At 70.9% G+C, this 55,905-nt stretch carries 51 protein-coding genes, 2 tRNA genes, 1 other RNA gene and 1 pseudogene; 28 read left to right on the forward strand and 27 right to left on the reverse strand.

Going from position 1 to position 55,905, the window contains the following annotated elements; translation table 11 throughout:
- Positions 1-70: 70 nt before the first annotated feature.
- The 5 genes from ACFV4P_RS33610 to ACFV4P_RS33630 form a co-directional block, all read right to left on the reverse strand.
- Positions 71-892 (reverse strand): MBL fold metallo-hydrolase, encoded by an 822-nt coding sequence (locus ACFV4P_RS33610; RefSeq protein WP_380477287.1) that lies wholly within the window; start codon positions 890-892, stop codon positions 71-73.
- Positions 889-1,080: a hypothetical protein gene (locus tag ACFV4P_RS33615; RefSeq protein WP_380477288.1), complete on the reverse strand. Its 192-nt coding sequence runs from the start codon at positions 1,078-1,080 to the stop codon at positions 889-891. Before ACFV4P_RS33615 ends, ACFV4P_RS33610 begins: the two co-directional genes overlap by 4 nt.
- 95 nt (positions 1,081-1,175) lie before the next feature.
- Positions 1,176-2,018 carry an NUDIX hydrolase gene (locus ACFV4P_RS33620; RefSeq protein ID WP_380477289.1) on the reverse strand — a complete coding sequence of 281 codons (843 nt, stop codon included), beginning with the start codon at positions 2,016-2,018 and terminating at the stop codon, positions 1,176-1,178.
- A 97-nt stretch (positions 2,019-2,115) separates the two neighbouring features.
- Positions 2,116-2,580, reverse strand: coding sequence for a RidA family protein (locus ACFV4P_RS33625; protein ID WP_073807413.1), 465 nt, complete (start codon positions 2,578-2,580; stop codon positions 2,116-2,118).
- A gap of 2 nt (positions 2,581-2,582) precedes the next feature.
- Positions 2,583-2,738: a DUF4177 domain-containing protein gene (locus ACFV4P_RS33630; RefSeq protein WP_014136749.1), complete on the reverse strand. Its 156-nt coding sequence runs from the start codon at positions 2,736-2,738 to the stop codon at positions 2,583-2,585.
- A gap of 275 nt (positions 2,739-3,013) precedes the next feature.
- On the opposite strand from ACFV4P_RS33630, the gene ACFV4P_RS33635 reads away from it, so the two are divergent.
- On the forward strand, positions 3,014-4,024 hold the full coding sequence (locus tag ACFV4P_RS33635; protein ID WP_380477332.1) for an ArsA-related P-loop ATPase: 1,011 nt from the start codon (positions 3,014-3,016) through the stop codon (positions 4,022-4,024).
- Positions 4,021-5,166: an ArsA family ATPase gene (locus tag ACFV4P_RS33640; RefSeq protein WP_380477290.1), complete on the forward strand. Its 1,146-nt coding sequence runs from the start codon at positions 4,021-4,023 to the stop codon at positions 5,164-5,166. Before ACFV4P_RS33635 ends, ACFV4P_RS33640 begins: the two co-directional genes overlap by 4 nt.
- A 37-nt stretch (positions 5,167-5,203) precedes the next feature.
- Here the strand turns inward: ACFV4P_RS33640 and ACFV4P_RS33645 are convergent, their stop codons facing one another.
- Positions 5,204-5,527, reverse strand: a complete 324-nt coding sequence (locus ACFV4P_RS33645) for a WhiB family transcriptional regulator (RefSeq protein WP_035864045.1) — start codon at positions 5,525-5,527, stop codon at positions 5,204-5,206.
- Between the two features lie 400 nt (positions 5,528-5,927).
- Here ACFV4P_RS33645 and ACFV4P_RS33650 point away from each other — a divergent pair, with 400 nt between their 5' ends.
- The gene (locus ACFV4P_RS33650) at positions 5,928-8,231 is read left to right on the forward strand and encodes a transglycosylase domain-containing protein (RefSeq protein ID WP_380477291.1); all 2,304 of its coding nucleotides are present in this window, start codon (positions 5,928-5,930) and stop codon (positions 8,229-8,231) included.
- A gap of 94 nt (positions 8,232-8,325) precedes the next feature.
- On the opposite strand, the gene ACFV4P_RS33655 is transcribed toward ACFV4P_RS33650, so the two are convergent.
- Positions 8,326-8,781, reverse strand: a complete 456-nt coding sequence (locus ACFV4P_RS33655) for a GatB/YqeY domain-containing protein (protein ID WP_380477292.1) — start codon at positions 8,779-8,781, stop codon at positions 8,326-8,328.
- A gap of 141 nt (positions 8,782-8,922) precedes the next feature.
- Here ACFV4P_RS33655 and ACFV4P_RS33660 point away from each other — a divergent pair, with 141 nt between their 5' ends.
- Both ACFV4P_RS33660 and ACFV4P_RS33665 read left to right on the forward strand, forming a co-directional pair.
- Complete coding sequence (locus ACFV4P_RS33660; RefSeq protein WP_380477293.1) at positions 8,923-9,867, forward strand: metallophosphoesterase; 945 nt, start codon at positions 8,923-8,925, stop codon at positions 9,865-9,867.
- A gap of 88 nt (positions 9,868-9,955) precedes the next feature.
- Positions 9,956-10,029 (forward strand) — tRNA-Pro (locus tag ACFV4P_RS33665).
- Positions 10,030-10,542: 513 nt separating this feature from the next.
- On the opposite strand, the gene ACFV4P_RS33670 is transcribed toward ACFV4P_RS33665, so the two are convergent.
- A complete protein-coding gene (locus ACFV4P_RS33670) occupies positions 10,543-11,532 on the reverse strand; it encodes an HNH endonuclease (RefSeq protein WP_380477294.1) in 990 nt (329 codons plus the stop codon).
- Between the two features lie 468 nt (positions 11,533-12,000).
- Between ACFV4P_RS33670 and ACFV4P_RS33675 the strand changes: the two genes are divergently transcribed.
- Complete coding sequence (locus ACFV4P_RS33675) at positions 12,001-13,302, forward strand: restriction endonuclease (protein ID WP_380477295.1); 1,302 nt, start codon at positions 12,001-12,003, stop codon at positions 13,300-13,302.
- A 211-nt stretch (positions 13,303-13,513) separates the two neighbouring features.
- A complete protein-coding gene (locus ACFV4P_RS33680) occupies positions 13,514-14,629 on the forward strand; it encodes an aminopeptidase P family protein (RefSeq protein ID WP_380477296.1) in 1,116 nt (371 codons plus the stop codon).
- On the opposite strand, the gene ACFV4P_RS33685 is transcribed toward ACFV4P_RS33680, so the two are convergent.
- Positions 14,622-15,551, reverse strand: a complete 930-nt coding sequence (locus ACFV4P_RS33685) for a LysR substrate-binding domain-containing protein (RefSeq protein ID WP_380477297.1) — start codon at positions 15,549-15,551, stop codon at positions 14,622-14,624. The two genes, ACFV4P_RS33680 and ACFV4P_RS33685, sit on opposite strands and share 8 nt — an antisense overlap.
- 90 nt (positions 15,552-15,641) lie before the next feature.
- Here ACFV4P_RS33685 and ACFV4P_RS33690 point away from each other — a divergent pair, with 90 nt between their 5' ends.
- Positions 15,642-16,019, forward strand: coding sequence for a nuclear transport factor 2 family protein (locus ACFV4P_RS33690; protein ID WP_073807401.1), 378 nt, complete (start codon positions 15,642-15,644; stop codon positions 16,017-16,019).
- Positions 16,020-16,023: 4 nt separating this feature from the next.
- Here ACFV4P_RS33690 and ACFV4P_RS33695 read toward each other — a convergent pair whose 3' ends face one another.
- Entirely contained in the window at positions 16,024-16,551 is a 528-nt protein-coding gene (locus ACFV4P_RS33695) for a GNAT family N-acetyltransferase (RefSeq protein WP_380477298.1), read from the reverse strand.
- A gap of 66 nt (positions 16,552-16,617) precedes the next feature.
- Here ACFV4P_RS33695 and ACFV4P_RS33700 point away from each other — a divergent pair, with 66 nt between their 5' ends.
- Positions 16,618-17,400, forward strand: coding sequence for an SURF1 family protein (locus ACFV4P_RS33700; protein WP_073807399.1), 783 nt, complete (start codon positions 16,618-16,620; stop codon positions 17,398-17,400).
- Positions 17,401-17,416: 16 nt separating this feature from the next.
- Here ACFV4P_RS33700 and ACFV4P_RS33705 read toward each other — a convergent pair whose 3' ends face one another.
- Both ACFV4P_RS33705 and ACFV4P_RS33710 read right to left on the reverse strand, forming a co-directional pair.
- A complete protein-coding gene (locus ACFV4P_RS33705; protein ID WP_380477299.1) occupies positions 17,417-18,001 on the reverse strand; it encodes a hypothetical protein in 585 nt (194 codons plus the stop codon).
- 32 nt (positions 18,002-18,033) lie between these two features.
- Positions 18,034-19,857: a prolyl oligopeptidase family serine peptidase gene (locus tag ACFV4P_RS33710; protein WP_380477300.1), complete on the reverse strand. Its 1,824-nt coding sequence runs from the start codon at positions 19,855-19,857 to the stop codon at positions 18,034-18,036.
- A 141-nt stretch (positions 19,858-19,998) separates the two neighbouring features.
- Between ACFV4P_RS33710 and ACFV4P_RS33715 the strand changes: the two genes are divergently transcribed.
- Entirely contained in the window at positions 19,999-20,586 is a 588-nt protein-coding gene (locus ACFV4P_RS33715) for a hypothetical protein (protein ID WP_380477301.1), read from the forward strand.
- A gap of 4 nt (positions 20,587-20,590) precedes the next feature.
- Here ACFV4P_RS33715 and ACFV4P_RS33720 read toward each other — a convergent pair whose 3' ends face one another.
- Positions 20,591-21,403, reverse strand: coding sequence for a helix-turn-helix transcriptional regulator (locus ACFV4P_RS33720; protein ID WP_380477302.1), 813 nt, complete (start codon positions 21,401-21,403; stop codon positions 20,591-20,593).
- Positions 21,404-21,541: 138 nt separating this feature from the next.
- Between ACFV4P_RS33720 and ACFV4P_RS33725 the strand changes: the two genes are divergently transcribed.
- Complete coding sequence (locus tag ACFV4P_RS33725) at positions 21,542-22,300, forward strand: SDR family oxidoreductase (RefSeq protein WP_380477303.1); 759 nt, start codon at positions 21,542-21,544, stop codon at positions 22,298-22,300.
- 7 nt (positions 22,301-22,307) lie between these two features.
- Here the strand turns inward: ACFV4P_RS33725 and ACFV4P_RS33730 are convergent, their stop codons facing one another.
- The 8 genes from ACFV4P_RS33730 to ffs all read right to left on the reverse strand — a co-directional run bounded on the left by ACFV4P_RS33730 (position 22,308) and on the right by ffs (position 30,077).
- Positions 22,308-23,348 (reverse strand): hypothetical protein, encoded by a 1,041-nt coding sequence (locus tag ACFV4P_RS33730; protein WP_380477304.1) that lies wholly within the window; start codon positions 23,346-23,348, stop codon positions 22,308-22,310.
- A complete protein-coding gene (locus ACFV4P_RS33735) occupies positions 23,341-23,868 on the reverse strand; it encodes a SigE family RNA polymerase sigma factor (RefSeq protein WP_198953175.1) in 528 nt (175 codons plus the stop codon). Before ACFV4P_RS33735 ends, ACFV4P_RS33730 begins: the two co-directional genes overlap by 8 nt.
- Before the next feature lie 313 nt (positions 23,869-24,181).
- Positions 24,182-25,462, reverse strand: coding sequence for an aspartate kinase (locus ACFV4P_RS33740; RefSeq protein ID WP_073807388.1), 1,281 nt, complete (start codon positions 25,460-25,462; stop codon positions 24,182-24,184).
- Positions 25,463-25,763: 301 nt separating this feature from the next.
- On the reverse strand, positions 25,764-26,480 hold the full coding sequence (locus ACFV4P_RS33745) for a DUF5063 domain-containing protein (RefSeq protein WP_380477305.1): 717 nt from the start codon (positions 26,478-26,480) through the stop codon (positions 25,764-25,766).
- Positions 26,473-27,072, reverse strand: coding sequence for a recombination mediator RecR (recR, locus tag ACFV4P_RS33750; RefSeq protein ID WP_380477333.1), 600 nt, complete (start codon positions 27,070-27,072; stop codon positions 26,473-26,475). The genes ACFV4P_RS33745 and recR overlap by 8 nt, the downstream gene beginning before the upstream one ends.
- A 206-nt stretch (positions 27,073-27,278) precedes the next feature.
- Positions 27,279-27,629: a YbaB/EbfC family nucleoid-associated protein gene (locus ACFV4P_RS33755; RefSeq protein WP_380477306.1), complete on the reverse strand. Its 351-nt coding sequence runs from the start codon at positions 27,627-27,629 to the stop codon at positions 27,279-27,281.
- Positions 27,630-27,758: 129 nt separating this feature from the next.
- Entirely contained in the window at positions 27,759-29,918 is a 2,160-nt protein-coding gene (locus ACFV4P_RS33760) for a DNA polymerase III subunit gamma and tau (RefSeq protein ID WP_380477307.1), read from the reverse strand.
- A 68-nt stretch (positions 29,919-29,986) separates the two neighbouring features.
- Positions 29,987-30,077, reverse strand: an RNA gene (gene ffs / locus ACFV4P_RS33765) — signal recognition particle sRNA small type.
- 131 nt (positions 30,078-30,208) lie between these two features.
- Between ffs and ACFV4P_RS33770 the strand changes: the two genes are divergently transcribed.
- From ACFV4P_RS33770 to ACFV4P_RS33780, 3 genes are all read left to right on the forward strand, one after another.
- A tRNA-Ser gene (locus ACFV4P_RS33770) sits at positions 30,209-30,296 on the forward strand.
- A 348-nt stretch (positions 30,297-30,644) separates the two neighbouring features.
- Positions 30,645-32,276: an Eco57I restriction-modification methylase domain-containing protein gene (locus ACFV4P_RS33775; RefSeq protein WP_380477308.1), complete on the forward strand. Its 1,632-nt coding sequence runs from the start codon at positions 30,645-30,647 to the stop codon at positions 32,274-32,276.
- A gap of 25 nt (positions 32,277-32,301) precedes the next feature.
- The gene (locus ACFV4P_RS33780; RefSeq protein ID WP_380477309.1) at positions 32,302-33,051 is read left to right on the forward strand and encodes a PaeR7I family type II restriction endonuclease; all 750 of its coding nucleotides are present in this window, start codon (positions 32,302-32,304) and stop codon (positions 33,049-33,051) included.
- 179 nt (positions 33,052-33,230) lie between these two features.
- Here ACFV4P_RS33780 and ACFV4P_RS33785 read toward each other — a convergent pair whose 3' ends face one another.
- From ACFV4P_RS33785 to ACFV4P_RS33795, 3 genes are all read right to left on the reverse strand, one after another.
- Positions 33,231-34,436, reverse strand: a complete 1,206-nt coding sequence (locus tag ACFV4P_RS33785; protein ID WP_380477310.1) for a tyrosine-type recombinase/integrase — start codon at positions 34,434-34,436, stop codon at positions 33,231-33,233.
- A gap of 11 nt (positions 34,437-34,447) precedes the next feature.
- Positions 34,448-34,753 (reverse strand): helix-turn-helix domain-containing protein, encoded by a 306-nt coding sequence (locus ACFV4P_RS33790; RefSeq protein WP_380477311.1) that lies wholly within the window; start codon positions 34,751-34,753, stop codon positions 34,448-34,450.
- Between the two features lie 288 nt (positions 34,754-35,041).
- The gene (locus ACFV4P_RS33795) at positions 35,042-35,560 is read right to left on the reverse strand and encodes a helix-turn-helix domain-containing protein (protein WP_380477312.1); all 519 of its coding nucleotides are present in this window, start codon (positions 35,558-35,560) and stop codon (positions 35,042-35,044) included.
- Between the two features lie 587 nt (positions 35,561-36,147).
- Between ACFV4P_RS33795 and ACFV4P_RS33800 the strand changes: the two are divergent.
- The 6 genes and pseudogenes from ACFV4P_RS33800 to ACFV4P_RS33825 all read left to right on the forward strand — a co-directional run bounded on the left by ACFV4P_RS33800 (position 36,148) and on the right by ACFV4P_RS33825 (position 42,602).
- Positions 36,148-37,271: pseudogene (locus tag ACFV4P_RS33800) on the forward strand (DUF3631 domain-containing protein).
- A 414-nt stretch (positions 37,272-37,685) separates the two neighbouring features.
- Positions 37,686-38,474: a DUF2637 domain-containing protein gene (locus ACFV4P_RS33805; protein ID WP_380477313.1), complete on the forward strand. Its 789-nt coding sequence runs from the start codon at positions 37,686-37,688 to the stop codon at positions 38,472-38,474.
- A gap of 451 nt (positions 38,475-38,925) precedes the next feature.
- Positions 38,926-39,591, forward strand: a complete 666-nt coding sequence (locus ACFV4P_RS33810; protein ID WP_380477314.1) for a DUF1778 domain-containing protein — start codon at positions 38,926-38,928, stop codon at positions 39,589-39,591.
- Entirely contained in the window at positions 39,581-41,323 is a 1,743-nt protein-coding gene (locus ACFV4P_RS33815; RefSeq protein ID WP_380477315.1) for a relaxase/mobilization nuclease domain-containing protein, read from the forward strand. The genes ACFV4P_RS33810 and ACFV4P_RS33815 overlap by 11 nt, the downstream gene beginning before the upstream one ends.
- An 86-nt stretch (positions 41,324-41,409) precedes the next feature.
- On the forward strand, positions 41,410-42,162 hold the full coding sequence (locus ACFV4P_RS33820; RefSeq protein ID WP_380477316.1) for a ParB N-terminal domain-containing protein: 753 nt from the start codon (positions 41,410-41,412) through the stop codon (positions 42,160-42,162).
- A 128-nt stretch (positions 42,163-42,290) separates the two neighbouring features.
- Positions 42,291-42,602 (forward strand): hypothetical protein, encoded by a 312-nt coding sequence (locus ACFV4P_RS33825; RefSeq protein WP_380477317.1) that lies wholly within the window; start codon positions 42,291-42,293, stop codon positions 42,600-42,602.
- Positions 42,603-42,731: 129 nt separating this feature from the next.
- Here ACFV4P_RS33825 and ACFV4P_RS33830 read toward each other — a convergent pair whose 3' ends face one another.
- Entirely contained in the window at positions 42,732-44,078 is a 1,347-nt protein-coding gene (locus ACFV4P_RS33830; protein WP_380477318.1) for a transcriptional regulator, read from the reverse strand.
- 159 nt (positions 44,079-44,237) lie between these two features.
- Between ACFV4P_RS33830 and ACFV4P_RS33835 the strand changes: the two genes are divergently transcribed.
- The 8 genes from ACFV4P_RS33835 to ACFV4P_RS33870 all read left to right on the forward strand — a co-directional run bounded on the left by ACFV4P_RS33835 (position 44,238) and on the right by ACFV4P_RS33870 (position 51,795).
- Positions 44,238-44,453: a hypothetical protein gene (locus tag ACFV4P_RS33835; RefSeq protein WP_380477319.1), complete on the forward strand. Its 216-nt coding sequence runs from the start codon at positions 44,238-44,240 to the stop codon at positions 44,451-44,453.
- 74 nt (positions 44,454-44,527) lie between these two features.
- Positions 44,528-45,568, forward strand: a complete 1,041-nt coding sequence (locus ACFV4P_RS33840) for a UDP-glucuronic acid decarboxylase family protein (protein ID WP_380477320.1) — start codon at positions 44,528-44,530, stop codon at positions 45,566-45,568.
- Positions 45,565-46,443, forward strand: a complete 879-nt coding sequence (locus ACFV4P_RS33845; RefSeq protein ID WP_380477321.1) for a glycosyltransferase family 8 protein — start codon at positions 45,565-45,567, stop codon at positions 46,441-46,443. Before ACFV4P_RS33840 ends, ACFV4P_RS33845 begins: the two co-directional genes overlap by 4 nt.
- Positions 46,440-47,990, forward strand: coding sequence for a glycosyltransferase (locus ACFV4P_RS33850; protein WP_380477322.1), 1,551 nt, complete (start codon positions 46,440-46,442; stop codon positions 47,988-47,990). Before ACFV4P_RS33845 ends, ACFV4P_RS33850 begins: the two co-directional genes overlap by 4 nt.
- Positions 47,987-48,631 carry an AAA family ATPase gene (locus tag ACFV4P_RS33855; RefSeq protein ID WP_380477323.1) on the forward strand — a complete coding sequence of 215 codons (645 nt, stop codon included), beginning with the start codon at positions 47,987-47,989 and terminating at the stop codon, positions 48,629-48,631. Before ACFV4P_RS33850 ends, ACFV4P_RS33855 begins: the two co-directional genes overlap by 4 nt.
- Entirely contained in the window at positions 48,628-49,596 is a 969-nt protein-coding gene (locus tag ACFV4P_RS33860) for a Gfo/Idh/MocA family protein (protein WP_380477324.1), read from the forward strand. The genes ACFV4P_RS33855 and ACFV4P_RS33860 overlap by 4 nt, the downstream gene beginning before the upstream one ends.
- Positions 49,583-50,551: a phosphotransferase family protein gene (locus ACFV4P_RS33865; RefSeq protein WP_380477325.1), complete on the forward strand. Its 969-nt coding sequence runs from the start codon at positions 49,583-49,585 to the stop codon at positions 50,549-50,551. The genes ACFV4P_RS33860 and ACFV4P_RS33865 overlap by 14 nt, the downstream gene beginning before the upstream one ends.
- Before the next feature lie 32 nt (positions 50,552-50,583).
- Positions 50,584-51,795 (forward strand): DegT/DnrJ/EryC1/StrS family aminotransferase, encoded by a 1,212-nt coding sequence (locus tag ACFV4P_RS33870; RefSeq protein ID WP_380477326.1) that lies wholly within the window; start codon positions 50,584-50,586, stop codon positions 51,793-51,795.
- Here ACFV4P_RS33870 and ACFV4P_RS33875 read toward each other — a convergent pair.
- A complete protein-coding gene (locus ACFV4P_RS33875) occupies positions 51,785-52,843 on the reverse strand; it encodes a homoserine kinase (protein WP_380477334.1) in 1,059 nt (352 codons plus the stop codon). The two genes, ACFV4P_RS33870 and ACFV4P_RS33875, sit on opposite strands and share 11 nt — an antisense overlap.
- Before the next feature lie 1,304 nt (positions 52,844-54,147).
- Positions 54,148-55,707 (reverse strand): Scr1 family TA system antitoxin-like transcriptional regulator, encoded by a 1,560-nt coding sequence (locus ACFV4P_RS33880; RefSeq protein WP_380477327.1) that lies wholly within the window; start codon positions 55,705-55,707, stop codon positions 54,148-54,150.
- Positions 55,708-55,905 lie beyond the last annotated feature (198 nt).

Genomic DNA, 55,905 nt, shown 5'->3' on the forward strand with positions numbered 1-55,905 from the left:
GGCGCGTGGAGGTATCTCCACGCGCCCCTGTCCGCGTGCCCGCTGCCGTTCTCGGATGAGGCCGGGGTCCTCAGATGAGGCCGTGGTCCTTCAGGTACGCGAGTTGGGCCCGGACCGACAGTTCTGCCGCCGGCCAGAGCGCGCGGTCGACGTCGGCGTAGACGCGGGCGACCACCTCGGCGGCGGTGCGGCAGCCGGCTTCGACGGCGGTTTCGACCTGGGCGAGGCGGCCGGCCCGGTGGGCGAGGTAGTAGTCGACGGCGCCGAGCGCGTCGGCGAGGACCGGGCCGTGGCCGGGCAGGACGGTGCGGACGTCGTGTTCGGCGGCCATCGCGTGCAGGTGGCGCAGGGAGGCCAGGTAGTCGCCGAGGCGGCCGTCGGGGTGGGCGACCATGGTGGTGCCGCGGCCGAGGACGGTGTCGCCGGTGAGGATCGCGCCGTCGGCGGGCAGGTGGAAGGTCAGCGAGTCCGAGGTGTGCCCGGGGGTGGCGACGACCCGCAGGTCGAGGCCGCCGATCTCCAGCCGCTGGCCGCCGTGCAGGCCTTCGTCGCCGAGGCGCAGTGCCGGGTCGAGGGCGCGGACGGCGGTGCCGGTGAGTTCGGCGAAACGGGCGGCGCCTTCGGCGTGGTCGGCGTGGCCGTGGGTGAGCAGGGTGAGGGCGATGCGCTTGCCCTGCTGTTCGGCGGTGGTGACGACGCGTCGCAGGTGGGTCTCGTCGAGCGGGCCGGGGTCGACGACGACGGCGAGGTCGGAGCCGGGCTCGGAGAGCAGCCAGGTGTTGGTGCCGTCCAGCGTCATCGGGGACGGGTTGGGGGCGAGCACGCACTGGGCGCGCGGGGTGGCGGCCCCGCCGATGTGGTCGGCGGGGTCGCCCGGAAGCAGACCGCTCACGCGGCGTCCGCCTCGGCCCGACTGAGTCGGCGCAGCGGGAGCGGCCGCACCAGGCTGCGGGTGAGGTCGCGGACCAGCAGGCGGGTGTGGGCGGTCGCGGGCACCGGTGCGTCGCAGGCGGCGGCGCGGGGGGTGACGGTGCGGGCGGGCGTGGCCGAGGTCCGGCGAGCCACATCGTTGTGAGTCATCGGAGGTCTCCTTCCGAGGTGTACGCGGTCTGTGCTGTCGCAGCGAAAAGGCACTGGTCGGCGCGGCGAATGCCGTGCTTTCCGGGGGAAGGTTCTCATGCTGGGAAGACGCCGTCGACAGTCAGTTCGTCATACCCGGGCCAGCGGACCGTCATGCGGTCGCCGGCGAGCTCGGCGCGGCCCAGGACCGGGGTCACCTTGCGGTCGGCGGCGGCGGCCAGGGCTTCGGCGGCGGTGCGCACCGAGGTCAGTTCGCGGAGCACCGTGACGGTCGGCGGCATCATCCCGAAGCGGCCGTCGTGGAAGCCGGCGACCGCGTCGGCGGGCGTCATCCAGGCGACCCGGTCGGCCTCGCCGACGGTGTCCGCGGCGGCCTGTCCGGCGGGCAGGGCGGCGACGAAGAACCAGGTGTCGAAGCGGCGTTCCTCGAACTCGGGGGTGACCCAGCGCGCCCAGGCGGCCAGCAGGTCGCTGCGCAGCACCAGTCGGTGGTTGCTCAGGAACTCGGCGAGGGACAGCTCGTGCGACTCCAGCGCGGCCCGTTCGGCGGCCCAGTCGCCGGGTTCGACGAGCGTCCGGTCGTCGGGGCCGGCCAGCAGCACGCCGGCCTCCTCGAAGGTCTCCCGGACGGCGGCGCAGACCACCGCGCAGGCGGTCGGCTCGTCCACGCCCAGGCGCTCGGCCCACTCCGCGGTGGACGGGCCGGCCCACGGCGGGCGCACCTCGCGGTCGCGCGGGTCGACGCCGCCGCCGGGGTAGGCGTACATGCCGCCGGCGAAGGCCATCGTGGTGCGTCGGCGCAGCAGGTACGCCTCGGGGCCGGTGGCGGAGTCGCGCAGCAGCACCACGGTGGCGGCGGACCTGGGGGCGGCGGGGACGAGTTCCCCGGTGGCCAGGGCGCGGATTCGGGCGGGCCAGGACGGCGGCATCTCGGGCATGTTCACGGATGTTAACCGCCGTCGCGCGGGCCGGACAGGCCCGATCGCACAGGGCCCGCCACCGCGGTGCGGTGACGGGCCCCAGGAGTGTGTGCGGTCAGTCGCGGACGCGGACCATCAGCTCGACCTCGACCGGCGCGTCCAGCGGCAGCACCGCGACGCCGACGGCGCTGCGGGCGTGCACGCCCTTGTCGCCGAAGACCTCGCCCAGCAGCTCGCTGGTGCCGTTGACGACGCCGGGCTGGCCGGTGAAGTCGGGGGCGGAGGCGACGAAGCCGACCACCTTGACGACCTGCTCGACCTTGTCCAGATCGCCGACCACGGACTTGATCGCGGCCAGCGCGTTCAGCGCGCAGATCCGGGCCAGGTCCTTGGCCTCCTCGGCGGTGACCTCGGCGCCGACCTTGCCGGTCAGCTGGAGCTTGCCGCCGACCATCGGCAGCTGCCCGGAGGTCATCACGTAGTGGCCGGTGCGCAGTGCGGGGACGTACGCGGCGACCGGCGCCGCCACCTCGGGCAGGGTCAGCCCGAGTTCGGCGAGCTTCTGCTCTACCTGGCTCATGACTACTCCTTCTCGCGCTTCAGGTACGCGACCAGCTGCTCCGGGTTCGGCCCGGGAACGACCTGGACGAGCTCCCAGCCGTCCTGGCCCCAGGTGTCGAGGATCTGCTTGGTGGCGTGCACGAGCAGCGGCACGGTGACGTATTCCCACTTGGTCATGGGGGTGACTCTAGCCGCCCCGGCCGGTGTGAGGTGGGACACAAAGGGGCCATCAATCGTCCGGGCGGCCGGGATGCTCCCGTCATCCGGAGCGCTCGCTCGTTACCCTCGCGGGGAGGGACGCCACGGCGCGCCCCGGCAGAGGGGCCGCCCCGGCGGTCCTTCGACAGGCGACAGGCAGCGACGGACGGAGAGCGGGCGTGGCGGGCAGCAGCGGTACGGCGGGGCCGACCGGGCAGGCGTCGCCGCGGGAGCCGGACTGGGACGGCGTCAGGCTGCACGTGGTCAGCGGCAAGGGCGGCACCGGCAAGACCACGCTGGCCGCGGCGCTCGCGCTGGCGCTGGCCGCGGAGGGCCGCCGCACCCTGCTGATCGAGGTGGAGGGCCGGCAGGGCATCGCCGAGCTGTTCCGGATCGCCGCGCTGCCGTACGAGGAACGCCGGGTGGCGACCGTGACCCCGGCTCAGCTGGGCCTGCCCGGCAAGGGGCACGGCGAGGTGCACGCGCTGGCCATCGACACCGAGCAGGCGCTGCTCGAATACCTGGAGATGTTCTACAAGCTGGGCCGGGCCGGGAAGGCCCTCCAGAAAGTCGGCTTCGTGGACTTCGCCACCACCGTCGCCCCGGGCGTCCGCGACGTGCTGCTCACCGGCAAGGCCTGCGAGGCGGCCCGCCGCAAGGGCCCGGACGGCCGGCGCGCGTACGACGCGGTGGTGATGGACGCCCCGCCGACCGGCCGGCTCACCCGCTTCCTGAACGTCAACTCCGAGGTGGCGGGCCTGGCCAGGTTCGGTCCGATCCACACCCAGGCGCAGGCCGTGATGCGGGTGCTGCGCTCCCCGGAGACGGCGGTGCACTTCACGACCCTGCTGGAGGAGATGCCGGTGCAGGAGACGGTGGACGGGATCGCCGACCTGCGCGAGGCCGGGCTGCCGGTCGGCGGTGTGCTGGTGAACATGGTGCGCCCGCCGATACTGGACGCGGCCGCGGTCGAGGCCGCGCACGGCGACCACCGCGAGGACGTGGCGCTGGCCCTCGGCGAGGCCGGCCTCGGCGGGCGCTCGCGCAAGCCGGAGACCGTGCGGGCCGCCGTGGAGCCGCTGCTCGACCCGCTGCTGGAGCAGGCCAGGGAACACGCCGAACGGGTCGAACTGGAACGCGCCCAGCGCGCCGACCTTCAACAACTCCGGCTTCCCACCTACGAGTTGCCGCTGCTCAGCGGGGGCGTGGACCTGGCCGGCCTGTACCGGCTGGCGGGCGAACTGAAGCGGCAGGGAGCGGCATGACCGGGCTGGACATCGACACCCTGATCGACGACCCGGCGACCCGGATCGTGGTCTGCTGCGGCTCCGGCGGCGTCGGCAAGACCACCACCGCCGCGGCGATCGGCCTGCGCGCCGCCGAACGCGGCCGCCGCGTCGTGGTGCTGACCATCGACCCGGCCCGCCGGCTCGCCCAGTCGATGGGCCTGACCGAGCTCGACAACACCCCGCGCATCGTCAAGGGCACCCGGGGCGAGGGCGAACTCCAGGCGATGATGCTGGACATGAAGCGGACCTTCGACGAGGTCGTGCTCGCCCACGCCGAACCCGGCCGGGCCAAGGCGATCCTGGAGAACCCCTTCTACCAGTCGCTGTCGGCCGGTTTCGCGGGCACCCAGGAGTACATGGCGATGGAGAAACTGGGCCAGCTCCGCGCCGAGGACCGCTGGGACCTGATCGTCGTCGACACCCCGCCGTCCCGCTCCGCGCTGGACTTCCTGGACGCCCCCAGCCGCCTCGGGTCCTTCCTGGACGGCAAGGTGATCCGGCTGCTCACCGCCCCCGCCAAGGTCGGCGGGCGCTCCGCGATGAAGTTCCTGAACGTCGGCATGGGGCTGATCACCGGCACCCTCGGCAAGATCTTCGGCGCCCAACTGCTCACCGACGTCCAGACGTTCGTCTCCGCGATGGACTCGATGTTCGGCGGCTTCCGGGAACGCGCCGACCGCACCTACCAGTTGCTGAAGGCCGAGGACACCGCGTTCCTGGTGGTCGCCGCACCCGAGCGCGACGCGCTGCGCGAGGCCGCGTACTTCGTCGACCGGCTCGCCGCCGACACCATGCCGCTGGCCGGCCTGGTGCTCAACCGGGTGCACACCAGCGGCGCCCCGCAACTCACGCCGGAACGCGCCCTCGCCGCAGCCGAGGCCCTGGAGGAGAACGGCACCGCCACCTCGACCGTCGAGGCCGAGACCCTGGCCGCCGGACTGCTCCGCCTGCACGCCGAACGGATGCAGGTCATGGCCCGGGAACGGCGCACCCGGGACCGCTTCGCGTCGGTCTACCCGGACGTGCCGATCGTCGAAGTGCCCGCACTGCCCGGGGACGTCCACGACCTGGACGGACTGCGGGCCATCGGCGACCGCCTCGGCTCCCCCGCCGAGTGATCCGAAGGCCCGCCCCGCCGCCCTTCGTGACGGATCGTCAGCCAGCCTGGGCGTAGTCCCGCAGGACCACCCCGGTGGCCAGCGACTCCTCGTACTCGGTGCGCGCGGTCTCCAGCAGCCTGCGCCAGGACCCCACCGTCGGACGCCGGCGCAGCAGCGCCCTGCGCTCGCGCTCCGTCATTCCGCCCCACACGCCGAACTCGACACGGTTGTCGAGTGCGTCCGCGAGGCACTCGGTGCGCACCGGACAGCCGCTGCACACCGCCTTGGCGCGGTTCTGCGCCGCCCCCTGCACGAACAGTTCATCCGGATCGCTCGTGCGGCACGCGGCCTGCGCGCTCCAGTCGTCCACCCAGCCCATCCCGGCGCCGTCCTCTCCCGATTCGGGGCTCCCCCACGGCGGCAACGGCATATTCACCGTTGCCAGTTGAGGACGTTACGGAAGAACGACACAACGCAACAGCCCCTGTCGGCCCAATCTCGAATGACCCGATCGGACTATGGGTGTCCGACAGCTCACTCGTTGGAGTGACTGCAGGTCGTGGGGCTTGCCGGGGCCGAATAGTGCGTTTTCGTCACGGTGCGCGACAGCGGCCCGCCATGCAGCCGCCGGAAGTTGGGGCACAATGCCCCGAATCGGACAAAGCTCATCACTCACAAGAGTGATGAGGATGAACAGAACGAAGCTGTCGCAGTTCTGTGACAAGCGTAGGCGAACACCTGCCCCCCTGTACGGGATTCCGCGACGTAGGGTTCTCCCCATGGCACCTACGCGATCCCCGGGCACCGCACTGGACAAGGCAGGGCTCGGCGTCAAGTTCCTGGGCAGCGCCGTGCTGGCCGGCATCCTGGTCGCCGGAATGGCCCTGCCGGCCGTCGGCGCGTTCGGCCTGACCGCCAAGGACACCGCCGAGTCGTTCGACAACATCCCGGACGACTTCAAGACGCCGACGCTCTCGCAGGTGTCGATGATCTACGACGCCAAGGGCGGCCTGATCGCCAAGGTCTACGACCGCGACCGGACCATCCTCACCAAGGAGCAGATGGCGCCGATCATGCGTCAGGCCCAGGTCGACATCGAGGACAACCGCTTCTACGAGCACGGCGCCGTCGACCTCAAGGGCGTGCTCCGCGCCGCCACCAAGAACGCCGAGTCCGGCACCACCGCCCAGGGCGCCTCGACGCTCACCCAGCAGTACGTGAAGAACGTCTTCGTCGAGCAGGCCGGCGACGACCAGCAGGCCTTCCTGGAAGCCACCAAGAAGAGCATGGGTCGCAAGATCCAGGAGCTGAAGTACGCGATCAAGCTGGAGGAGGACCTGAGCAAGGATCAGATCCTCACCAACTACCTGAACATCACCTTCTACGGCCACCAGGCGTACGGCATCGAGGCCGCCGCCAAGCGCTACTTCAACAAGAGCGCCAAGGACCTCACCATCCCCGAGGCCGCGATGCTGGCTGGCCTGGTGCAGAACCCCTCGGCGTACGACCCGATCACCCACCCGCAGGCCGCGCAGAACCGCCGCAACACGGTGATCAACAAGCTGCTGGAGTACAAGCACATCTCGCCGGACGAGGCGAAGGCCGCGCTCGCCAGCGACCTCGGCATCAAGTACACCGAGCCGCAGAACGGCTGCATCACCGCCAGCAACGGCATGGGCTTCTTCTGCGACTACGTGCGCCACGTGATCAAGCAGGACCCGGTGTTCGGCAAGACCGCCGCCGACCGGCAGAAGCTCTGGTCGCAGGGCGGCCTGCGGATCAACACCACCATCGACCCGGACAAGCAGCAGGCCATGTACAGCGCGGTCACCAAGAAGGTCAACGTGACCGACAAGGTGTCCGCCGCCGGCACCATGGTCAAGCCCGGCACCGGCGAGATCCTCGCGATGGCCCAGACCCGCCCGTACGGTCTGGACGAGTCCAAGAAGCAGACCGTCCTCAACCTGAACGTCGGCCAGTCCATGGGCGGCGGCAGCGGCTTCTCCCCCGGCTCGACCTTCAAGCCCATCCTGGCCGCGGCCGCCCTGGAGAACGGGGTGCCGATCACCCAGGAGCTCTCCTCGCCGCCCAAGATGGAGTACCCGTCGATCTCCACCTGCCAGGGCACCTGGAAGGACGCCGGCCACCCCACCGTGCAGAACGAGTCGGACAAGGAGATCGGCCCGTACAGCATGCAGGTCGCCATGCAGAAGTCGGTCAACACCTACTTCGTGCAGCTGGAGCAGCAGACCGGCCTCTGCCCGATGAAGCAGATGGCCGACAAGCTCGGCGTCGGCACCCTGGCCAACGGCAAGGCCCTGCAGGAAGTCCCCTCCATGGTGCTCGGCACCCAGGAGGTCAGCCCGCTCCAGATGGCCTCGGTCTACGCGTCCTTCGGCGCCCGCGGCATGTACTGCTCCCCGGTCGCGCTGACCTCCGTGGTCACCAGCGACGACAAGAAGCTCGACGTGCCGAAGGCCAACTGCAACCAGGCGATGACGCAGACCACCGCGGACGGCGTCAACACCCTGCTGCTGGGCGTGACCGAGAAGGGCACCGGCTCCTCCCTCGGCCTCGACGACGGCCGTCCGATCGCCGGCAAGACCGGCACCACCGACGAGCGGTACGCCGCCTGGTTCACCGGCTACACCCCCGACCTCGCCACCTCGGTCTGGCTCGGCGGCGTCGGCGGCAACGTCTCGATGAAGAACATCACCATCGGCGGCAAGTACTTCGGCGCGGTCTACGGCGCCGACGGCCCCGGCCCGATCTGGCAGATGGCCATGAACGACGCCCTGGACGGCACCACGCCGACCCGCTTCAAGCTCTTCGACATCGCCCCGCAGACCCCCACCCCGCCGGCCAACGACAACCCCGGCGGCACCTCCGGCGACAGCACCCGCGGCAACTCCGCCGGTGGCAACCCGGCAGGCGGCAACCCCACCGGCGGCAACCAGAACGGCGGCAACAACCCCGCGGGCGGCAACCCCGTCGGCGGAACCACCGGCTGGCCCGACGGCGGCCTGACCACCACCGGCGGGATCTCCTTCCCGCCCAGCACCGGCAAGCCCGGCCACCACTGACCGGCACCGGCCCGCGCCGAACACGAAGCCGCCCGCCCGGAGATCACCTCCGGGCGGGCGGCTTCTTGGCTCGCTGCTTCTCCCGCTGCGTGGCTCAGCCGGCCAGCGCGGCCTTCACCGCAGCGGCCACCCGGCCGCCGTCCGCCTTGCCGTCCACCTTCGGACGGACCAGCTTCATCACGGCGCCCATGCCCTGCGGGCCGCTCGCCCCGGACTCCGCCACCGCGGCGGCCACGATCCCGGACAGCTCCTCGTCCGTCAGCTGCTTCGGCAGGTAGCCCGCCAGCACCTCGCCCTCCGCGCGCTCCCGCGCGGCCTGCTCGGCCCGGCCGGCCCCCTCGAAGGCGGTCGCCGCCTCACGGCGCTTCTTCGACTCCTTGCCGATCACCTGAAGCACCTCGTCGTCGGACAGCTCGCGCTTCGTGTCACCCGCCACCTCGGCGCTGGTCACCGCGGCCAGCGTCAACCGGAGGGTGGACGAGATCAGCTCGTCCCGTGCCTTGATGGCAGCCGTGAGGTCCTCGTGCAGCTGCTCCTTGAGCGTCGTCATGCCGCCGATTCTGACATCTGCGACGCCGCGACGCCGCCCCATTACTTACCGGTACCGACCGGTTCGCACTGACGACCCGTCACACTCCGTGGAACCCCGGGCGCTTGTCCACCTTTTCGAACGGTCTGCGACCATGGACCGATGCGACCGCTGTACTCCGTCCCGCTCGGTGTCGCCGCCACCGGAGCCGCCTGTCTCGTCTACGCCGCCGGGTACGAGGTCCGCTCGTTCCGCCTGCGCCGCGTCGAGGTACCGATCCTCCCCGCCGGTGCGCGGCCGATCCGGATCCTCCAGGTGTCCGACATCCACATGGTCACCGGGCAGGCCAAGAAGCAGCGCTGGCTGCAGAGCCTCGCCGGGCTCCGCCCCGACCTGGTCGTCAACACCGGCGACAACCTCTCCGACCCGCTCGGCGTCCCCGCCACCCTGGACGCGCTCGGCCCGCTGATGGACTTCCCCGGCGTCTACGTCTTCGGCTCCAACGACTACTACGGCCCCGCCCGCAAGTCCCCCACCCGCTACCTCAAAGCCCTGCGCAGCGGCGTCCACGGCCTCAACAACCCCGACGGCACCAGCCGCCGCGGCATCACCGGCGCCGTCCACAACCCCTGGCAGAAACTCCGCGACGGCTTCGACCGGGCCGGCTGGCTCAACCTCAACAACGCCCGCGGCCGCCTCGACATCGCCGGCCTCGACATCGAGTTCACCGGCCTCGACGACCCGCACATCCGCCTCGACGACTACCCCTCCGTCGCCGGCGGCCCCTCCCCCGACGCCGACCTCTCCCTCGCCGTCGTCCACGCCCCCTACCTCCGCACCCTCGACGCCTTCACCGCCGACGGCTACCCCCTGATCCTCGCCGGCCACACCCACGGCGGCCAGCTCTGCATCCCCTTCTACGGTGCCCTCGTCACCAACTGCGACCTCGACACCGACCGCGTCAAAGGCCTCTCCACCCACACCGCCGCCGGCCACCGCGCCCACCTCCACGTCTCCGCAGGCTGCGGCACCAACCGCTACACCCCCCTCCGCTTCGCCTGCCCCCCCGAAGCCACCCTCCTCACCCTCACCCCCGCCCCACGCTGACCAGCCCCTAAACCGGATTTCGTCTCTGGCCCCACCTCCTGTAGAGTTCTACTCGTTGCGCCGGACACGGAAGGCAACAAAGCAGGACCGGGGTATAGCGCAGCTTGGTAGCGCGCTTCGTTCGGGACGAAGAGGCCGTGGGTTCAAATCCCGCTACCCCGACTTCGTAAGTGCAGGTGAGGGCCCTGCCGGAGAAATCCGGTAGGGCCCTTCCTCGTTGTGCGGGTCTAAGTGAGTGACCACCCCTCGGGTGCGTGTCCGAAGACGTCACACACGGTTCAAACCGCTCTCCACGCCTACCTGCACTGGCGAAACGCCAAGCGCCCGCCACCTCGACATCCTCACCGCCAAACGCCGGAGCACGCCCGCATCCACAGCGAGAAGCGCATCCGCTGGGGCGGGCGACCCCGCGAAGTCGCGTGACCCGGCGACGGCACCGGCAGCACTGACGCCATGACCTGGTCGTGAGGCACTTCAGGCCAGTTGGAACCGGGCCCGGGAGCACCTCGGCACCGCCCGAGCCCCAACTGGCGGGCCAGCCGGACATCGATCTCTCAGTCACGGCCGCAAGTCACCTCGCAGCCGCCTCCGAACGCGAATGGCCCGCCGACCTGGCGAACCTTCCGGTCAGAGCACTGGAGTCCGGCCACTCAGCACCAGCCAGCATCTCAGCCGTCACGCCTGATGACCGGTCACTATGGCGCGAAGCTCGTCCGGCGTGGGCCATGGTGCGCGCCTGTGGACCATGCGATGGCAGTTCGAGCAGATCAGGGCGAGGTCTGACAGCTTGGTCCGGCCCTCGCCTGCCTCGTGCAGCGGCACTATGTGGTGGCACTCGATGTAGCCATCTCCGCGATCCCCGTACACGGCTTTGAAGTCGAAGCCGCAGACCTCACAGGCAAGGCTCCGGCCCCGGCGGACCACGGAGTCGATCTTCCGCTGCCGAAGCCCGCGGTTTCGCTCACGAGACAGGTGGCGACGGACGAGGAGCCTTCCTTCGGGGGCATCGAACTCGTCAGGGTCACCGTCAACAGGTGCCGTTTCCCGGAACTCTCCGTCCCTGAGGCCGACACGGAGCAGCTCGGCAGCAGCGGCCATCTCCAACGGGCTGTCCATGAAGGCCTTGAGTACGGCGAGGTCGAGCGCGCCGCCCTTGGTGGGCTTGCCCTGGTAGCTGGGGTGGTGTGTCGCGATGTCAACGGTCTTACGGGCGACACCGTTGACGTTTCGGAAAGTCTCGTTTCGAGACACCACGGGGTGGATCGGAAGGAGCTGGAGCAGCCCCGACAGCTCAACCACGCGAGAGTCGGTGGCGGTCAGCCCTTTCCAGTCGTTCTTGGCGGTGATCGCGCATGCAAGCACCAGTTCGTCCCAGGCCCAATCCGGGTTCCGGATGGCCTTCACCCGGAAGCCGATCCGTTCGAGCCACGCGACTGCGTGCGCTCGACCACCATTGAACTCATCGGACTCAAGTGCGCGCCCGTACTCGAACTGATGGGAGACGCCGGCGATGGCCTTGGAGTCGTACTCGCGGCCATCGTGGACGAGCAAGTAGTCTCGCGCCGGCCCGTAGTGGTACTTCTCCAAGAAGGCATCGCGTCCAAGGCGGTCGCACTCCTCTATCGCCATCAACACCGAATCGCGGCTCAAGGCACCCTTATGCATCTCCGCAGCATAGGAGTTGGCCCGCAGTTACACTGCCGATCGGAGCCATCGCTGCCACAAGTCGAGTAGCTGACTGCGCTACAGCGGCACCGTACTCCGGTGGACAACCACGGAGCTTCAAGGACTGTGCGCGCTGGTCAGTGCCCGGTTGGCTTCCGCCCCAACGGGTACCCAGGATGCTTTGGGGCGAAGAGGTCGTGGATTCAATCTCGCTACCCCGACTCCGGAACACCAGATCGGGGCCGGTGACTCGCAGGAGTCTCTTCGGCCCTGAGTGCTTTCCCTTGGAAGTTTGGGAGGAGACCGGGAGAGACCCCTACAGCGAGGGCTCCACCGCACCGGGCACTGCCCTGCCGGCCACCGAGCATCAGACCTGATGATCCGATGATCCGAGATAATCGGTCGGGCGCTGTTGGCCACGACCAGCAAGAGCCAGGGACTGTGTGACCGCTTGCGGAGGGGGAAGCCATGGGTCGGACGCTTGGCATGGGCGAGGTCTTTCGGTACCCCAGCACCAAGGACACGGGGGCGGCGATCATCGACGATCTCCCCAACTTCTATTACGTGACGGCGAGTCCGGGGCAGAAGCGCGCTCTGTTGGAAGCCGGGATCAACGCCATGGCGAAGGTCAAGGGAGTGGACGAGCTGCGGCGGCCGGCGGTGATGATTCGGTCCAGTCCGTGGAAGGCCGGGTCGGAGCAGACGCCATGGCACGACGTGTTCGACCTGCACAACGGACATGTGCGCTACTTCGGCGACCACAAGGCCGAGATGACGAAGCCGCTCGGGACCACCACCGGGAATGCAGCTCTGCTGGAGGCGTTCGACAGTCACCAGGCACCCACGGTCGAGGGGCGGACCGCCGCGGCGCCGTTGTTGCTGTTTCGCTCGGTGCCGTGGAACGGCAAGGCCAAGGGACATGTCCAGTTCTGCGGCGTCGGCCTGATCGAGCGTGCGGAACGGGTTGTCCAGTGGGCGGGGCAGGCCGATGCGACCTTCACCAACTACGTCTTCGACCTCGCGGTGATCGACCTCTCCGCCGAGGAGGACAGGCTGGACTGGGACTGGGTCTCGGCCCGTCGCGAAGCCGGGCGCTCCGATGCCGACACACTGGCACTGGCGCCGGCCGCATGGCGGGAGTGGGTGAAGCACGGGCATTCGGCGTTGCCGCGGGTGCGCCGGCGCGTGGCCCGCAGCCGAGTGGTCAAGGTGAAGGACCAACAACCGGCCGGGAACAGCCGTTTGAAAGCGGACCTTCAGGCGGTCTACCAGCGCTTCGACGGTGACAAGCACGCGTTCGAGACGCTTGCGTCCGCGGTTGCTGCCCGGGTCTTGCGCGCTTCCGGACACAGCTACGCCGAACACTGGATCACCCGACGATCGGGCGACGGCGGTGCTGATTTCGTGGGCCGGCTGGACCTGGGAACCGGACTGGCCGGCACCAGGCTCGTGGTTCTCGGGCAGGCCAAGTGCATCAAGCCGGACAGTCTGGTGTCGGCCGAGCAGATCGCCCGAGTCGTCGCCCGGCTCCGGCGTGGCTGGATAGGGGTGTACGTCACCACCGGCGCTTACTCGGAGGCCGCGCAGCTGGAGATGGTCGAGGACCAGTACCCGATCGTCCTCATCAACGGGCAGGACCTCGTGAAGGAGCTTCGAGAGATCGCCGGCGAGGACCACGGAGGCGACCTGATGGCCTGCGTCGAGCACCTCCTGAACAGCCCGACGGCAGAGGTGCGAAACCGCCGCCCGGAGGAGGCGCTGCTCGGCTGACCATCCGAGCCTGAGTACCGAGGGCTGATACTCGGGGCCGCGGTGACCCAGTCGGGTGCTCGGACGGAAGTTCGGCTGTGCAGCGGTCTTGTCGTGCGGGGTGTGGGGTCGGCGATGATCCTGAGGGGGTGGCGGAGTGGTGTGCGCCGGTCCGTAGGTTTTTACGTCGTTGGGCGGCTGGTGGCCGCTGACCCCGTGGGAGGGGATTGTGATGAGCGAGCCGTTCATGACGGCGGATTTTCAGGCCAGGATGGCGCGTGCCGCCACGACTGCGGCCGATGCGGGGCTGGCCGGGCTGGTGGTCACGCCCGGGCCTGATCTGACGTATCTGACGGGGTATCTTCCGGTGAACACCGAGCGGCTGACGGCGTTGGTGGTGGCGCCGGGGGCGGAGCCGGTGTTGTTGGTGCCGAGGTTGGAGCGGCCGGATGCGGAGCGGGCTGCGGGGGCGGAGGCGGTTCGGATGGCGGACTGGGTGGACGGGCAGGATCCGTTCGCGGTGTTGGTGCCGAGCATGGATCCGGTGGGGCGGTACGGGATCTCGGACAACGCGTGGGCGATGCACCTGTTGGGGTTCCAGGAGGCGTTGCCGGGTACGTCGTACGCCTCGTTGACGGCGGCGCTGCCGATGTTGCGGGCGGTGAAGGAGCCGGACGAGTTGGCGCGGCTGGCGGCGGCGGGCGCGGCGGCGGACCTGACGTACGGGGCGATCCTGGGTGTGCCGTTCGCGGGGCGTACCGAGCGGGAGGTGGCGGCGGATCTGGCGGCGCTGCTGATCGAGCACGGGCACAGCCAGGTGGACTTCACGGTGGTGGGTTCCGGTCCGAACGGGGCCAATCCGCACCACGAGGCCGGGGATCGGGTGATCCAGCGCGGTGACACGGTGGTGCTGGACTTCGGCGGGCTGAAGGACGGCTACGGCTCGGACACCACCCGGACGGTGTTCGTGGGCATCGAGCCGCCGAAGGAGGTGCAGGAGGTGCACGACCTGGTGCGGCGGGCGCAGCAGGCGGCGTTCGACGCGGTGGCGCCTGGGGTGGCCTGTCAGGAGATCGACCGGGTGGCCCGGGCGGTGATCACCGAGGGCGGGTACGGCGAGTACTTCATTCACCGCACCGGCCACGGCATCGGGCTGACCACCCATGAGCCGCCGTACATGATCGAGGGCGAGACCCGGCCGCTGGTGCCGGGGATGTGCTTCTCCATCGAGCCGGGCGTCTATCTGCCGGGCCGGTTCGGTGTCCGGATCGAGGACATCGTGACGGTGACGGAGGACGGCGGTCTGCGGTTCAACGGGACGCCGCACGAGCTGGCGTTCGTCAACTGACGTTCCCCCGCCGGGCGTTCACCCGCCGGACGTTCGGATCGGACAGGCCCTGACCGAACGCCCGGCGGAGTTCGGCGCGCAGGGCGCGCAGGGCGGGGGCGGGGCCGGGGCGGGAGACCAGGGCGAGCAGGCCGGGGGTGGTGAGGTCGGCGACGGCGACCGGCCGCAGTGCGGGGAAGGCCTCGGCCATGGAGCGGCTGAGCACGGCGACGCCGAGCCCGCGGGTGGCGAGGTCGGCGATCGCGGAGGCGGCGGAGGCCTGCAGGGCGATCCGCGGGGTGAGTCCGGCGGCGGCGCAGTCGCGGTCGAGGACGGTGCGTACGCCGGTGCCGGGCGGCAGGCAGATCAGCGGGTGGGCGAGCAGGTCGGCGAGGGTGACGTCGGGCTGCCCGGCGAGCGGGTGGCCGGGCGGAACGGCGGCGACCACGGGTTCGTCGATCAGGGTGTGTGCGTCGAGGCCGTCGGGGGTGGTGCCGGCGCAGCCGATCAGGGCGAGGTCGAGGGCGCCGGTGCGGACGGCTTCGGCGAGGTGGGCGGAGTCGTCCTCCAGCAGGGCGAGTTCGACGCCGGGGTGGGCGCGGTGGAAGGCGGCCAGGCCGTCGAAGAGCGGGGTGAGGGTGCAGCCGGCCACCATGCCGACGGTGAGGCTGCCGCGAATCAGGTCGCTGACCTCGCCGACGGCCTGGCCGACGGCGCGGGCGGCGGCGACGGCCTGCCGGGCGTGTTCGAGGGCGGCCTTGCCGGCCACGGTGAGGGTGACGGTACGGGCCGAGCGGTCGAAGAGTTCGGCGCCGAGTTCGCGTTCGAGTTGCCGGATCTGGGCGCTGACGCCGGACTGGCTGATGTGCACCCGCTCGGCGGCGCGGGTGAAGTTGCGTTCCTCGGCGACGGCGAGGAAGTACTCCAGCTGCCTCAGTTCCATAACCAGCAATGATAGTTCGGATCAGATCCAGCTGTTGGACTTCTGGTTCGGCCCAAGGAAGGCTGGGAGCAGGACGACGAGGAGGACCTGATGAGCGAGTACGGCGAGTACGAGAAGGCGATGCGCCCCGAGGAGCTGACCCGGCTGTTCGTGGAGCGCTCCAACGCGGGTGACGCGGCCGGTGTCGCCGCGCTGTACGAGGAGCACGCTGTCATGGCGTACCCGCCGGGGCAGTTCACGGTCGGCCGGGAGGCGATCCGGGCGCTGTGGGCGCAGGTGCTGGCGCACCGGCCGCAGTTCACCCCGGAGCCGCCGCTGCCGACGCTGGCCGCGGACGGCATCGCGCTGACCGCCACCCCGCCGAAGGACGGCGCCGGGGCCCGCGCCCAGGTGGTGCGTCAGCAGCCGGACGGCAGTTGGCTGCGGCTGCTCGACCAGCCCGAGTTCCTGCGGCCGGGCACCGAGTGAGCGGTCAGCCGATGAGCTGCTTGTAGTAGTACGTGGTGTCGGCGAGGACGCCGTCGGGCGTGGCGGCGTGGCCGGGGACGGTGCCGAAGGACGTCCAGCCGGCGCTGCGGTAGAGGTGTTCGGCGGCGCTGCCGGTCTGGGTGTCGAGCAGCAGCAGGGTGGCGCCGGTGTCCCGGGCGGCCTGTTCGACGGTGGTCAGCAGCCGCCGTCCCAGGCCGGCGCCGCGGGCGTCGCGGTGCACCAGCAGCTTGGAGACCTCGGCGCGGTGCCGGCCGTTCGCCCGGACCTCGCGGACCAGGGCGACGGTGCCCAGCACGCGCCCGTCGGCGTCGGACGCCACCCACAGCAGTCGGCTGCCGTCCGCGACGGACGGGTGCAGGGTGCGCCACCAGGCGGCGGCCTCGTCGCGGCCGGTGTCGGCCAGGAAGCCGACGGAGGCGCCGTCGGCCACGGCGTCCAGCAGCAGGTCGGCGAGGGCCTCGGCGTGGGTGTGGAGTGCGTCGGCGGTCAGCGGGCTGATCAGGGCTGTCACGTCGCCACCCTACGGTGGGCGTACCCGGCGGTCGGGGGCGTTGTCAGGAATGGTTACCGTGGTGGGGTGTACCGGTTCCTGTTCAGCCCGCGGTGGCTCGTCGGCACGGTCGTCGCGGTGGCGGCGATCGGGGTCTGTCTGATGCTGGGCTCCTGGCAGTTGGGCCGGTTCGAGAGCCGGGTCTCCACGCACCAGGAGATCGACAAGGCGGCGGCCGCCGCGAGCGGGACGCCGGCCCGGCCGCTGGCCGAGGTGCTGCCGGACGCCGCGGCGAAGGTCGGCACCGACACCCTGGGCCGGACGGTGAGCGTCACCGGCTCGTACGACGTCGAGCACCAGCTGCTGGTGCCGAACCGCACGGTGGACGGCCGTTCCGGCTACTACGTGCTGACGCCGCTGCTGGTCGACGGCGGCCGGGCGGTGCCCGTGGTGCGCGGCTGGGCGGAGGGTTCCCCGGGCACGGCTCCGGCGGCGCCGTCCGGGCAGGTCGGTGTGACGGGCCGGCTGCAGGCCCCGGAGAACAGCGGCAGCGGCGGCGCGGTGGCGGGCGGTCTGCCGGCCGGGCAGCTGGGCACGATCAGCCCGGCGACGCTGGTGAACGTGCTGCCGTACCCGGTGTACGACGGCTGGGTCGCGTCCGACGACGTTCCGGCGGGGCTGACGGCGGTGCCGACGGTGCAGCCGCAGGGCGGGGACGGGCTGAGCCTGCGGGCGTTCCAGAACCTCGGCTACACGCTGGAGTGGTTCGTCTTCGCCGGGTTCGTGGTCTTCATGTGGTTCCGGCTGGTGCGCCGCGAGGCGGAGGCCGTCCAGGACCGGGCCCTCGGACTGGACCCGGCCCTGGACTGACCCGCTCGCCGCTCCGTCAGCGCGTCCCGGACCTGGACGCCGACGGCGACGCTGACGGTGACGGCCCCGCGGACGGCGAGCCCGAGACCGAGGCACCGGCCGACGGCGAGACGCACGGCACCGGCGGTGCCGCGGAGCTCGGCGAGGCCGACCCGCCGGACGACGCCGACGGCGAACCGGTGGCCGAGGTCGCGGCGGGCAGCGCGCCCGGAGTGGCGCAGTCCCCGTTGCCGAAGCCGCCGAAGCCGGAGCCCGGCGTGGGCGACGGGTTGCCGCACTCGTCGACGTAGTCGTCGCTGCGGGTGGAGCCCGGCCGGTGATGGTAGTGGTGCACCACCCGGGTGCCGCCGCCGCCCGAGTGGGGCGACGTCCCGGAGCCCTTGCTGCCGGAACCGCCCGACCCCTTCGACCCGTTGGACCCGCTGGAGCCCTTGGAGCTGCGGCCGCCGCTCTTGCCCTTGGCGAGGACGATGCCGGTGTCCGCCTTCGCGGGGGCGGCGGCCTCCACGCAGTCGTACCTGTCGTTGTTCGACGAGCAGCCGGCCGCGGTCAGCACGATCGCGCCGACCGCGGCGACGGCCAGCGCGGCGCGTCCACCCATCGGTTGTCCCCCCTGCCGCCCGGGTCTACCGGTCACCGGACCGTGCCGGGGGCCAGGTGTCGCCGGACGAAGTCGATCTCCAAGCGAAGCTGCTTGATCCGCTCGTCGACGACCAGCGAACCGTGCCCGGCATCGTAGCGGTACACCTCGTGGACCTTGCCGAGCTCCTCCAGCCGCTGGACGTAGTTGTCGATCTGCCGGATCGGGCAGCGCGGGTCGTTGACGCCGGCGCTGATGTACACCGGGGCCTTGACCTGCTCGACGTAGGACAGCGGCGAGGAGGCGTGCCAGCGCTCGGGGACGTCCTCGGGGGTGCCGCCGAACAGCGTGCGGTCGAGCGACTTCAGCGCCTCCATCTCGTCCGCGTACGCGGTGAGGTAGTCGGCGACGGGGACGGCGGCCAGGCCGAGCGTCCACCGGTCGGGCTGGGTGCCGAGGCCGAGCAGGGTCAGGTAGCCGCCCCAGGAGCCGCCGGACAGGACCAGCCGGTCCGGGTCGGCCAGGCCGGAGGAGACCGCCCAGTCGCGGACGGCGCCGATGTCCTCCAGCTCGATCAGGCCGACGCGTTCGGTGAGCGCGTCGGTCCAGGCCTGGCCGTAGCCGGTGGAGCCGCGGTAGTTGACCCGGACGACCGCGAAGCCGTGGTCGAGCCAGGCGGCGGGGCCGGCCGCGAAGGAGTCGCTGTCGTGGTGGGTGGGGCCGCCGTGCACCTCGAACACCGTCGGGAACGGGCCCTCGCCGGTGGGACGCTGCACCAGGGCGTGCACCCGGCCGCCGGGGCCGTCCACCCAGACGTCCTCGACCGGCACCGAGCCGGGCGGCACCGGGCCGGGCGCGCGCAGCACCACCGTCCCGGCGGTGGAGCGCACCGCGGACGGCTCGGCGGCCGAGGACCACAGGAACTCGACGGTGCCGTCGGGGCGGGCGGTGGCCCCGGCGACGGTGCCGCGCGGGGTGTCCAGCCGGGTCAGCTCGCCGGTCTCCAGCTGGTAGGAGAACAGCTCGGAGCGGGCCTCGTACTCGTGCTCGATCAGCAGCGAGCGGGCGTCGGGCCGCCACTGCGCGGACAGGTCGCCGGGGAACGGGCGGCCCTGCTCGTCGCGGAGGGCCAGCTCGGTCTCGGTGCCGGTGGCGACGTCCCACAGCATCGGTTCCCAGCGGCCGGTGCGCTGGTGGGCGACCAGCAGCCGGGTGTCGCCGGCGGCGGGCGCGAAGCCGAGGCAGGCCACGCCGCGCGGCTCGGTACGGCCGGTGACCTCGTCGAGTTCGGCGACGGTCGTGCCGTCGGACAGCCGCAGCACCCGGATCGCGGAGTGCATGGCGTCGCCGTGCTCGGTGTGGTCGACGGCCAGCAGGGCGCTGTCGTGGGACAGGTCGCCGACGCCGCCGTACTCGGCGTGCCGGTAGACCACCTCGGGCTCGTCCGCGCCGGGGCGGCGCAGGTAGAGGGTGGTGCCCTCGTCGTCGGTGGAGGTGCCGACCACCACGGTGCCGTCCCGGCCGAGCGCCAGGCCCGCCTCGTAGGCGGCGGGGACGCCGGGCACGGCCTCCTGGTCGGGGCCGCCGGCGAACGGCTGGCGGCGCCAGACGCCGAACTCGTCGCCGTCGGTGTCGTCGAACCACCAGATCCACGCGCCGTCGGGGCTGAGCTCCGCGTCCGTGGTGCCGTTGGGGCGGTCGGTGACCCGGCGGTGCTCGTCGGTGGCGCGGTCCCACGCGTACACCTCGTAGGTGCCGGTCGCGTTGGACACGTACAGCGCCCGCTCCGGCGCCTCGTCCGCCCAGTCGGGCAGCGAGACCCGTGCTGCCCGGAACCGCTGCTCCCACGCCGGAACGACGTTCGTCTGCTCGTTCATACCCTCATCCAACCCGATTCCGGGTGGTGAGCGGAACGGCGGTGACGAACCCCGGGGACACGGAACGGCTGCGGTGCGGCACCCTACTGACGATCAGAGGAAGAGGTACAAATACGACATAACGACCGGAGGAGTTGTGCCATGCCCGCTTCCGCGCCGCCGTTCGACCAGCTCGACCGACTCGACCTGCCCGTTCTCGCCCAGCACCTCGGCCTGGTCGAGGAGATCGAGCAGTACCTGGCCGGGCTCCCGGCCCCCGCGCGGCTGCCCCTGCTGCCGCTGCCCGCGCCGCCGCCGGTGGAACCCGGCTGCGACGGCGGGCCGTACGGATCCGCCCACCAGCCCTGGAACTTCGGGTACCCGCTGCCGCGCCGCACCCTGCTGGACCGGGCGGTCGGCCGCCCCGCCCGCCCGGTGGCGGTCACCGTGGCCGGGCACCTGCGACTGACCTCCCGCTACCTCGCCGAGGCGGGCTGGATCCAGGGCGCGATGTGGGACGCGGCCGGCCGGGTCTGCCTGCTCGGCGCGCAGACCGCCGTCCTCGCGCACGGCTACGGCACCGCGTACACGGTGCGCCGGGCCCGCGTCCAGGTGATGGAGGTGCTGCACGCCACCGGTCGCCCGACCGCCTCCCCCGACCTGTGGAACGACCGGCCGGGCCGGCGGCAGGCCGAGGTGCACGCCCTGCTGCAGCGCGCCGAGGCCCGTGCCGAGTCGCTCGGCGTCTGAAGCGTCACACCCGGGCGGCGCCCGCCAGCAGCGCGAGGCGCTCCGCGGTGGGCGAGCCGGGCTCGGCGGTGTAGACGACCAGCTGCAGCCCGGGCTCGCCGGGCGGGGTCAGCGTCTCGTAGCCGACGTCCAGCTCGCCGACCCGCGGGTGCAGCAGCAGCTTGCGGCCGTGCGCCTTCTCGCGGACGCCGTGGCGCGCCCACAGGTCGGCGAACAGCGGGTCGGTGCTGAGGTCGGCGAGCAGCGCCGCCAGTTCGGGGTCGTCCGGGTGCCGGGCCGCGTCCACCCGCAGGAAGGCGGCGGTCTCGGCCGCGACCCGCTCGAACTCGGGGTAGAGCCGGCGTCCGGCGGCCGACAGGAACGCGTGCCGGGCCACGTTGACCTGCCCGGGCGGCAGCGCGGAGAAGCCCATCACGGCGTCGCCGAGCGCGTTCCAGGCCACCACGTCCAGGCAGCGGCCGAGCACGAACGCGGGCGCGTCCAGCGCGTCCAGCAGCAGCCGCAGCCCGCCGCGCAGCTGCCGGGGGCCGGGACGGGCGGGTTCGCGCGGCGGCCGGGCCAGGTCGTGCAGGTGGCGGCGTTCGGTCAGGTCCAGCCGCAGCACCCGGGCCACCGCGTCCAGCACCTCCGCCGAGACGCCGTCGCCGCGGCCCTGTTCGAGCCGCACGTAGTAGTCGACGCTCACCCCGGCGAGCTGCGCCACCTCCTCGCGGCGCAGCCCCGGCACCCGGCGGCGGCGTCCGAACTCCGGCAGCCCGACGTCGGAGGGCTGGATCCGGGCCCGGCGCAGCCGCAGGAACTCCCCCAGTTCGCTCATGCCCCGACGATACGTCGGGCCGCGGCCGCGAAGGTGGTTCCGGCAGACCCAGGAAAAGCTCAGCCCTGGCTGGGCGGGCGGCGCGCGCCGAGACTCGTGGACGTCACCGCAGCAGACCCGAACAGGAGCGTGGTTCCCATGGCACAGCAGACCCTGCACAGCCGCACCGCCGTCGTCACCGGCGCCGCCAGCGGCATCGGCGAGGCCGTCGCCCGGCGGCTCGTCGCGGACGGCGCCCGGGTGGCGCTGCTGGCCCGCCGCAGGGACCGCCTGGAGCGGCTGGCCGCCGAGCTCGGCCCGAACGCGCTGGCGGTGCCCGCCGACGTCACCGACCAGGCCTCGGTGGACGACGCCCGGCGGCAGGTGCAGGCCGCCTTCGGGCGGGTCGACCTGGTGGTGAACGCGGCCGGCGTGATGCTGCCCAATCCGGTGGACGACGGCCGGATCGACGAGTGGACCCGGATGATCGACACCAACGTGACGGGCGTGCTGCGCGTCATCGGCGCGTTCGGCCCGGACCTGGTGGCCGCCGGGGCCGCCGGCGCGACCGCCGACCTGCTGAACGTCTCCTCGATCGGCGCGCACGTGGTGTTCCCGAACTACGCGGTGTACGGCGCGACCAAGGCCGCCGTCACCCAGCTGTCGGCCGCGCTGCGCGCCGAGTACGGCCCGCGCGACGTCCGCGTCACCTCCGTCGAGCCCGGCCTGACCGACACCGAGCTGGGCAGCCACATCGACAACCCGGCGCTCGGCCCGGACGGTCAGCTGGGCGACATGTTCGACGCGATCGGCCCGCTCTCCCCCGCCGACGTCGCCGACCTGGTCGGGTACGTCGTCTCCCGGCCGCGGCACGTCAACCTGCGCCACGTGGTGGTGCTGCCGACCCGGCAGGCCTGAGCGGCGGTCAGGGGGCGGTGCTCGACGAGGGGGCCGGGCCGCCGGGAGCCGGGGCCGGTTCGGGGGGCGTGTGGTAGACCGTGCCGCCGCAGCCGACCGGAAGCGCGGCGGTGGCGGCGGGCCGGGCGGACCGGTCGGGGATGTAGCCGAGCGCGAAGGTGGCGGGCGACGAGGGGCCTGGGGTACCGCCGGGGGCGGGCTCGCCGGTGGGGCTGGGGTCGGCGGCGACGGCCGCGGGGGCGGGCTCGGCCGGGGTGTCGGCGCCGGGCAGGCCCGCGGAGCTGGGCGCGAGGGTGGGCCGGCTGCTGGGGACGGGCGGGGGGGTGTCGCAGCGGGCGGGCACCCAGGCGAACCGGACCAGGTAGGAGCCGCCGGGGCCGAGCAGCAGTTCGCGGGGCAGCCCGGCCGGGTCGGGCAGCGCGCCGGCCGGATCGCCGACGGTGTGGGCGGCCAGGCGGACGCCGGTGGCGCCGGCGCCGAGGTCGAGGACGCCCGGGTCGGTGACCCTGCACGGGTGGTCGGCGGTGTTGGTGAGCCGGAACCAGCCGTAGATCCGGCCGTCGGCGGGGACGGCGTCGGCCTGCTGGGCGTCGACCCGGCCGAGGTCGGCGCGGGTGCACAGCGGCGGGACGGCGGGCGACGTGCCCGGGCTGCCGTCGGCGCTCGGGTCGGCGGTGGTCTCGGAGCCGGCGCCGTCGGCCCCGGTGACACTCGCGGTGGGCAGGCCGTGCGGGTGGCCGGGGGCCGCCGCGGAGCTGTCCGGGACGGCGGCGTGGCCCTCGCCCGCGGCCTGGCCGCCGGTCGGGTCGCCGGACAGGTGGAACGGCTGGGCGGCGTGCACCAGCGGCAGCACGGCGGCGGCGCCGGCCAGCACCGCCGCGCCGCTCCAGGCGCGCCGCCGGGCGGCCCGGCGGCGGGGCACGGCGGCACGCAGCCGGGGCAGCGCGCCGGGTTCGGGCTGGACGGTCGAGACCGCGCGGTGCAGCAGGTCGCGGAGCTGGTCCTCGGTCAGTTCGTGGTGCGGGCGCGGACGGTGCTGGTCAGTCATCGCCGCTCTCCAGCCGCACCCGCAGGGCGGCCAGTCCGCGCGACCCGTACGCCTTGACGGAGCCGACGGAGATGCCGAGCACCTCTGCGACCTGCGCCTCCGTCAGGTCGGCGTAGTAGCGCAGCACCAGCACCTCCCGCTGACGGCGTTGCAACCCCCGTAGCGCGGCCTTCAGTTCATCGCGCTCCAGCGCATCGTATGCCCCCTCTTCTGCACTGGCCATGTCAGGCATGGGCTTGGGCAGCAGGCGCAGGCCGAGCAGCCTGCGGCGCAGCGTGGAGCGGGACAGGTTGACGACGGTCTGCCGCAGGTATGCCAGGGTCTTCTCGGGATCCCGGACCCGGCGCCGGGCGGCATGCACCCGGATGAACGCCTCCTGCACGACGTCCTCGCAGGAGGAGAGGTCGTCCAGCAGCAGTGCGGCGAGCCGCAGCAGAGAACGGTAGTGGGCCCGGTAGGTGTCGGTGAGCTGATCGACGCTGGCCCCGGTCGCGTCCGCTGCCGCCGCAGCAAAGCCCATCCGACTACCGGCCCGCCGGGCCGCCCCGGGCAGGGTGATCGCCACCGCCGCCCCTGTCACGTTCATCACGCTTGTTGGACACCCGATCCCCTGTCCTGGTTGCCCCACGCCGGGGGAGTTCTTCCGCAGAGAGGGAATCCCCCTCCGGAACACGTCGCTCCGAAGGGGGATTCTGACAGACCCGGCGGACGGTCAGGGTCCGCTTCACCCGTCCCGCACACAACCTCTGCGCCGTGCGCGAGCCGGGCGCGAGCCCCGGGCGCGGGGCCGGTGGCCGGAAGCCGTGCCCCGGAGCCGTGCCCCGAAGCCGTGCCTAGCGGCCGGTGCCGCCGTAGACGACCGCCTCGTCGCCGGAGCTGTCCAGCCCGAAGGCGGTGTGCACGGCGCGGACTGCCTCCGGCACGTCCTCGGCGCGGGTGACCACCGAGATCCGGATCTCCGAGGTGGAGATCAGCTCGATGTTCACGCCCGCCTCGGACAGCGCCTCGAAGAACGTCGCGGTGACGCCCGGGTTGGAACGCATGCCGGCGCCGACCAGCGAGATCTTGCCGATCGCGTCGTCGAAGCGCAGCGACTCGTAGCCGATGCCCTCCTTGACGCGGTTCAGCGCGTCGATGGCCTTCTGGCCCTCGTTGGTGGGCAGGGTGAAAGAGATGTCGGTGAGGCCGGTGGACGCGGCGGAGACGTTCTGCACCACCATGTCGATGTTGACCTCGGCGTCCGCGATGGCGCGGAAGATCCGGGCCGCCTCGCCCGGCTTGTCCGGCACGCCGACGACGGTGACCTTGGCCTCCGACGTGTCGTGGGCGACTCCGGAGATGATGGCCTGCTCCATCTCGCCCCCTTCGGGCTGGTTCGGGTTGGTGGCGCTGACGATAGTCCCCGGCAGGCCGGAGAACGAGGATCGTACGTGAATCGGGATGTTGTAGCGCCGGGCGTACTCGACACAGCGGTCGAGCAGCACCTTCGAGCCGGACGAGGCCAGCTCCAGCATGTCCTCGAAGCCGATCCAGTCGATCTTGCGAGCCTTCTTGACCACCCGCGGGTCGGCGGTGAACACGCCGTCCACGTCGGTGTAGATCTCGCAGACCTCGGCGCCCAGCGCGGCCGCCAGCGCCACCGCCGTGGTGTCCGAGCCGCCGCGGCCCAGCGTGGTGATGTCCTTGGAGACCTGCGAGACACCCTGGAAGCCGGCCACGATCGCGACGTTGCCCTCGTCCAGGGCGTTGCGGATGCGGCCCGGCGTCACGTCGATGATCCGCGCCTTGTTGTGCGTCGCATCGGTGATCACACCGGCCTGGCTGCCGGTGAACGACTGGGCGTCGAAGCCCAGCGTTTTGATCGCCATCGCCAGCAGCGCCATGGAGATGCGCTCTCCGGCGGTCAGCAGCATGTCGAACTCACGGCCGGACGGAATAGGCGTCACCTGTTCCGCGAGTTCGATGAGCTCGTCCGTGGTGTCACCCATCGCGGAGACCACGACGACGACCTCATGGCCGGCCTTCCGGGTGTCCACGATTCGGCGGGCGACGCGCTTGATGCCTTCGGCATCAGCGACGGATGAGCCGCCGTACTTCTGCACGACAAGGCCCACGGGGGCTCCTCGACTTGGGGTGGTAGGTCGCCGTCAGTCTAACGAGCAGGGATGTTCCGGCCGCCGCTTTCCACATCGTGAGATGCGAATATCGAACTCTGATCACCGCGGACCGTCAGGTCTGCGGGCCCGGACCGCCCGGCCCGAAGAATCGCCGCCGGTGCACCGCCTCCGCGTCCGGAATCTTCGCCTCCGCCTCGGGGGGTGACGGATGCGTCACACTCCCCCGTCGTCGGCCTCCGTCGTCGGCCTGCCGTCGTCGGCCCCGTCGTCGCCCCCGGCATCGCCCTGCCGCCGGCCGCTACAGCCCGAGTTCGGCCGCCATCAGGTCGCCCGCCTGCTGCTCCAGCTGCTCGTCCGTCAGCCCGTCGTCGTCGGTGTCCGCGCCGTCCGGCACCGCGCCCAGCGGCGAGTCCAGCCGCACGTGCGCGATCAGCGACTGCAGCGCGCGCAGCACCGCCGTGCAGGTCGAGCCCCAGTTGGACAGGTACGAGAACTGCCACCACCACAGCGCCTCCGACACCCGGCCCTCGCGGTAGTGCGTCAGGCCGTGGCGCAGCTCGCTGACCACCCCCGCCAGGTCGTCCGAGATCCGGAACGCGCTGGGCTTCTCCGGCGGGCCGTACGGGTCGAACACCTCGTGGTAGACGTCGATCGGTGCCAGCAGCTCGGCGAGGCGCTCGCGCAGCTCCACGCCGTCCGGCTCCGGGCCGGCGTCCGGCTCGAAGCGGTCCTCGGGCAGGACGTCCTCGATCGCGCCCAGTCGGCCGCCCGCCAGCAGCAGCTGCGACACCTCCAGCAGCAGCAGCGAGATCGCGCTGCCGGGTTCGTCGCCCTTGGCGACCTCGGTGACGGCCAGGACGAAGCTCTCCACCGAGTCCGCGATCTGCACCGCGAAGTCGTCCGGGGCGTCCGTCCGGTGGGCGGTGTCCGTCCGGTGGTCGGGGTCGGGCCGGTGGTCGGGGTCGGGCCGCGGGGTGGTGTCGGGTCGGTGAGGGGTGTCGGTTCGGTCAGACATCGAGCAGTCGTCTCCCTTCGAACGCCCGGCCGAGGGTGACCTCGTCGGCGTACTCCAAGTCCCCGCCGACGGGCAGTCCGCTCGCCAGCCGGGTGACCTTGAGGCCCATCGGCTTGCACAGCCGGGCCAGGTAGGTCGCGGTCGCCTCCCCCTCCAGGTTGGGGTCGGTGGCCAGAATCAGCTCGGTGACCGTGCCGTCCGCGAGCCTGGTCATCAGCTCGCGGATCCGCAGGTCGTCCGGGCCGACCCCCTCGATCGGGCTGATCGCCCCGCCCAGCACGTGGTAGCGGCCGCGGAACTCACGCGTCCGCTCGATCGCCACCACGTCCTTGGACTCCTCCACCACGCAGATCACCGCGAGGTCGCGGCGCGGATCCAGGCAGACCCGGCACTGCTCGGACTCCGCGACGTTGCCGCAGACCGCGCAGAACCGCACCTTCTCCTTCACCTGCTGCAGCGCGAACGCCAGCCGCCGTACGTCCACCGGATCGGCCTGCAGGATGTGGAAGGCGATCCGCTGGGCGCTCTTCGGACCGACTCCGGGCAGCCTGCCCAGCTCGTCGATCAGGTCCTGCACCACGCCCTCGTACACCGCCACGCCTTCCTTCGACCGGGGTTCGCACTCCGGTGCCATCATCCAACGAATCGGGCGCCGGACACACCGCCCGACGCCCTACTGGCTCATAAATCACACAACTCGCGGTCAGCGAGCGTTCAGGCACCGCAGGGAGCCGTACGGCGTCCCTGCTCAGCGCTACCCAGTGGCTCGGAGCCCCGGGGAGCCGGAGAGCCGGAGACTCAGAACGGGAGGCCGGGAATGCCGCCGCCGCCGAGGCCCTGGGCCAACGGGCCCATCCGCTCCGCCTGGAGCTTCTGCGCCGTCGCGTTGGCGTCCCGGACCGCGGCCAGCACCAGGTCGCCCAGGGTCTCGGTGTCCTCCGGGTCGACCGCCGCCGGGGAGATCTTCACCGACGTCAGCTCGCCGGCGCCGGTCACCGTCACCTGCACCAGGCCGCCGCCTGCGGACCCCTGGACCTCGGTCTCGGCGAGCTCCTTCTGAGCCCGGCCGAGCTCCTCCTGCATCTTCTGCGCCTGCTTCAGCAACTGCTGCATGTTCGGCTGGCCACCAGGGAACACGGCATTCTCCATCTGTCCGTCGGCACTCACACCGCCGACGCGAACCACCGCAAGCGCCCGCGCCGGCACCTGCCCCCGAGCCTACGCGGCCGTCGGTCGGCCCCACGTCAGTTCCGGTGCGGCGCTCGCCCCCGGTGCGGCTCAGCCCGGGTGGTGGTGGATCTCCTCCAACACCGTCGCGCCCAGCTCGCGGACGATCAGGTCCTGCGCGGAGAACGCCTCCTCGTTCAAGTCCGGGTCGTCCGCCTCCGGGATGTCGTCCTCCGGGGCCACCGCGGGCGGGGCCTGCACCGGCGGGGCGGCCGGGGCCTGCTGCACGGGCGGCGCGGGCGGTGCCGCGGCGGGCGGCGGGGCCTGCTGCGGGGCGGGGGCCGACGGCTGCGCCTGCGCCTGTGGGGCGGGAGGGGTCGGCTGCGCAGGGGCGGGGGCCGGCGGCTGCGGGGCGGGCGCCGGGGTGCCCCAGCCGCCACCGGCCGGCGCGGCCGGCGGGGCGTACGAGGCCGACGCGGATTGGCCGGACGGCGAGGAGGTGGCGCCCGACGGGTCGACGATGCACTCCACCCGCCAGTCCACGCCCAGCGCGTCCGTCAGCGCCTGCCGCAGCACCTCGTCGCTGTGGCTGCCGACGAAGCTGTCCCGGGCGCCCGCGTTCACGAACGACACCTGCAGGGTGCTGCCGTCGAAGCCCGCGACCTGGCCGTTCTGGCTGAGCAGGATCCAGGTGAACCGGCGGCGGTTCTTCACCGCCTCCAGGATCTGCGGCCACATCTGCCGGATCTGCGCCGCGCCCTGCTGCGCCGCCACCGAGGGCTGCGCGGCGGACGGCGCGGGGGCGACGGGCTGCGGAGCCGGGGCCTGCGGTTGTGCCTGCGGCTGCGGCTGGGCTTGCGGCTGCGGGGCGGGCGGGGTCGGCTGCGAGGTCTGGTCGGCCGGGGGGAAGCTGCGCGGGATCGGCCAGGCGCCCGGGGCCGGGCCCGACGGTGCGGGGGCCGGGGCGGGCACAGGTGCGGGGGCCGGCACGGAGGCGGGTGCGGGTGCTGCGGGGGCCGGGGCCGGGGCCGGGGCCGGGGTCTGGACGGCCGGCGGTACGGGGGCCTCGACCGGCGCGGGCTGGAACGCCATCGGTGCGGCGAACCCGCCGGTGGCGGCGCGGCGCTCCAGCTTGTCCAGCCGGGCCTGCGTCGACAGCTCGTCCCCGTACGCGCCGGGCAGCATCACCCGGGCGCAGATCAGCTCCAGCTGCAGCCGCGGTGCGGCGTTGCCGCGCATCTCGGTCAGGCCGGTGTTGACCAGGTCCGCGGCGCGGCTCAGTTCGGCCCGGCCGAAGCGGTCGGCCTGGGCCTGCATCACGGCGACCCGGTCGGCCGGGGCGTCGATCAGACCCTTCTCCCCGGCGTCCGGCACTGTGGCGAGGATCACCAGGTCGCGCAGCCGCTCCAGCAGGTCGGCGACGAAACGCCGAGGGTCGTGGCCGCCCTCGACCACCCGGTCGATCACCTGGAAGACCGTCGCGCCGTCCTGCGCCGCGAACGCGTCCACCACCTCGTCCAGCAGCGAGGAGTCGGTGTACCCGAGCAGCGAGGTGGCCATCTGGTACGTCACACCGGCCTCGCCGGCGCCCGCGAGCAGCTGGTCCATCACCGACATCGAGTCACGCACCGAACCGGCGCCGGCGCGCACCACCAGCGGGAACACCGGGTCCTCGACCTGGATGCCCTCGCGTCCGCACACCTGCACCAGGTAGTCGCGCAGCGTGCCGGGCGGCACCAGCCGGAACGGGTAGTGGTGGGTGCGGGACCGGATCGTCCCGATCACCTTCTCCGGCTCGGTGGTGGCGAAGATGAACTTCAGGTGCTCCGGCGGCTCCTCCACCACCTTCAGCAGCGCGTTGAAGCCGGCCGAGGTCACCATGTGCGCCTCGTCCAGGATGAAGATCTTGTAGCGGCTGTGCACCGGCGCGAAGAACGCCCGTTCCCGCAGCTCGCGCGCGTCGTCCACACCACCGTGCGACGCCGCGTCGATCTCGATCACGTCGATCGAACCCGGCCCGCCGGTCGCCAGGTCGCGGCACGACTGGCACTCACCGCACGGCTCCGGGGTCGGGCCCTGCTCGCAGTTCAGGCAGCGGGCCAGGATGCGGGCACTGGTCGTCTTTCCACAGCCGCGCGGCCCGCTGAACAGGTACGCGTGGTTGACCCGGTTGTTGCGCAGGGCCTGCTGGAGCGGGACGGTCACGTGCTCCTGCCCGATGACCTCCGCGAAGGTCTCGGGGCGGTAGCGGCGGTACAGGGCTAGGGACACGCCACCGACGATATCGGGACCAACCGACAAACGTGGCCTCCCCACCACCCACCGGCCCCCGAAAACGCAAGGACCCCTCGTGCACCCGCCAGAGCCCTCCTACCCTTGCTGCCTTCCGGCCCTGGGGGGGTTCAGAGAGATAACGCCACACGAGGGGCTGCCCCAAGAGTAGCGGATCCCGGCCCCCACTCCCCCCACCCACCCCAATCTCCGATCCGCAGGCCACCCCCACCGCCCACCTGCGAGACCGTGGTCGCAACCACCCCTCAACATGTACTAAGCTCTCCCACGGAGGATTCGCCTAGAGGCCTAGGGCGCACGCTTGGAAAGCGTGTTGGGGGCAACCCCTCACGAGTTCGAATCTCGTATCCTCCGCCATGGCTCACCAGCCATAATGAAGGCCCCGACCGCCCAGCGGTCGGGGCCTTCGTCGTTGCGTGGTCTCAGTTTTAGTCTCAGTTGACGCGAGCAGACGGTCATGAACCTGCGCGACCGTACCGGTGGCGCAGGTGAGTCCGAGGTTGATCAGTCTGCGGCTGCCCTGCTGCGTCACATGCCTGTTGCCGGAGGCACACAGAAGGCTGGACTCCGCTGATCACGAAGCAGAGCTTCGACGAGCCGCCGTAGAGCCACGAATCCGAGTAGTTGCAGGAAGTCCTCTGGTGGTCGCGCCCACCGATAGCCTTGAGGTGAGGCTCGTGCAGTGAGCCATGACGAGAGGCACCCATGGCTGCAACTGTCCCCGACAAGGTCGAGTACGGCGAGGTCTTCACCCGTCGATGGATCGTCGAGACGATTCTTGATCTAGTCGGCTATACGGCGAACAGGGACCTCACCCAGATGAAGCTCGTCGAGCCGTCAATCGGGTCCGGAGCGTTTTTCGTCCCCGTACTGGAGCGACTACTCGAGTCTGCAAGGGTCCATGGCACGGAGCTGTCGGCGCTGGTTGACTGTCTGTACGGTCTCGATCTCCAGCACGAGCATGTCGCGACCTGCCGGAGGAAGGCAGCAGACATGCTCCAAGCCGCTGGGGCAACTCCCACGGAGGCCCGAGCCCTGTGTGCAGGCTGGCTGCGTCACGGCGACTTCCTTCTCGACGAGGTACCGACTGATGTCGATTTCGTGATCGGCAACCCGCCGTACATCCGCACCGAGGATCTCGATGATGAGACCGAGGCTGCCTACCGCAAGACATGGCGGACAATGCGTGGACGGGCGGACATCTACGTCGGCTTCTATGAGCGTTCGCTGTCCATGCTCGCAAGCGGCGGGAAGGTTGGGTTCATCTGCGCGGACCGGTGGATGCGGAACGCCTACGGGAAGCACCTGCGGGGTCTCGTGACATCACGCTACGCGGTCGAGTCCGTGTGGCAGATGCATGACGTGGACGCATTTGAAGCCGAGGTCTCGGCCTATCCGGCGATCACGGTACTGGCCAACTCCGAGCAGGGCAGCTCCACGTTCATCGACACTACTGCCGCATTCGGAATGGCCTCCGCGAGTGAAGCCCTGGCGTTCGTGCGGGGCACGGCGGAGGAGGCTTCAGGTCTGGGATGGGAGGGTGCCCGCCTGCCCAGCTGGTTCGAGACCGATGACTTCTGGCCCGTGGGGTCCCCTCACACCATCAAGCTGCTGGAGCACCTGCAGGAGAATTTCCCGACGCTGGAAGCCGACGGCACGACGAAGATCAGCATTGGGGTCGCGACCGGAGCCGACAAGGCCTACATCGTCAGCCCAGACGCTGGCATCGACGTCGAGCAAGATCGGCTGACACCCATCGTCATGGCCGGCGACATTCGCGCAGGTCGTCTCACGACGCCTTCGAAGATGCTGCTGAACCCGTGGGACGACGAAGGCAGGCTCGTGGACCTGGCGAACTACCCGAAGTTCATGGCCGCGCTTGCATCGCACCCGAGCGTCAAGAAGCGCTTCGTCGCGAGGAAGAACCCGAACACCTGGCACCGCACGATCGACAAGGTCTACCCGGGTCTCGCCGAACAACCGAAGCTACTTCTTCAGGACATGAAAGCCCAGATCACGCCGGTGCTGGAGCCGGGCGGCTACTACCCGCACCACAACCTGTACTACATCGTCTCGTCGTCGTGGGACATGGAAGTGCTTGGCGGGTTGCTGCTGTCCCGGATCGCAGAAGCCTTCGTGAGTGCCTACGGCGTGAAGATGCGTGGCGGCACGCTGCGATTCCAGGCACAGTACCTGCGGAAGATCGCCGTTCCGCGCCCCGAAGCGATCCCCGACGACATCGCCTCCAGGCTCCGCAACGCGTTCCGCGCCGGCGACAGGACGGCTGCGACGCGTGCGGCCGAAGAAGCGTACGGGCTACCTGTCGGCAGCATCTGAGTATCCGAATAGAAGAAGAGGGGTCATGAGCGACCTGACACCTGTCGAGACCTGGCGCGCCGCTGTTCTCGGCTACTGGGAGGGCCTGGACCTACAGGCCGTGAAGCAGGGGCAGGCGACCGGAGTCAAGGACACCGGCAACCGCGCAGCCGTTACCGGCGGCAAGCAGATGGACGCGATGCAGGAAGTCATGGCGGAAATATGGCGCGGCGATCCGGACATCACGCTTGAGGTACGCACGACGGGTAAAAACAATCTCCCGGCGTACTTCCGCCCGGCGAAGGACTGGGACCTCCTAGTGCTCTACCGCGGCTCCCTGATCGCGGCGATGGAGTTCAAGTCTCAGCGAGGCCCCTCGTTCGGCAACAACTTCAACAACCGGACGGAGGAAGCCCTCGGGCTCGCGGCCGACTCCCAGATGGCCGCGGAGCGCGGCCTGTTTGGCCAGTTGAAGCCCTGGTTCGGTTTCATCATGCTCGTAGAACGCGCGCCTGGATCGTTGAGCCCGGTCAAGGTGCCCAAGAACATGCCGTTCCCTGCCGACCCGATCTTCGAGGGAGCGTCGTACATCGGGCGCTACAAGATCTTCTTCGAACGCATGGTCAAGGAGGGCAACTACGACGCTGCCGCTCTACTCATCGCCGAGGCAGGCAGCGAACACTTCACCGAGCCGTCGGCGGGCTTGTCGTTGGCTAATCTCGAGGCAGCCATCCGTGCACGCATCGCGTACATCAAGTCGCTGCCGGACGATGTGTTCGACGAATTGACGCAGTAGAAGTCTGCTGACGATCTCCGGCTCCGGCTCGGTAGAGCTGAGGCCAGTCTTGTTGGCATGCAAGGAGAATGGGCGAGGGAGACCCGCTACCTCGTCAACTGACGAGCGTGACGCGGCCTGGCGGTTGCCAGGCCGCGTCACGTTGATCGCATCCTTATTCACTCCCTGGGTCGTGCCTGTCAGTCACCCCAGAGCAGGCCGCCGATCTTCTGACCGACGTCGTGGAGCATCGGGTCGGTGACGTGCTGGTAGCGCTTGGCCATCGAGGCCGAGGACCAGCCCATGATCGCCATCACGATCCGCTCGGGGACACCGAGCAGGAGCAGGACGGTCGAGGCGGTGTGGCGGGCGTCATGGAGGCGGCCGTCGCGGATGCCGGCCTCGCGCAGGAGGCGCTTCCAGTGGTGGTAGTCGGTGCTGGGGTTGAGGGGCTGGCCGGTCTCGTCGGTGAAGACGTAGCCCTTCTCCACCCAGAGGTCGCGGACGAGGGCCCGCTCGCGGTCCTGTTCCTCCTTGTGGTGACGGAGGACGACGGCGAGCGGTTCGGGCAGCGGCACCGGGCGACGGCCAGCGCGGGACTTGGTGTCCTTGGTCTCGCGGCGGACGGCCACCTTCTGCGGGCAGAAGCCGGGCTTGCGCCCGCAGGGGTCGCCACAGCCGTGCGCGTATTTGGGCCGGAGCCGGCCGCGTCGGACCCAGGCGATGCCGCGGTCGAAGTCGATGTCCTTCCACTGGAGTCCGAGCACCTCGCCCTGGCGCAGGCCGAGCGCGAGGGCGAAGATCCAGCGGGCGGAGTTCCGTCGCTTGCGGGCCGTGTCCAGGAGCGCCTGGACCTCTTCGACCTCGTAGGGCTCGACCTCCTCCTCTTCGAGCTTCGGGGCCTTGGCGACGGTGGCGACGTTTCGGGTCAGGTGGCCGCGCCGGACGGCTTCGGCGAGCGCGACGCGGACGGTGCGGTGGGCCTGGTGGGCGGTGCCGGCGGCACTGCCGTTGGCCTGCATCCGTTTGTAGAAGCGCTCCAGGTGCTCGGGTTCGAGCTTCTCCAGGCGGTGGGCGCCGACGCCGGGTACGAGGTGGACGCGGACGGCGACCTCGTAGCCGTCGTAGGTGTTCTCGCTGACGGTGCCGGGGACGATCTCCTTGATCCAGTGGGTCAGCCACTTGCCGACGGTCCACTTCTGACCGGCCTTGGGCACGGTGCCGTCGTCGCGGAGCTTCTCAAGCTTCCGGACCTTGGCCGTGACCTCTGCGCGGGTCTTGGCGCCGACATGGCGCCGGTCGGGCGTGCCGTCGTCCTTGACGCCGACGGTGACGCGGCCGTGCCAGCGGCCGTCGTTGCCCTCGTAGATGGTGGAGTCGCCGTTGGGCTTGCGGGTGTTCGCCATCGGTTCCCCTCTCAGGCTGCGAGGGTGACGGGCGAAGCGGCGGCCCGGGTGCGGGCGGCCATGTACTCCTTGAGCGCCGCGGCGGGCACACGGCGGAGACGGCCGATGGTGACGGACGGGACCTCGCCGGAGGCAACAAGGGCGTACATCGTCGTCCGCCCGACGCCGAGTCGGCGGGCGGCTTCCTCAACCGTGAGCGCGACAAGGGTGGGGTCGGGAGTCTCTGCGGCGCAGGACAGGACGAGGCCCAGGAGCTGCTGCTCGGTGAGGTCGAGCGCGCCGGCGAGGCGCGCCAGGGACAGGGGCGTTTCGGGCATGGCGGTTCCTTCCGACGGCGCGGGGCAACGCGCCGCCGTGGCGACTGGTGGGATGGGCGGTGGTCGGGGTTGAGGCCGCGTGGTGTCCTTCGGCGTTCGTAGCGCCTGAGGACGGGCGGCGAGGAGGGGTTGGTGGGCGGGACCGGCACACTACGGCGGCCCGGGCCGGGAACCTAAAACGATCTTGGCCAGGCGAACGCGCCTGCCCTTTTTAGGTTTCCGGCTGCCTCCGGACGACGATGAGCTCGCGAGGTCACCGCATCACGGCGAGGTGCTGATCGCGCAGGGCTACCGGCCGGTGCCCGGCGGCTTGCGGAGCGGATCCCATGGCGAGTTGGGAGCCGGATACCACTCGGGCTCGTTGTCGAGGGTGACCGAGATGCCCTGCGCCTCAAGACGAGCGGCAACCTCGTCATAGGCGCGCTGGGCCTCGTCCATCCGGGCCTTGGCCCCCTGCTCGATGTCGTGGGCGGTTCTCCACTCCACCTGGGCAGCCTGGAGCGCGAAGCCGGCCTCCTGCAGTTCGTAGTCCGGTTCGTCAGGGCCCGCCACAGCCTCGGTCATGAAGTTGGCCGCAGGAACACTGAGCGCCTTGGCCAGACCGATGACTTCATCGAAGCGGACCGGGCGAGTGCCGTTCTCGATCTTGGCGACCTGGGTCTGGTGGAACTTGAAGCCGAGACGGGTCATGCGCTCCGCCACGTCCTCCTGGGAGAGGCGGGCGGCCTTGCGCAGGACCTTCAGGTTGTGGGCTACGAGGGCCTCACCCTCAAGGGGCTTGAAGCGATGCACCATGAGGTTGACCATACCAACCTCCCTTCGCTTGGAGTCGGGCTTGCGGGGGCGACATTAAGAACATAGCAACATGAATATCGCAACCTCCAAGCGGTTGAGCAGATCGACACAAAACCTCCACATCTTGCCATTGCCTGCGCACATGCCTGTACAGGTTGAGATAAATATGCGCCAATCGCTTGACTCGGAGTCGCCGAACGCGCATACAATGCCGATGTCAGCATGAAGATCCCAACCGGAGGAAGGTTGAACGGGCCGCGAGGCGGCCCGCATGTCCCGACAGAAAACGCGAAGCCCCCGGCGCTACGAACACCGGGGGCTGATCGAAAACCTCTCCACCGCCCATCCCAGGACAGTCGATCTACGGCGGACCGGGTTTGCCCCCCGGAGCCGCAGAGTGAGGAATCGCCATGACCGAGGGTACTGCCTCCCACCTCCCGCCCACAGCTCCTTCCGCGTCTGCCTGGCCGCCGGTCGCAAGGCCCGGCGAGCCCGGGGCCCACCTTGTCGCGCCGCCACCTGTACCGCCCACGGCCTGTGGACAGGAGTCCGCCGAGGCGGAGCCTGCTGTCCCCGTCGCCGTGGACGGGATCGACCTGATGCCGGATGCGGAGGCGAGCGAGGGCTCCGAGGTGCTCGGCCAGCTGAAGGACCTGATCGCCAGGTTCGTGATCCTGCCGTCCGAGGAGGCCCTGGACGCGGCGACGCTGTGGGTGGCCGCGACCCACCTGCAGGGGTCGTGGCAGCACGCCCCGCGCCTGGCGGTGGTCGGCCCGGCGAAGCGGTGCGGCAAGTCGCGGCTGCTGGATGTGCTGACCGAGACGGTTCACCAGCCGGTGCTGACGGTGAACTCGACGCCGGCGGCGGTGTTCCGCTCGATCACCGAGGAGCCGCCGACCCTGCTGGTGGACGAGGCGGACACGATCTTCGGCAGCCCCAAAATGGCGGAGAAGAACGAGGAGATGCGCGGCCTCCTCAACGCCGGACACCAGCGCGACCGCTACGTGCTGCGGGTCGTCGGCAACGACCACACCCCGCGCAAGTTCCACACCTTCGCCATGGCGGCCATCGCTGGCATCGGCGACCTGCCCGACACGATCATGGACCGGTCGATCGTGATCCGGATGCGCCGCCGCGCGGACGGCGAGAAGGTCGCGCCGTACCGGACCAAGCGCGACAGCCCCGCGCTGCACGAAGTCCGGGACCGGATCGCCCGCTGGAGCGCACCGCTCGCCGACCGGGCCCTGCACCTGGAGCCCGCGATGCGGTGGAGGACCGGGCCGCCGACACCTGGGAACCCCTGGTGATCATCGCCGACCTCGCCGGAGGCCCCTGGCCCCGCCGCGCCCGCCAGGCGTGCCGCCGGATGGTCGCCGCCGAGGCGCAGACCGAGGAGGACAACCCGGGCGGCGCGCGGATCCTCGCCGACATCCGCCGGATCTTCCACGCTGTCGGGGAGCCCGACAGCATCGCCACCGACCAACTGCTGTTCACTCTCAACGCCGACCCCGAAGCCCCCTGGGCGGAGACCGGCCGGGGTGGGCTGAGTCCGCGCGGCCTCGGCGCGATGCTCCGCGAGTTCGGCATCTCCTCCGGCAACGTCCGCATGCCCGACGGAACCCAGCGCAAGGGCTACCTGCGCCACAAGTTCCTCGACGCCTGGCGACGCTACTGCCCCGCCGTCCACCCCGTGAGCACCGCCGGGGCGGGCAGCAGAGCCTGACCGGCCCTACCCTCCCCGAAATGCCGTCCCTGCCGTCCCAGCCGTAACACTGCAGGTCACCGCAGCCGCCACCGAGACGGAACACCGCGCCAAGACGGATCGACCCCGCACCAGGACGGCAGACGTCCCCGCTCGTCGCAGCCCAGACGCAGGGCGCGAGCGGCGGACCCGGCCGGGACGGCAACCACACCCGTCTTGTGCCGTCCCAGCCGTCCCTGCCGTAAAACTGCAGGTCACACGCCGTCCGGCTGGGACGGGTAAGCGTCCCGAGACGGATGACGCGACCGTCCCGAACCTGAACGCTCCTCCCTGAAGCCGCGCCCGCCGCCGGCCCCGGGGAGGGGCCCCAGGACGGCAAGACGGCAAAGACGGCAGTCCCGCGACCACCTCTCCACCGCAAGGACCCCGCTCCGCATGCCCACCAGCTCGCCGGCCACCCGCCCGACCGGCTACGGCACCTTCGTCCGCACCTTGATCACCCTCGTCATGGCGGTCATCGCCGTACTCGCCTTCGCGTTCTCCTTCGGCAACGTCTGGACCCTGGCCCTGCGCCTCGGCGTCCCCCGCCCCGTCGCGCCGCTGATCGCCCCCATGGTCGACCTCTCCGTCGTCGGCCTCCTGGTCGCCCTGCACCACCTCGCCGCCACCGGCACCGACCCCCGCCGACTTCGCCCCGCCACCCGCCTGATGCACCTGTGCGGGATGCTCACCCTCGCCCTCAACACCGCCGAACCCGTCCTCGCCGCGCACTACGGCCGCGCCGTCCTGGACACCGTCGCCCCCGTCCTCCTCCTCGGCTGGGGCGTCGTCGGCCCCGACCTCCTGAGCCTCCTCCACACCCCGCCCACCCTCACCCGCACGGACCGACCAACCGAGGCAGGCCCCGGCCAACATCCGGTCCTGGCCGACACGGTCGACACCGCCGTCGAGGACGAGCCTCCGGCCGCAGAGCCGGAGCCGGTCGTTGATTCGGAGCCGACCGTCGAGCCCAGGCGCACCGGTCGCAGGCCGGCGGCCAGCCTCGACGACCTGGCCGAGATCGCCCGGCCCGCCGTCGAGGAACACGGCCCCACCCACACCGTGATCAGGACCGCGCTGCGCGAAGCCGGCATGTCCGCCTCCAACGACCGCGTCAGCCTCCTGCTCCGACAGTTCAAGAACGAGCAGGCCGGCACCGGCCAGCCCCAGCCGACCGCGGCCTGACTCGCCCCGCATCGGCACCGCTCGCCCGACCCGGGCCCCTTCCGGATCGGGCGAGCCGCCGTCCTTGCCGCAACCGGTGCGGTTCCGGAACGGCGCACCGGGCGAACCGGAACACGTGGTCCACCCGCCGCCCGCACCGTGATTCCGGCACCCCCGCCGTACCGCACTCCGCACTTCACTCCCGCCACCCGTTCGACCGGCTCGACCCACCCGTCCCGACAGTGAATCCGAGACCACCGTGACCCACCCGTACTCCGCCACCCAGCCCGACCAGCCACCCGCCGACCCGCCCGCGACCGATGCCGACAAGCCCCACCGCAGTTGGCTCTCCGCCCAGGTCTCGCGCGTCCGAAGCCGTCCCCGCCACGGTCACCACGACGACGGAGCAAGCTGGGGCAAAGTCCACATCGCCGTTGGCGACGCAGACTTTGCGCTTGACCCCGCCCCAGGGGTGGCGGGGCAGGACCGGCGCGAGGGCGCGCCGGACCAGGAGGTCGCGACCGAGGGCGGCCACGACCAGGACCAGATTCCCTCGCCCGACATCGAACCGGTGCCGGCCAGCACCTCCGAGCCCGCCGACGCTGCTGTCGACGTCGTACGCGAAGCGCCTACCGTGACCGCCGCCCAGTTCCTCCACCTCGGTGTGCCGGTTCTCGACCGCGCCCCGCTTCCGGCGGACGAGCACGCCGTTCCGCTTGCCGACCGGATGTACCGACCGCGTTCCGGAACCAAGCGCACCCTTCAACTCACCTGCTCCGTCGAACCGGCCGAGCGGGACCTGATCGACACCGCCGCAGCGAGGCTCGAACGCTCGCGTTCCGCCTTCCTCGCGGACTCGGCCCTGAGCGTCGCCCAGGAGATCATGACCACCGGCCGCCCCGACGGCTTCGTCCCCCTGCCCGACCGCGAGGCCGTCGACCAACTCACCAAAGCGGTCGGCGCCCATCAGCGGGCGATCGACCGGGCCGGCAACAACCTCAACCAGCTCATGACCGAGATCTACCAGGGCGAGATTCCCGAGCGCGCCATGGACGTCCTCGACGCCCTCGGTGCCTGCGCGACCGAGGCCCGCCTCGCCTACCAGCGCGTCCTTCCCGGAGGCCGCCGTGGTGCCTGACGTCTCCACCGGCTCGCGCACCCGCGGCCTGCTCTCCTACCTCTTCGGCCCCGGCCGGCGCGACGAGCACACCGACCCGCACATCGTCGCCGCGTTCGCCATGCCCGGCCTGCCCGACCCCGGCCGCGCGCCTCTCGATCAGCACCACCAGCTCCTCGACCAACTGGCCGAATACCTCGACCAGCCCGTCCGCGCCCGCGAGGCCCGCCTGGGCAAGAGCGTGCCGCAGCACGTGTGGCACTGCCCCGTCCGCACCGCGCCCGGCGACCGCTACCTCACCGACACCGAGTGGGGCGAGGTCGCCCGCCGCATCGTCCACGCCACCGGCATCGCGCCCGACGGCGACGACCACGGCTGCCGGTGGATCGCCGTCCGCCACGCCGACGACCACATCCACATCATGGCCACCACCGTCCGCGAGGACGGCCGGCGACCGCGCAACAAGCGCGACGGACAGCGCGCCCAGGCCGAGTGCCGCAAGATCGAGGAGGAACTCGGCCTGCGGCAGCTCAACTCCGGCGACGGCACCGCCGCACCGAGGCCCACCAGCGCCGAACAGGCCAAGGCCCAGCGCTCCGGCCACCGGCAGACCGCCAAGCAGTGGCTGCAGGAGCAGGCCCAGGCCGTCGCCGCCACCTCACGCAACGAACAGGAGTACTTCTCCACCCTCGCTGCCCTCGGCATCCACATCCGCTACCGCATCGGACCCGAGACGGGCGACGTCCTCGGCTACAGCCTCGCCCGCCCCGGCGACCTCAACGCCCAGGGCGAACCCATCCACTTCGGCGGCTCCACGCTCGCCCCCGACCTGTCCATCAACCGTCTCCGCGAACGCTTCACCACCCAGCCCACCGCACCAACGCCCCGCACCATCGAGTCGGACCGGTGGCGGCAGGCCGATACGGCGCTGCGCGACACCGTCCGCTTCGCCTTCCCCAGTCAGCACCACACCGACGAGGAGGTAGACAGCGAGCCGGACAGCGTCGTCCAGGCGCAGACCGCCGCGTTCGGTGAACTCCTCCACACCGTCGCCCTCACCGCCCCCACTCACGTCCGCTCCGAACTCCGGTCCGCCGCAACCGCGTTCAACCGGGCAAACCGCTCCCGCATCCGCGCCGAGCACCAGCAGGCCGCCTCCCTGCGTACGGCCGCCAAGGAACTCCTCTACACCGGCGGCTCGGGCAGGGACGGGGCCGCGGCCGCGCTGCTGTCTACCGCCGTGTTCGTCCTGCTCGCCATTGCCCACTGGCACCAGGGCCGAGGCCACCAACAGCAGGCCGCAGCCGCCCAGCAGGCGCTCGTCCACCTCCGCACCGCCCACCGGCAGGCCGCCGAACCCGTCATCACCGATCTCACCCGCCGCACCCCCACCCCCAAGACCACTGACCGCTACGCCGCCCAGGTCCACGCCGCCGTCCCCGACCACGCCGAGCGCATCCTCGCCGACCCCTCCTGGCCCGCCCTCGCCACCGCGCTCGCCCAGGCCGAGAGCTCCGGCCAACCACCCCACCGTGCCCTTGCCGAGGCCGCCCGAGAAAGGGAGCTGACCACCGCCGACCGCCCCGCCGAAGTCCTCCTCTGGCGCCTGCGCAACGCCACCGCCGACCGCGCCTCCCAACGCGCCCACACCGCCCGCACCCGCACCGGCAGCCGCCCCACCGCACCCGCGTCCACGGCTCCGGCCGCACCGACCGGCCACCGACCCGCCCAAGGCCTCACCCACCACCGCTGACCACCGCAGAAACCGGCTGCTACCAGTCGGCCCTCTCACCCGACCCGACTAAGGAGACCCTCCTGAAGATCCACCCTGTCGCCGACATGTTCCCGATGCTCGCCGAGGACGAGCTGCACGACCTCGCCGAGGACATCAAGGCACATGGCCTGCAGATGCCCATCGTCCTCGGCCCCGAGGGCGTCCTCCTCGACGGCCGCAACCGCCTCGCCGCCTGCGAACGCGCCAGCGTCGAACCCCGCTTCACCACCTACGAGGGCACCGACCAGACCGCGTACATCTGGCTGTCCAACGTCCGTCGACGGCACATCAACGCAGGCCAGCGCGCCATGGTCCAGGCGATGGTGCTTTCACTCTCGGGACACTCCCTGCGCACCCACGCCAAGCTCCACGACGTCAGCCGCTCCCGCCTCTCCCTCGCCAACACCGTCCTCCGGGAAGCGCCCGAACTCGCCGAACGGGTCCGCGACGGCAAGCTCTCCCTCGACGCCGCCGCCGGCATCGTGCGCGAGCGCAAGGCCGAGGCCGCCGCCGTCCAGGCCACGTTCGGCCACCTCCGCGCCCACACCCCCGACCTGGCCAGCCGGGTCACCGAAGGCGAACTCACTCTCGACGCCGCCACCAAGGAACTCGGCCAGCGGCAGGCAGCCGTCCGCCGCGACCAGCAGCGCCTGACCGCCATCGTCGAACGGTGGGACGTCCTCCAAGAGCTCGCCCACGAGCCCGACAGCCTCCACACCCTCCAAGTCCTCGACGGCTTCGCCACCGACCACCGCGCGCTCGTCACCCGTCTCATCGCAGGCGAAGCCGAGTTCCGCGCATCGGAACAGGCCGCCTGACCACCCAAAGCCGAGCCAACTCACCTGGTGTGATGTCGGTTTGATGTCATCTGCGGCGGCCGGGAACACCACCGGCCGCCGTACGTCTTGTGGTGTCGCTGAACCCGTCACCGGCCGAAGGACACCACTTGACCAACCCCAACCCCAACCCCGACCACCGCCCCGTCGTCCGAGCCGTCCCCCACTCCGGCGAACTCGACGCCCGCGGCATCCCCATCACCTGCGCCCGCTGCCACGCCCGCCGCGACTGGCTCCTCCTCAACGTCCGCGACCACGTCTTCGTCCGCTGCCGCTGCGCGCACGAGTGGGAAGAGCCCGACCTCACCCGCGCGTACTTCGACCTGCACTTCACCGAGCCCGAACACGAGTGGGAAAGCTTCGACGACGGCATGAGAGCGCTGGGCTTCGACGGCCTGCTCGCCGGCACCACGTGGAACTGACTGCCCACAAGAACGAGCAGGGGGATCGGCGTCAAGCCGATCCCCCCGGGGCATGGCCACGCCTTCGCGGCCGGAGCGGGTGCTGTCTGAGTTCGACCACACCCGCTCCCGAACTGCGGAACCTACAAGTCAGACAGCCATCGCAGGCAGCGCACGCAGGCGCTCGCGGAACTCGGCGACGGCGGGCTCGTCGCCGTACGGCTTGAGGTAGCCGTCGAACTTGGTGAGGCGGTTGACGGCGCGCATGGAGTGGACCTGGGTTTCGAGGAGCCCGAGGCCGCGGTTGGCGGCGTCAAGGGCGCCGTCGAGGTCCTTGCCGGCGAGGCGGGCGGTGGCGAGGCGGCCGGCGCGGACGGCCTGGTCGCGGGGGACGGCGTGGTCGATGGAGGAGGCGAGAGCGCTGGTGGCGCGGTCGACCTGGCCAGCGCGGAGCATGATCTTGCCTTCGGTGGAGCTGAGTTGGGCGTCGCCGTACCAGGAGAGCCAGTTCGGGAGACGGTCGCCGCTGTTCCGGGCCCACAGGTCGTGGGCGCGGTTGAGGGCGGAGCCGGCCTTCTGGTGCTGGCCGTCGCGGGACAGGCTCTCGGCGTGGTGAAGTTCGAGGTAGCTGCGGACGCCGGGCTGCATCGTCGTGGGAGTGTTGGCGAGGGCGGTTTCGACCTGGGCGACGCGTTCGGCGGGGTCGTCGTTGTCGGAGAGGTGGACGCCCATCTCGGCGAGCAGGAAGCCTCCGAGGGCATCGTCACCGATGGTCTTGGCGGCGCGGAGAGCACCCAGGTAGTACTGCTGGCCTGCTGAACGCAGGCCGCTGTCGTAGGCCATCCAGCCGGCGATGTAGTTGACCTGGGCGGCCAGCCCGAGCAGGCGGGCTTCGACGGCTTCGGTGTGGCGGCCCTGCTTGAGCAGGGTCGTGATGATGGCGAGGTCACCGCGGGCCTGCTCGATGAGGCGGGCGCCGCCCATCTGCGCGTCCAGGGTCTGGAGGGTGGCAACGCGGGCTTCGAGGGTGCCGACCATGGAGTCGGTTACCTGGTCGCCGTTCAGGGCGGAGGCGAAGGCTGGCGATGCGGCCGCCCAGCTCGCGGCGACCGTGGCCATCGCGGCCCCGGTGATGGTGAGAAAGCCCCGCCGATCCATGTGACCACTCCTGACCAGTTCCACCAGTACGTCCACGGTACCGGCCTTCGTCCACGGCGCCGTGATGCCGGTCACCTCCCAGACCGGGAGCCACCTTGGCCACGGATTGGCATTCAGCGTACGGGGGTTGACGCCCAGTAGGTCGGCCAGAACGTACTGCGCGTCCGGCTCGGGCTCCTGGCCCTGCTCCCACTTCCACACCAGTGTCCGGTTGGTCGCCAACGGGATCTTCAGCGTGGCTCCGTGGTCACACATCATGCGCGCGAACTGGATCTTTCCCCAGCCGCGCAGCCGCATCAGGTGGGTCAACGGGTGGACTGGCAGAACGTCTGAGCCCATCTCAACCCCCGGCGATTCAGGACCTGTTGGTGAGCGTAGTGCTACCCGCTGTAGCGCAAGCCGCATCGAGCAGAAACCCCCCAGAAACGTTCCGAGCTGCGGTGCCGCGCGGCGACGCTGTAGCGGCCGCCCGACCCCGAAGCCGAATGAGGGAGAGCCGTGAACACGGTCGACAACCCGTACCAGGCCCATGGGGGCAGGCATCGCGGCGAACACCGCGACCCGGTGGCGAGGGCACTCACCGTGCTGTGGGGCCTGGGCCACATCATCACGCTCGCAGTTCTCGGGATCGCCGCCGATCACCAGCTGAGCGCCGATCACCCGGTCGCGGCACCGCCCGCGCGGGCCCTTCCCGATCGCGACCCGCTCGCCTGACGCCCGGGCCGCGCGCCGCCGCACCGGCCGTCGCGAACCCCGTTGCCTGCCCAATGACTTGGAGGACACGCACCATGCCACGCCTGCAAGCACAACAGCCTCGCCCGAAGGATCCGGTGGCCACAGCCGCACCCGATGCCTTCGCCCACCGCACCGCCGTCGTCACCGGCGCCGCCGGGTTCATCGGCTCGCACCTGTGCGAGCGGCTGCTGGACCTCGGCGCGAACGTGGTCGGCGTCGACAACCTGCTGACCGGCCGCCTCGACAACCTCTCGCACCTGCGCTCGGCCGACCGCTTCCGGTTCCAGGCCTACGACGTGACCCGGCACTTCATGGTGGCCGGCCCGGTGGACTTCGTCTTCCACCTCGCCTCGCCCGCCTCGCCGCTGGACTACGCCCGCTACCCGCTGGCCACCCTGAAGGTCGGCGCGATGGGCACGCTCAACGCCCTTGAGCTGGCTGGCGCCAAGCGGGCCCGGTTCCTGCTGGCCTCGACCTCCGAGGTGTACGGTGACCCGCTCGTTCACCCGCAGACCGAGGAGTACTGGGGCAACGTCAACCCGGTCGGGCCGCGCAGCGTCTACGACGAGGCCAAGCGGTACGCCGAGGCCCTGACCTCGTGCTTCCACCGCACCGGCGGCACCCGCACCCGCATCGTGCGGATCTTCAATACCTACGGTCCGAGGATGCGCGCCGACGACGGTCGCGCGGTGCCCGCCTTCATCCAGCAGGCGCTGGCCGGGGAACCGATCACCGTGGCCGGCGACGGCAGCCAGACCCGCTCGCTGTGCTTCGTGTCCGACACCGTCGAGGGCCTCCTCGCCGCCGCCACCGCGGACTACTCCGCGCCGGTGAACGTCGGCAACCCCCACGAGATCACCATGCTCCAACTCGCCGAGGAGATCCGGACGATGACCGGCTCCGGCTCTGCCATCACCTTCGTCCCGCTGCCCGCCGACGACCCCAAGCGCCGCTGCCCCGACATCACCACTGCCCGCAGCCACCTCGGCTGGGAGCCCTCCACCCACCTGCGCGACGGCCTGCGTCAGACCCTCGACTGGGCCGCGAAGCACTTCCCCGCCCAGGTCGTAGCCACTGGAAGGACCGCTTCGTGAACACCACCTCGCGTCCGCTGCCCGCGATCGTCTGCGGGGTCGACGACGGCTACGCCCGCCCGCTGCGGACGCTGATGCGCTCGATCGTCGCCGCCCATCCCAGCGCGATCGGTGAGCTCCGCCTGATCGTCCAGGACCAGCAGATCAGCGATGCCAACAGGAAGGCGATCCTGCGTGACGCCGACCGTACCGGCCTGCACACCGAACTGCGGCCGGCACCTGTGACCGACCCGCGCTACCCGGTCTCCGACTGGGTGAGCGGCGCCGTCTACGTGCGCCTGGCCATCCCCGAGGTCATCCCTGACGAGCGACGGGTGCTGTACCTGGACGCCGACACCCTGGTACTCGGCGACCTCCGCCCGCTGCTGCGGCAGTCCCTCCACGGGCACCCGATCGGCGCGGTGCGCGACCCGCAGAACCCGGCCATCGGCCGCGGCATCCAGCTGCCGGGCTGGGAGGAGCTCGGAGTCCCGTACGGCCGGGACTACTTCAACAGCGGCGTCATGCTCATCGACCTCGACCGCTGCCGGCAACTCGGCATCTTCGACCGCTCCCGGCAGTTCCTGGCCGAACACCCCGACAAGGTCCGCTTCTGGGACCAGGACGCCCTGAACTGGGCCGTCGACGACAACTGGCAGCGGATGGAACGGCGTTGGAATACCTTCGCGATGTCCCCGCAGGCCGCCCAGCCCGGCTTCATCCACTACGCCGAGGCCGACAGCCCGCTCTCCCGGCTCCTCCAGGACGAGGAGACCGCCGCCCTCGTGCACTTCGCCGGGCCCGACAAGCCCTGGCAGGACACCTACCCGGCCGGCCAACTCCGGGACACCTACCGCCTGTTCCACGACTACGTCACCAATGGCGGCGCCGAGTGAGCACGCGAGAGCGCAAGTCGCTGTGGCGAAGCACCACTTGGTGGATCGCCGTCGCAGTGGCCGCGCGCAACCTGAACGGGCACCGCCAGGTCCGCCGAACGCTGGCCTGGGCCGACCAGCCGGGGACCCGGGCGGCGGTGGCGGAGCCGATGGTGCTGCACGTCGTTATCCCGGTGCTGCGAGAGCAACAGCAGATCAGCGCGGCGCTGGCGTGGTTCGTTCCGCTTCTGCGCGGTTTCCCCGGCTCGACACTGACGCTGGTATCCACGGCACGCGAGGAGCACGAGCGCCGGCACCTCGCGGCCCGACTCACGGGGGTGACGGCAACCGACCTCACCGTGGAACGCTTCCCGCAGCTGAGCAACGACGAACTGACCGCCCTCGCCGAGGCCCTGACCAGCACCGGCGAAGGCTCCCTGCCCGACGCGGTGGCCGCCGAAGTGCTGTCCGGCTTCCCCACCACGGCGGACGTCATCACGGCAGAACTCGCCCTCCGGACGGCGTCCGACCCGATGGTCCGGCACATCCACTACGAGGGCGACGGGCGTAAGGCCGCGCAGGTCAACGCTGCGGTCGAACAACTCGCCACCGTCGACGCGGGCCAGGAGTACATCGCCGTCTACGACGTGGACTCCCGTCCGAACCGTGAGCTGCTGGAGCAGACCGCCCAGTTCCTGGCCAGCAAGCGGGCCCAGGACGGCGAGCTTCCCCACGTCGTCCAGCAGTCGGCCCGCTTCGCCACCCAGGGTGCGGCCGACAGCTGGTGGGAGCGAGGACTGTGCCGGGGCGCTGCCCGGGCACAGACCCTGTGGACGCTGCGACGCGAAATCCCCAACCTTCGCTGGTACGCCGGCGTTGCCCGTCGTCCGAACACGATCCGTGGCCTGCCGGGGCTGGCCCAGACTGTCGGCCACGGCCTGCTCGTCCGCGCGGACGTCTTCCGTGCGGTCGGCGGGCTGCCCACCTTCACCGTGCTCGACGACGTCGCCTTCGGCTACCGGCTCACCCTGGGCGGCATCCCAGTGGAGAGCCTGCCCTTCACCACCACCGTGCCGGCGGCCGAGCACCTGAGCGAACTGCTGTCCCAGAGCGAGCGCTGGTTCCAGAGCTACCTCGACTACCCGAAGTGCGCCGCCCGCTGGCACGCCGAAGGCCACGGCAGCCGCCTCGACCACGCGGCGGCCCTGACCATCGGCGCCTACCGAGGCACGGCCTGGCTGCTGGTCTCGCCCGCAACAGCCGCCTGTCTGGCCCTCTCACTCGGGCCCCGCACGCGCCTGCCCGTCCGGGCGGCGGCCGCAACGGCACTCTGGGCGGCCACCATCGCACCGGCCCGCGCTCTCGCCGCAGCCGAAGGCCGACCCCTGACGGCGCGGGAGACCGCCGTACGGAGCGCGGAGACGCTGGCCGGGCTCCTACTCAAGAGCGTCGGCCCGCTGACCGCCCTCGGCCGCTGGGCGGTCACCGGCACCCAGCACACCGTGCTCGCACCCAAGAGCAACCGCCGCACCACCCCATCCACCACCACGGACAGGGAGTTCGCGTGATCCTCGGCATCGAAGGCGTCAGCTGCGTCGGCAAGACCACGCTGGCCGCCCGGCTCGCCACCCACCTCAACCGGCCCGCCATCGTCCCCTGCTACTACCACGCCAGCCCCGACCCCACCCGGCTGCCGGCCCCCGAGCCGTTCACCGCCGACCACCAACTGGCCAACATCGCCCAGTTCCTGGACATCGAGGACCTGCGGCTCGCCCGCACCAGGCAGGCTCTCGCCGAGGGCCGGGACGTCATCCTCGACCGCACCGTGGACACCCTGCTCGCCCACGCCCACGCCGTCGGCCGGATGAACGGATTCGACTGCGACGACCAGGCCCGGAGCCTGGTCACCAGCCGGCCGGTGGCGATGCCCGATCTGACGATCGTGCTCACCGCCGACCCGGACGTGCTCGCCCGCCGGGCCCGCCTGCGCAAGGGCATGCCGACGCTCTTCTACGACCGGCACTTCAGCGAGCACTTCAACGCCTACCTCGTCCACCCGCTCGCCCCGGCCGTCGTCCTGCTCGACGCCACCAGCGGCTCGCTCGACGACCTCACCACCCGTGCCCTCGACCACGTCCAGCGCCACCGGCCCGCCCAGCACCGGACCAGTCCGGCCCTCGGGACGCACCCACTGAAGGAGGCATCGTGAAGGCCGCGATCATCGGCTGCGGGGCCATCGCCAGCCGCTGGGTCCGTTCCCTGCTCGCCGACGGACGCATCGAGATCACCGCCCTCGTCGACCCCAACCAGCTGGCCGCCCAGGCGCTCGCCGCCCGCTACGGGCTGAGCCCGGCCTGCGCCACGACGCTCACCGAGGCGCTCGCACACGCCGAGGCCGACATCGTCGTCAACCTCACCCCGCCCGAACTCCACTACGCCGTCAGCCGTTCGGCGCTCGCCCAGGGCCGGCACGTCCTGACCGAGAAGCCGCTGGCCCTGAACCTGCCCGACGCCCTCGACCTCGCCCACCTCGCCCGCGAGCGCGGCCTGCTGCTGGCCGTCATGCACAACCGGGGCGCCGACCCGGACTTCCTCGCGTTCCCCGACACGGTCCGCTCGGAAGGACGAGCGCCATTCGCCGTCACCGCCGACACCCTGGTCGCCCTGCCCGGCCCCGGCTTCCGCACCGACCAGCACCTGCCCGTCACCACGGACCTCGCTGTCCACGCCTTCGACCAGGTCCGCGCGCTGATCGCCGCACCGCCCACCGAGGTCACCTGCACCGAGACGGCGACCGGCTTCCTCGCGGCCCACAGCTCGATCGCCGTGATCACCATCCACTTCGTCGACGGCTCCCTGTTCACCTACCGCGGCGGCTACATCGTCGACCCGGCCCTGCGGACCGACGCCGGCGGCGACTGGCGCGTCGAGGGACAGGGCTTCGCTGCCCGCTGGGCCCCGGACCCCAACCGGGCACGAAGCGGGCCCGAGGCCGGGCCGCCGGCCTACCAGCGGTGCATCACCGCCATGGTCGACGCCCTCCACCAGGACGGCCCCCTGCCGGTGCCCGCCGCCGACAACCTCGCCTCGATCGCCCTGCTGGACGCCGCTCTGGCCTCGGCCGCCCACCGATTCTCCGTTCCCGTGCCGGAGGTTCCCGATGCCCGCCCCTGACACCGTGATCAGCCGCCCGCACCCCCTGTTGGTCGACGCACTCGCCGCGGCGGGCTTCGACGCCACCGACGTGCACTTCACCCCGCTCAGGTCCGGGACGGACAGCATCCCCTTCGCGGCCACCACCCGCGACGGCCACCAGTTGGTCGTCAAGGTCCGCCGCGCGGGCAGCCTCTTCCGCTACCCGACCGCTGCCTGGGCCTCGGCCCGCATGCGCGAGGCCGGTATCCCTGCCGCCGAGATCCGCTGGCACAGCCGGGAAGCGTGCGTCGAGACCCGCTGCCCCGGCCGCCCGATCGAGGCGGAGCCGCCCACCCCGCAGGACCTGGACGCGGCAGCCCGCGCGGGCGAGACGCTCCGGCGTCTGCACAGCATCGAAGTCGGCAGCTTCGGCCAGCTCGACGGCCACGGCATCGGCCAACACGCCACCATCCAGGGCTGGTTCCTCAACCTCGCACCCCGCAAAGTCCCGAGCCTCGACGGCCTCGACCTGCCCGCGCTGCTGCACCGCACCCGCTTCATCCTCGACGTCGGCTCGGGCCGCCTGCCCCAAGGCCCGCCCCGGCTCCTGCACGGCGACTGGGTCGGCCGACACGTCTTCACCGACGATCGGCAGATCACCGGCGTCGTCGACCTGGAGAGCGCACGCGGCGGCGACCCGCTGGCCGAACTCGCCGGCTGGTCGCTGCGCGAACCGGCCCCGATGACCACAGCCCTGCTCGGCGGCTACTTCGACGGCCCACTGCCCGCCGACCGCCTGCTGCCGCTGGTCCTGTTCCGCCTCCGCATCGCCTCCTCGCTGCTGCACTTCCACGCCTCCTGCGACGACCACGACATGGTCCGGCTGCGGGCCGCCCAGCTCCAGGCCGACCTCGACGACCTCGACCACAGCCACCTCTCCGCCGTACCGCGCATCACCCCCGACGCCCGCTCCGCCGCGCGCCGCCGCCCGTAACCCCGCCCAGCCCCTTGCCCGGAAGGACACCCGTGAACGAGCCCGCCGTCACCCTCCCGTTCCCCCGCGAGCCCAAGTACGGGCAGGCCGAGAAGGACGCCGTCCTCAAGCTCCTCGACGACGGTCACCTGTCCGAGATCAACCGAGGCCCGGCCACCAACGCCCTCGAAGCCGCCTTCGCCCGCCTCACCGGCACCCGCCACGCGCTGTCGTTCAACTCCGGCACCGCTTCACTGCACGCCGCCCTCCACGCGGTCGGCGCCGACTCCGATACCGGCGTCGCCGTCTCCCCGATGACCTGGGTCTCCGCCCTCACCGCGGTCTTCCAGGCCGGCAGCTACCCCGTCTTCTGCGACATCGAGCCGGACAGCCCGAACATCGCCGCGACCGCCGTCGCCGAAGCGGCCGGCATCTGCTCGGCGGTCCTCGCCACTCACGCCTGGGGCGTCCCCGCCCGCATGGACCAGCTCGCCGCCGCCGCCACCGACCTGCCGGTCGTCGAGGACTGCTCGCACGCCCACGGAGCTCTCTACCAGGGCCGTCCGGTCGGCTCCTGGGGCGCGGCCGGGTGCTTCAGCCTCCAGGAGTCCAAGTCCGTCTCCGGCGGTGAGGGCGGCATCCTGACCACCATGGACCGCCAGGTGTACGAGCGGGCCCTCACCCTCGGCCACCACCCCGCTCGTCTGGCCGCCGAGCTCACCCTGCCCGACCTGCTGCCGTTCGCCACCACCGGCGCCGCCTACAAGTACCGGATGCCCGCCGTGTCCGCCGTCATCGCCCGCCAACAGCTGCGCTCGCTGCCTGACCGGATGCTGGCCGCCGAACAGAACCTCGCCGTCCTCCGCAAGGCCCTGGAGGAGTACGACGTGCCTGTTGCCTGGCCGGAGATCGGCGAGCTGTCGGTGCGCGGCTGGTACGGCACCCCGCTGACGATCAGCGTCCGCGTGCCGGACCCGGCGGAACTCGGCCGCCGATTCAAGGCCGCCGGCGTCCCCGTCCGCTCCCTGTACGAGGACTGGACACAGGCACCGCTCTTCCAGCACCCCGAACTGGCCGCCCGCTTCTGGCCGCACCTGGCCCACAGCCCCTACCGGCCGCCGACCCAGGACGAACTGCCCAACTACTACCGGGCGTTGCGGCAGATGGTGGTGCTGAAGGTGCCGCAGATCTCGGCCCCGGACTACATGGAGCAGGTCGCCGAAGCCCTCGCCACCGTGCTGATCCGCACGCTGGTCACGGCATAGCCGCGAACGCCTCCTGCACCACCTCGCGCCGCTCGGTCCACCAGGCCAGGAACCGCTCGGCGGGCAGGAACAGGTGGTCGCAGGAGTGGTCGCCGCGGTCGTAGTGGAAGACCAGCTGCCAGTAGTCCGACATGCGCTTCCACCACAGCCGCTCCACCGCGTCCGCCAGGGCCGGCACCGGGATCGGCACCACCGACCGGTAGCCGGCCACGAACGCGGTGGTCCGCTCCAGGTCGAGGAAACCGTCCTCACCGCCGAACTGCACGGTGGCGGTGCGGGCGACCTCCTCACCGAAGGGGCGCACGCGGATGCGGTCCCAGTCGATCACTCCGGCGATCTTGCCGTCGCGCCACAGCACGTTGCGGTGCTGCACGTCGCCGTGCGTCCAACCCACGGGGCCGAGTGCCACCTCGGTGGTGGGTCGCTCGCTGGCGTACTTGTCGAGGAGCACCTTGCGCTCGCTCAGCGCTTCCGCTGCCGCAGCGTCGAAGGCCGTCGGACTCCCCAAAGCGGCGATCAGCGCCAGGAAACGGTCCGCCTCAACGTGCGCCGCAGCCGGCGTCGTCACCATGGCGGTCATCTGCTGCGGTCCAGGGGGCAGCAGGCGAGCGGTCCGCACGTCGTTCAAGCTCTGGTGGATCTGGCCGAGCAGGACTCCGAGGCCCGCCGCCTGGTCCAAGGTGAGCGCGGTCCCGGGCTGGTGGCTGCCCTCCGTCCAGGGAATCAGGCAGTATCCACGATCCGCGATCTCCACCACCGTCTCACCATCGGAGGTGAGCAGCGGCCGGGCGACCGCGACACCCGTACCAGCCAGCTCGGCCAGCACCGCCAAGTTCCGGCGGGCGAGCGGCAGCGGCACGTCCATGATCCGCTTCAAGGCGAACAGCCCTTCGGCCGTGTGCAGCCGCCAGTTCCCGTTCATCAGGCCAGCCGACAGGAAGCGGCACTCCTGGACCTCGCCAACCCCAAAGGCCTCGCCGAGTATGGCCAGATCCTGCGCAATCTCGCCGTAACGCGAGCCGCTTGGGACGTTGCCAGTCGCTTCCATCACCCAAGCCAGGCTAGCGGAGTTGGCCTGCTGAGGTGCGGAGTTCGACCTCAACGTCAACCGAGACGAGGACTATGCAGAAGGTCGACACAGTACCTGTTTGCGAACGTCACTCAGCGAGCAGGATCGGTCCGGTCCCGTGGTACTGCACGTTCTCACGAGAGGTGCCGATTGAAGACGTCACGCGGCGAGTCACGTTCCCAAAAGCCTGCAGCCCAGCGTAGTGAGGACCTGCTCCGCGCTGTCCTCGCAAAGGTGCCCTCCGAACAGCGAAAGCTCGCTGACGGGCGCGACACAGCGGCCGTTCTCATCGGCATGGTTCGCGAGTGGAGCGAAATCGGCGGCGGCGAGGTCTGCTGCGACACCGCAGGCAGTCGATGGGCTCATCTGTCCGACGACTCCTGGGTCATTGGGGACAAGCGCCCGTTCGGCGTGAGTGCGGACATGTGCGCCGTCAGCGACCACGCGGCGGCGCGAGCCTTCGCTTTTGGGTACCAGAAAATGATCTCCGGTTATGCGCCGCCTGTGTCCTTCTGGAGCGCCATCACCATGTTGGAGGACGCCGTTCCCGTCATGCTCGCGGTCCTGGACCGTGAGTTGACTGGTGCCGTCGTATGCCTCGACTGGTATCTCCAGACCCCATGCGCTCCCAGGCTGTGCTGGCACCACCCTGGTGCCGGACCCGCGCTATGCGGCTCGACCAGTTGTGCAGACGCGGCACCGGACAGCGAGTGTGACTGCATCTGCAGAGGCGAGAACCATGGCCTCGGAAAGGACGCACCTCAAGTTGCACGCCCGGTGGCCCCCGACTGGTCCACTGCCCCAGCCCCGCTCTGGCATCCGGGCTTTGGCACCGTCGAGGTCGATCCGACACACCGCCGGATCGCCGGGCGGAGCCCGTTCAGCCGGCACGGCACTCGGGTGCGCGCTGCCTCAACGGCGTGGACTGGTGCAGTGGAGGACACCTAATCGCGGCTTGATCAACTCACCACGGTGTTGCAACGACTCCTGGAATCCGCCAATGCGGTCGGGCCCTTCGTCGTTCCGTGGTTGTGCTTGCCGCCCTGTCATCGCCCGGATCTCTCGGCTCGCTTAGCCGTCACGAGCCTGCTCGACGGGCGTCCGGGCAGCAGCGCCCACGACCGAGGCGCGTGCTGGCCCCTCTCACGAGAGGGGCCAGCACCAGGACGTCAAACAGTCGTTGCCCCTGGACGGAGGAGCAGTCCGGCAGCATCCCGGGTCTGGGCACCTGATCGCCTCGACCATCCAATCGCCCTCCCGGAGTAGGTTGACTGCATCGCCATCTACCGCAACTCCGGGGGGCGATCGAAATGATCTCGCGCTGAAATAAGAATATCCGCGCTCCTCGCCTCACCTGCCGCTGACGAAACGATCTCGGACATTATCTCCCTATGCGGCTCGATATCCCCCCAACGTGAGCGATCGGCCAAGACATGCTCTACAGTCCTGACACCTTCGCTATATATCACCTCCGGAAGATCGACAGACCGGAACGCCAAGTGGGTGAGCGAGTCAATAGCCATCGGAAACTCCCGATACATCGGAACGATGCGGATGTTGATGCAGGGAATCGACGCGAGTTCAATCAAATACTCAAGCTGCTCCTTCATCTGTACGTCACCCCCGACCTCCCGATACAAGGCACTCTCATCGATCATAAATGCCGACCTGATGTTCGCAGCAAAAAATCTGCGTTGCCGCTCGGCCCGGAGCTCCATCAGTGAAGAAATTTCTCTCCCATTGCCGCAGATCGCCACTTTCCCTGAGAGCGCCCTGCAGTACCCCTCTGTCTGGAGTAGTCCCGGAATAGCTCTGCCGCCACAGACCAACACTTGCTCCGCCATGACCTCAAGAGAAAATAGACGGGATAGTGCACCAGGAGGCCTCTCGCTGCGCTCGCTCCACCACTCAGGGGCCTCAGCTTCCGCTCGCAGGCGATGAAGCTCCTCTCGCTCGGCCCCAGGGATACGATAGTGGCGCGTCAGGAATTCGATCATCTCTGAGCTTGGAATGGCCAGCCCACTCTCCATGCGACTCAGCTTGGAGGCGGAAATCATTAGGCTTCTGGAAATGGCGCCCTGGGTCATGTTGCCGCGCATCCTGCGAAGGCGATTCCCCAAAGTGATGGCCGCCGCCGTCGGGCTGCCAACCAAGGCAGGCAGGGAACGCCCGATAGGTGCCATGTTCGAGCAGTGGGACTCGATGTTCGAGGTCTGTGCGAGGTATTCATCGATCTTACTCCCGCCGCGCCCGCGCCCTGGCCGTTCGGCTGTGCGCGTCGCCGCAAGCCAGAGTCGCCTCATTGATTCTAGCTCGCTATCACCCAAGCCCAAAGAAGTAGAGATAGACTGAACCAGGCTCCATTTCGGGAGCGTCTCTCCCGAAATGGCTCGACTGACCGTCGAGGCGTTAACCCCGGATTTCCTCGCAAGCTCGCGGATAGAAATGCCGGAGCTCCTGGACAGAAATGCGAGGTAACCTGATAGGCCGCCTGGAAACTGTCGGACATCAGCCGACCCCTGATGGGCTGCACCATCAGCCTGGCTAACTCCGTCCGAAACCTCCGAACCCCTGCCCCCGGTCCGAAGCTCAGCCTCCGTCTCCCGGCGCAGAGTGATCCAGCTCTGGCGGTCCCCATGCCAGGCCTCTGTCAGGGTCGCTACGACCCTCTCGGACGGGAGCCGGGAGCCGGCAAGCGCCGCGTAGATCGTCGATAGCGGAACGCCGGTGATCTTGTGAGTCTCTGCCGGCGTGAGGCGCGCGGCCCTCTGAAGCGCTCGAAGCTCCTCGGCGAACTCCGAGAGCGGGGTCTGGTCACTGTCGCGAGCCCGCTGCTGTCCCAATCCTCGTCCTCCTGGCTCGACATGGGCCTTCGGGCACCCCTACTCTCGACTTGCCTCGCAACACGCAACACGTTGTCGAGTCGATGCCACGTGCTCAGGTTACTTTTCTGGAGGCTGACTTGTTATCTGCCATCGCGCTTCTCCGAACTCTGCTGGCTTTGTGTCTTGCAGGCTTCGTGAGTGTCGGGGCCTTCGCGG

This window comes from Kitasatospora sp. NPDC059795 (genome assembly GCF_042732175.1).
GTDB lineage: Bacteria > Actinomycetota > Actinomycetes > Streptomycetales > Streptomycetaceae > Kitasatospora.

Excerpts from the sequence above, each read along its gene's own strand:
- ACFV4P_RS33660 (WP_380477293.1), top strand. The coding sequence starts at position 8,923 with ATGCGACCGCTGTACTCCGTCCCGCTCGGTGTCGCCGCCACCGGAGCC.
- ACFV4P_RS33785 (WP_380477310.1), bottom strand. The coding sequence starts at position 34,436 with ATGGCGAACACCCGCAAGCCCAACGGCGACTCCACCATCTACGAGGGC.
- ACFV4P_RS33840 (WP_380477320.1), top strand. The coding sequence starts at position 44,528 with ATGCCACGCCTGCAAGCACAACAGCCTCGCCCGAAGGATCCGGTGGCC.
- ACFV4P_RS33690 (WP_073807401.1), top strand. The coding sequence starts at position 15,642 with ATGAGCGAGTACGGCGAGTACGAGAAGGCGATGCGCCCCGAGGAGCTG.
- ACFV4P_RS33755 (WP_380477306.1), bottom strand. The coding sequence starts at position 27,629 with ATGGAGAATGCCGTGTTCCCTGGTGGCCAGCCGAACATGCAGCAGTTG.
- ACFV4P_RS33720 (WP_380477302.1), bottom strand. The coding sequence starts at position 21,403 with ATGAGCGAACTGGGGGAGTTCCTGCGGCTGCGCCGGGCCCGGATCCAG.
- ACFV4P_RS33655 (WP_380477292.1), bottom strand. The coding sequence starts at position 8,781 with ATGACGACGCTCAAGGAGCAGCTGCACGAGGACCTCACGGCTGCCATC.
- ACFV4P_RS33735 (WP_198953175.1), bottom strand. The coding sequence starts at position 23,868 with ATGGGCTTTGCTGCGGCGGCAGCGGACGCGACCGGGGCCAGCGTCGAT.
- ACFV4P_RS33795 (WP_380477312.1), bottom strand. The coding sequence starts at position 35,560 with ATGGTCAACCTCATGGTGCATCGCTTCAAGCCCCTTGAGGGTGAGGCC.
- ACFV4P_RS33640 (WP_380477290.1), top strand. The coding sequence starts at position 4,021 with ATGACCGGGCTGGACATCGACACCCTGATCGACGACCCGGCGACCCGG.
- ACFV4P_RS33715 (WP_380477301.1), top strand. The coding sequence starts at position 19,999 with ATGCCCGCTTCCGCGCCGCCGTTCGACCAGCTCGACCGACTCGACCTG.
- ACFV4P_RS33705 (WP_380477299.1), bottom strand. The coding sequence starts at position 18,001 with ATGGGTGGACGCGCCGCGCTGGCCGTCGCCGCGGTCGGCGCGATCGTG.
- ACFV4P_RS33630 (WP_014136749.1), bottom strand. The coding sequence starts at position 2,738 with ATGACCAAGTGGGAATACGTCACCGTGCCGCTGCTCGTGCACGCCACC.
- ACFV4P_RS33710 (WP_380477300.1), bottom strand. The coding sequence starts at position 19,857 with ATGAACGAGCAGACGAACGTCGTTCCGGCGTGGGAGCAGCGGTTCCGG.
- ACFV4P_RS33680 (WP_380477296.1), top strand. The coding sequence starts at position 13,514 with ATGAGCGAGCCGTTCATGACGGCGGATTTTCAGGCCAGGATGGCGCGT.
- ACFV4P_RS33775 (WP_380477308.1), top strand. The coding sequence starts at position 30,645 with ATGGCTGCAACTGTCCCCGACAAGGTCGAGTACGGCGAGGTCTTCACC.
- ACFV4P_RS33830 (WP_380477318.1), bottom strand. The coding sequence starts at position 44,078 with ATGGGCTCAGACGTTCTGCCAGTCCACCCGTTGACCCACCTGATGCGG.
- ACFV4P_RS33650 (WP_380477291.1), top strand. The coding sequence starts at position 5,928 with ATGGCACCTACGCGATCCCCGGGCACCGCACTGGACAAGGCAGGGCTC.
- ACFV4P_RS33615 (WP_380477288.1), bottom strand. The coding sequence starts at position 1,080 with ATGACTCACAACGATGTGGCTCGCCGGACCTCGGCCACGCCCGCCCGC.
- ACFV4P_RS33790 (WP_380477311.1), bottom strand. The coding sequence starts at position 34,753 with ATGCCCGAAACGCCCCTGTCCCTGGCGCGCCTCGCCGGCGCGCTCGAC.
- ACFV4P_RS33780 (WP_380477309.1), top strand. The coding sequence starts at position 32,302 with ATGAGCGACCTGACACCTGTCGAGACCTGGCGCGCCGCTGTTCTCGGC.
- ACFV4P_RS33645 (WP_035864045.1), bottom strand. The coding sequence starts at position 5,527 with ATGGGCTGGGTGGACGACTGGAGCGCGCAGGCCGCGTGCCGCACGAGC.
- ACFV4P_RS33675 (WP_380477295.1), top strand. The coding sequence starts at position 12,001 with ATGGGTCGGACGCTTGGCATGGGCGAGGTCTTTCGGTACCCCAGCACC.
- ACFV4P_RS33805 (WP_380477313.1), top strand. The coding sequence starts at position 37,686 with ATGCCCACCAGCTCGCCGGCCACCCGCCCGACCGGCTACGGCACCTTC.
- ACFV4P_RS33820 (WP_380477316.1), top strand. The coding sequence starts at position 41,410 with ATGTTCCCGATGCTCGCCGAGGACGAGCTGCACGACCTCGCCGAGGAC.
- ACFV4P_RS33620 (WP_380477289.1), bottom strand. The coding sequence starts at position 2,018 with ATGCCCGAGATGCCGCCGTCCTGGCCCGCCCGAATCCGCGCCCTGGCC.
- ACFV4P_RS33865 (WP_380477325.1), top strand. The coding sequence starts at position 49,583 with ATGCCCGCCCCTGACACCGTGATCAGCCGCCCGCACCCCCTGTTGGTC.
- ACFV4P_RS33745 (WP_380477305.1), bottom strand. The coding sequence starts at position 26,480 with ATGTCTGACCGAACCGACACCCCTCACCGACCCGACACCACCCCGCGG.
- ACFV4P_RS33670 (WP_380477294.1), bottom strand. The coding sequence starts at position 11,532 with ATGCATAAGGGTGCCTTGAGCCGCGATTCGGTGTTGATGGCGATAGAG.
- ACFV4P_RS33725 (WP_380477303.1), top strand. The coding sequence starts at position 21,542 with ATGGCACAGCAGACCCTGCACAGCCGCACCGCCGTCGTCACCGGCGCC.
- ACFV4P_RS33875 (WP_380477334.1), bottom strand. The coding sequence starts at position 52,843 with ATGGAAGCGACTGGCAACGTCCCAAGCGGCTCGCGTTACGGCGAGATT.
- ACFV4P_RS33625 (WP_073807413.1), bottom strand. The coding sequence starts at position 2,580 with ATGAGCCAGGTAGAGCAGAAGCTCGCCGAACTCGGGCTGACCCTGCCC.
- ACFV4P_RS33685 (WP_380477297.1), bottom strand. The coding sequence starts at position 15,551 with ATGGAACTGAGGCAGCTGGAGTACTTCCTCGCCGTCGCCGAGGAACGC.
- ACFV4P_RS33730 (WP_380477304.1), bottom strand. The coding sequence starts at position 23,348 with ATGACTGACCAGCACCGTCCGCGCCCGCACCACGAACTGACCGAGGAC.